General features: G+C 35.9%; 41 protein-coding genes (1 of these 41 running past the window's edge). 27 read left to right on the forward strand and 14 right to left on the reverse strand.

Annotated features, from left to right (window positions below; genetic code table 11):
• Nucleotides 1-226 precede the first annotated feature (226 nt).
• The 4 genes from gmk to O9307_RS06100 form a co-directional block, all read right to left on the reverse strand.
• Nucleotides 227-796 carry a guanylate kinase gene (gene gmk, locus O9307_RS06085; RefSeq protein ID WP_298296395.1) on the reverse strand — a complete coding sequence of 190 codons (570 nt, stop codon included), beginning with the start codon at nucleotides 794-796 and terminating at the stop codon, nucleotides 227-229.
• Nucleotides 797-1067: 271 nt separating this feature from the next.
• Complete coding sequence (locus O9307_RS06090; protein ID WP_298296397.1) at nucleotides 1068-1928, reverse strand: YicC/YloC family endoribonuclease; 861 nt, start codon at nucleotides 1926-1928, stop codon at nucleotides 1068-1070.
• A gap of 75 nt (nucleotides 1929-2003) precedes the next feature.
• Entirely contained in the window at nucleotides 2004-2897 is an 894-nt protein-coding gene (locus O9307_RS06095; RefSeq protein WP_298296400.1) for a DMT family transporter, read from the reverse strand.
• Entirely contained in the window at nucleotides 2890-3246 is a 357-nt protein-coding gene (locus O9307_RS06100; RefSeq protein ID WP_298296403.1) for an ArsC/Spx/MgsR family protein, read from the reverse strand. The genes O9307_RS06095 and O9307_RS06100 overlap by 8 nt, the downstream gene beginning before the upstream one ends.
• Nucleotides 3247-3321: 75 nt before the next feature.
• Between O9307_RS06100 and O9307_RS06105 the strand changes: the two genes are divergently transcribed.
• Nucleotides 3322-3777, forward strand: a complete 456-nt coding sequence (locus O9307_RS06105; protein ID WP_298296408.1) for a DinB family protein — start codon at nucleotides 3322-3324, stop codon at nucleotides 3775-3777.
• Between the two features lie 58 nt (nucleotides 3778-3835).
• Here O9307_RS06105 and O9307_RS06110 read toward each other — a convergent pair whose 3' ends face one another.
• The gene (locus O9307_RS06110; protein ID WP_298296411.1) at nucleotides 3836-4579 is read right to left on the reverse strand and encodes a DUF3298 and DUF4163 domain-containing protein; all 744 of its coding nucleotides are present in this window, start codon (nucleotides 4577-4579) and stop codon (nucleotides 3836-3838) included.
• Nucleotides 4580-4689: 110 nt separating this feature from the next.
• On the opposite strand from O9307_RS06110, the gene O9307_RS06115 reads away from it, so the two are divergent.
• Complete coding sequence (locus tag O9307_RS06115; RefSeq protein WP_298296413.1) at nucleotides 4690-5835, forward strand: cystathionine gamma-synthase; 1146 nt, start codon at nucleotides 4690-4692, stop codon at nucleotides 5833-5835.
• A 76-nt stretch (nucleotides 5836-5911) separates the two neighbouring features.
• Here O9307_RS06115 and O9307_RS06120 read toward each other — a convergent pair whose 3' ends face one another.
• The gene (locus O9307_RS06120; RefSeq protein ID WP_298296416.1) at nucleotides 5912-6703 is read right to left on the reverse strand and encodes a glutamate dehydrogenase; all 792 of its coding nucleotides are present in this window, start codon (nucleotides 6701-6703) and stop codon (nucleotides 5912-5914) included.
• Nucleotides 6704-6985: 282 nt separating this feature from the next.
• Between O9307_RS06120 and gdhA the strand changes: the two genes are divergently transcribed.
• From gdhA to O9307_RS06160, 8 genes are all read left to right on the forward strand, one after another.
• Nucleotides 6986-8329 (forward strand): NADP-specific glutamate dehydrogenase, encoded by a 1344-nt coding sequence (gene gdhA, locus O9307_RS06125; RefSeq protein WP_298296419.1) that lies wholly within the window; start codon nucleotides 6986-6988, stop codon nucleotides 8327-8329.
• A 123-nt stretch (nucleotides 8330-8452) separates the two neighbouring features.
• Nucleotides 8453-10756 carry a two-component regulator propeller domain-containing protein gene (locus O9307_RS06130; RefSeq protein WP_298296421.1) on the forward strand — a complete coding sequence of 768 codons (2304 nt, stop codon included), beginning with the start codon at nucleotides 8453-8455 and terminating at the stop codon, nucleotides 10754-10756.
• A gap of 104 nt (nucleotides 10757-10860) precedes the next feature.
• Nucleotides 10861-11574: a DNA repair protein RecO gene (gene recO / locus O9307_RS06135; protein WP_298296424.1), complete on the forward strand. Its 714-nt coding sequence runs from the start codon at nucleotides 10861-10863 to the stop codon at nucleotides 11572-11574.
• 78 nt (nucleotides 11575-11652) lie between these two features.
• Nucleotides 11653-13548, forward strand: coding sequence for a PQQ-binding-like beta-propeller repeat protein (locus O9307_RS06140; protein WP_298296427.1), 1896 nt, complete (start codon nucleotides 11653-11655; stop codon nucleotides 13546-13548).
• Nucleotides 13549-13616: 68 nt separating this feature from the next.
• Nucleotides 13617-15515 (forward strand): hypothetical protein, encoded by a 1899-nt coding sequence (locus tag O9307_RS06145; protein ID WP_298296430.1) that lies wholly within the window; start codon nucleotides 13617-13619, stop codon nucleotides 15513-15515.
• Between the two features lie 158 nt (nucleotides 15516-15673).
• The gene (gene ileS / locus O9307_RS06150) at nucleotides 15674-19120 is read left to right on the forward strand and encodes an isoleucine--tRNA ligase (protein ID WP_298296433.1); all 3447 of its coding nucleotides are present in this window, start codon (nucleotides 15674-15676) and stop codon (nucleotides 19118-19120) included.
• 43 nt (nucleotides 19121-19163) lie between these two features.
• Complete coding sequence (locus tag O9307_RS06155) at nucleotides 19164-19544, forward strand: TraR/DksA C4-type zinc finger protein (RefSeq protein WP_064716057.1); 381 nt, start codon at nucleotides 19164-19166, stop codon at nucleotides 19542-19544.
• Between the two features lie 116 nt (nucleotides 19545-19660).
• Nucleotides 19661-20269, forward strand: a complete 609-nt coding sequence (locus tag O9307_RS06160; RefSeq protein WP_298296436.1) for a lipoprotein signal peptidase — start codon at nucleotides 19661-19663, stop codon at nucleotides 20267-20269.
• Between the two features lie 122 nt (nucleotides 20270-20391).
• Here the strand turns inward: O9307_RS06160 and radA are convergent, their stop codons facing one another.
• The 4 genes from radA to panC form a co-directional block, all read right to left on the reverse strand.
• The gene (radA, locus tag O9307_RS06165) at nucleotides 20392-21753 is read right to left on the reverse strand and encodes a DNA repair protein RadA (RefSeq protein ID WP_298296439.1); all 1362 of its coding nucleotides are present in this window, start codon (nucleotides 21751-21753) and stop codon (nucleotides 20392-20394) included.
• Nucleotides 21753-22904 carry an alpha/beta hydrolase-fold protein gene (locus tag O9307_RS06170; RefSeq protein ID WP_298296442.1) on the reverse strand — a complete coding sequence of 384 codons (1152 nt, stop codon included), beginning with the start codon at nucleotides 22902-22904 and terminating at the stop codon, nucleotides 21753-21755. Before O9307_RS06170 ends, radA begins: the two co-directional genes overlap by 1 nt.
• Before the next feature lie 161 nt (nucleotides 22905-23065).
• Nucleotides 23066-23416: an aspartate 1-decarboxylase gene (panD, locus tag O9307_RS06175; RefSeq protein WP_064716061.1), complete on the reverse strand. Its 351-nt coding sequence runs from the start codon at nucleotides 23414-23416 to the stop codon at nucleotides 23066-23068.
• 13 nt (nucleotides 23417-23429) lie between these two features.
• Nucleotides 23430-24278 carry a pantoate--beta-alanine ligase gene (panC, locus tag O9307_RS06180; RefSeq protein WP_298296447.1) on the reverse strand — a complete coding sequence of 283 codons (849 nt, stop codon included), beginning with the start codon at nucleotides 24276-24278 and terminating at the stop codon, nucleotides 23430-23432.
• A gap of 107 nt (nucleotides 24279-24385) precedes the next feature.
• On the opposite strand from panC, the gene O9307_RS06185 reads away from it, so the two are divergent.
• The 7 genes from O9307_RS06185 (at nucleotide 24386) to O9307_RS06215 (ending at nucleotide 35509) form a co-directional block, all read left to right on the forward strand.
• Nucleotides 24386-25192 (forward strand): glycogen/starch synthase, encoded by an 807-nt coding sequence (locus tag O9307_RS06185; RefSeq protein WP_298296450.1) that lies wholly within the window; start codon nucleotides 24386-24388, stop codon nucleotides 25190-25192.
• 21 nt (nucleotides 25193-25213) lie between these two features.
• The gene (locus O9307_RS06190; protein ID WP_298296453.1) at nucleotides 25214-26845 is read left to right on the forward strand and encodes a DUF4270 domain-containing protein; all 1632 of its coding nucleotides are present in this window, start codon (nucleotides 25214-25216) and stop codon (nucleotides 26843-26845) included.
• 6 nt (nucleotides 26846-26851) lie between these two features.
• A complete protein-coding gene (gene glmS / locus O9307_RS06195) occupies nucleotides 26852-28699 on the forward strand; it encodes a glutamine--fructose-6-phosphate transaminase (isomerizing) (protein ID WP_298296456.1) in 1848 nt (615 codons plus the stop codon).
• Between the two features lie 357 nt (nucleotides 28700-29056).
• Complete coding sequence (locus O9307_RS06200; RefSeq protein ID WP_298296459.1) at nucleotides 29057-31876, forward strand: TonB-dependent receptor; 2820 nt, start codon at nucleotides 29057-29059, stop codon at nucleotides 31874-31876.
• 29 nt (nucleotides 31877-31905) lie between these two features.
• Nucleotides 31906-33384, forward strand: a complete 1479-nt coding sequence (locus tag O9307_RS06205) for an SGNH/GDSL hydrolase family protein (protein WP_298296461.1) — start codon at nucleotides 31906-31908, stop codon at nucleotides 33382-33384.
• Nucleotides 33385-33641: 257 nt separating this feature from the next.
• A complete protein-coding gene (gene atpD, locus O9307_RS06210; protein ID WP_064716067.1) occupies nucleotides 33642-35153 on the forward strand; it encodes a F0F1 ATP synthase subunit beta in 1512 nt (503 codons plus the stop codon).
• Between the two features lie 74 nt (nucleotides 35154-35227).
• Nucleotides 35228-35509: a hypothetical protein gene (locus O9307_RS06215; protein WP_298296464.1), complete on the forward strand. Its 282-nt coding sequence runs from the start codon at nucleotides 35228-35230 to the stop codon at nucleotides 35507-35509.
• 594 nt (nucleotides 35510-36103) lie between these two features.
• On the opposite strand, the gene O9307_RS06220 is transcribed toward O9307_RS06215, so the two are convergent.
• The 3 genes from O9307_RS06220 to O9307_RS06230 all read right to left on the reverse strand — a co-directional run bounded on the left by O9307_RS06220 (nucleotide 36104) and on the right by O9307_RS06230 (nucleotide 39495).
• Nucleotides 36104-37660: a phosphatase PAP2 family protein gene (locus O9307_RS06220; RefSeq protein ID WP_298296466.1), complete on the reverse strand. Its 1557-nt coding sequence runs from the start codon at nucleotides 37658-37660 to the stop codon at nucleotides 36104-36106.
• The gene (locus O9307_RS06225; protein ID WP_298296469.1) at nucleotides 37650-38576 is read right to left on the reverse strand and encodes a hypothetical protein; all 927 of its coding nucleotides are present in this window, start codon (nucleotides 38574-38576) and stop codon (nucleotides 37650-37652) included. The genes O9307_RS06220 and O9307_RS06225 overlap by 11 nt, the downstream gene beginning before the upstream one ends.
• A gap of 376 nt (nucleotides 38577-38952) precedes the next feature.
• Nucleotides 38953-39495: a hypothetical protein gene (locus tag O9307_RS06230; RefSeq protein WP_298296472.1), complete on the reverse strand. Its 543-nt coding sequence runs from the start codon at nucleotides 39493-39495 to the stop codon at nucleotides 38953-38955.
• Between the two features lie 192 nt (nucleotides 39496-39687).
• Here O9307_RS06230 and O9307_RS06235 point away from each other — a divergent pair, with 192 nt between their 5' ends.
• The 8 genes from O9307_RS06235 (at nucleotide 39688) to O9307_RS06270 (ending at nucleotide 47571) form a co-directional block, all read left to right on the forward strand.
• A complete protein-coding gene (locus O9307_RS06235; protein ID WP_298296475.1) occupies nucleotides 39688-40842 on the forward strand; it encodes an 8-amino-7-oxononanoate synthase in 1155 nt (384 codons plus the stop codon).
• Between the two features lie 468 nt (nucleotides 40843-41310).
• Nucleotides 41311-42171 carry a TraB/GumN family protein gene (locus O9307_RS06240; protein ID WP_298296478.1) on the forward strand — a complete coding sequence of 287 codons (861 nt, stop codon included), beginning with the start codon at nucleotides 41311-41313 and terminating at the stop codon, nucleotides 42169-42171.
• 7 nt (nucleotides 42172-42178) lie between these two features.
• Nucleotides 42179-42682, forward strand: coding sequence for an RNA polymerase sigma factor (locus tag O9307_RS06245; protein WP_298296481.1), 504 nt, complete (start codon nucleotides 42179-42181; stop codon nucleotides 42680-42682).
• The gene (locus O9307_RS06250) at nucleotides 42672-43277 is read left to right on the forward strand and encodes a hypothetical protein (protein WP_298296484.1); all 606 of its coding nucleotides are present in this window, start codon (nucleotides 42672-42674) and stop codon (nucleotides 43275-43277) included. Before O9307_RS06245 ends, O9307_RS06250 begins: the two co-directional genes overlap by 11 nt.
• A gap of 420 nt (nucleotides 43278-43697) precedes the next feature.
• Nucleotides 43698-43820 carry a GxxExxY protein gene (locus O9307_RS06255; protein WP_298296487.1) on the forward strand — a complete coding sequence of 41 codons (123 nt, stop codon included), beginning with the start codon at nucleotides 43698-43700 and terminating at the stop codon, nucleotides 43818-43820.
• 157 nt (nucleotides 43821-43977) lie between these two features.
• Nucleotides 43978-44595 (forward strand): dethiobiotin synthase, encoded by a 618-nt coding sequence (gene bioD / locus O9307_RS06260; RefSeq protein ID WP_298296490.1) that lies wholly within the window; start codon nucleotides 43978-43980, stop codon nucleotides 44593-44595.
• 35 nt (nucleotides 44596-44630) lie between these two features.
• Entirely contained in the window at nucleotides 44631-45902 is a 1272-nt protein-coding gene (bioA, locus tag O9307_RS06265) for an adenosylmethionine--8-amino-7-oxononanoate transaminase (protein WP_298296533.1), read from the forward strand.
• A 457-nt stretch (nucleotides 45903-46359) separates the two neighbouring features.
• Nucleotides 46360-47571, forward strand: a complete 1212-nt coding sequence (locus O9307_RS06270; protein ID WP_298296493.1) for a beta-ketoacyl synthase N-terminal-like domain-containing protein — start codon at nucleotides 46360-46362, stop codon at nucleotides 47569-47571.
• 929 nt (nucleotides 47572-48500) lie between these two features.
• Here the strand turns inward: O9307_RS06270 and O9307_RS06275 are convergent.
• Nucleotides 48501-48995, reverse strand: a complete 495-nt coding sequence (locus O9307_RS06275) for a regulatory protein RecX (RefSeq protein ID WP_298296495.1) — start codon at nucleotides 48993-48995, stop codon at nucleotides 48501-48503.
• Between the two features lie 241 nt (nucleotides 48996-49236).
• Here O9307_RS06275 and O9307_RS06280 point away from each other — a divergent pair, with 241 nt between their 5' ends.
• Both O9307_RS06280 and O9307_RS06285 read left to right on the forward strand, forming a co-directional pair.
• Nucleotides 49237-53622: a T9SS sorting signal type C domain-containing protein gene (locus tag O9307_RS06280; protein ID WP_298296498.1), complete on the forward strand. Its 4386-nt coding sequence runs from the start codon at nucleotides 49237-49239 to the stop codon at nucleotides 53620-53622.
• Nucleotides 53623-53954: 332 nt separating this feature from the next.
• Nucleotides 53955-57671, forward strand: partial view of a T9SS sorting signal type C domain-containing protein gene (locus O9307_RS06285; RefSeq protein WP_298296501.1) — the 5' portion only. Its footprint extends 1251 nt past the window's final position; the window shows 3717 of its 4968 coding nt (coding positions 1-3717); its start codon is at nucleotides 53955-53957; its stop codon lies off the right edge, out of view.

Here is a 57671-nt window from a genome sequence, read left to right on the forward strand (position 1 = left end):
TACTTCTAGTTTTTCTTCATCAATTTCTAATTTTGATAATTTCCAGCCGTCTTGAATCGGTAAAATAATTTTCTCTAGTATCGTTTTTATATCGTATTCCATTTTGTAAATTTAACCTTTTCACAAAATATCCAGTAGAAACTCATTTTTTATAGGCAGTAGGCAATAGGCAATAGGCAAAAGAAAGCGTTTTAATACTACTTACTTTTGCCTTATGGCTAATGGCTTATTTCACAAAATCCTTCACTAATTGATGAGCTTCTTCTAATGCGATAGGCAAATCATAATTTTTAATAATCACATCAAATTGTGGAGCAGTGGCTAATTCAACGGAGGCTTTGGCAATGCGCATGTTGATTTTGTCATCGCTTTCCGTTGAGCGTTCTTTGAGTCGTCGTTTCAATTCATCCACACTTGGTGGTTTCACAAAAACAGCTAAGGTTTCTTCTGGGAATTTATGTTTGATTCGCAATCCGCCAGCTACATCAATATCAAAAATTACATTTTTGCCCAAAGCCCAAATGCGTTCTACTTCACTTTTCAGCGTGCCATAAAAATTATCTCTGTAGACTTCTTCCCATTCCACAAATTCTTCCGCTTTGATGTGTTTTTTGAATTGTTCTAATGACATAAAATAGTAATCTTTGCCATCAACTTCTTCCCCACGAGGTAAACGCGTTGCCGCCGAAATAGAGAATTCTAAATTCAAATCTTCTTTTCCTAATAAATGCTTAACTATGGTAGTTTTTCCTGATCCCGATGGTGCCGAGAATACGATTAATTTTCCTTTTTTCATCCCCTCCTAGCCTCCCCAATGGGGAGGAATTTTTAAGTTAATTTATAATTAATAGCCTCCTATATAGTTCCCCTTTCGGGTAATGTCATTAAGTTTAGAGATTAAATGATAAAATCATTGCTGATTTTAGATTAACGATTTTTGATTGCTGATGAATAAGACACTGAAAATCAAATAATTTTTAATTCACTTGCTCCAAAATCAAAAATCGTTAATCTACAATCTAAAATCTCTTAACTTAATGACATTGCCCTTTCGGGGGTTAGGGGGATTACAATACATTTAATACCTGCTCTTTAATCTTCTCCAGTTCGTCTTTCATTTGAACGACTAATTTCTGCATTTGAGCATGATTGGATTTAGACCCCATAGTGTTGATTTCTCTTCCCATTTCTTGCGTGATAAAACCTAGTTTTCTTCCATTGGCTTCGGTTCCTTTGATGGTGTCTAGGAAATAATCCAAATGGTTGGTCAAACGCACTTTTTCTTCGGTGATATCTAATTTTTCAAGATAATAGATCAATTCTTGCTCAAAACGATTTTCGTCTACATTCACTTGCAATTCAGCAATAGCGGTTTGCAAACGATCTTTTATGGCTTGCACGCGTTCTGGGTCTAAAGCCAAGGCTTCGTTCATGTATTGACGGATATTTCCGATACGCAATTGGAATTCTTTTTCTAGCGATTCCCCTTCGTCTCTCCTAAAATTTAAAATATTTTGCAACGCTTCTTCGATAACGGTTTGGATTTGCGCCCATTCGTTGGCATCGATTTCTTCGCGCTCTATTTTCATGGTATCTGGCATGCGGACTGCCATTTTCATCAATTCGGTTTCATCCACATGCGCATATACTTCACGTAGTTGATTCATATAGGCTTTTACAATCGGAACATTTACTCGTGTGGAGGTTTGCTCTGCCGTACTTTCGATGTAGATTGAAAAATCAACTTTACCTCTTTCGAGTGTAGAAGCAATTTGATTACGCAATCCCAACTCCATTTCGCGGTATAAAGAAGGCATTCTGACGTTTAAGTCTAACCCCTTGCTGTTGAGGGATTTTACTTCTATTGTTATTTTCTTGGTTGGTAATTGCAGAGTAGCTTTACCGAAACCGGTCATGGATTGTATCATAATATGTTCTAAAAGTCTGTAAATATAAGGAAAGTAATTCGTACTTCGTAAATAGTGCAATACTGCTCTTGCAAATTACGTATGCTGTTTTTTTGTTTTTTGAGTAACTAAATAAACGCCTGCAAAGATTAATACAGCTGCTCCTATTTTTACCCAGCTCAAATCGTCTTTTCCTAAGCCAATAGCGAAAATAGTAGCAAAAAGGGGTTGTAAATAAATAAAAACAGCTACAGTGGTGGGTTTTAATTCTTTCATAGAAAGTAAATTTAATAAATAAGTGATGAATGTCGAAATCACCACCACAAAACTTATTTTCCAGAAAATGGCAACAGGAACCAAAGTCCAATTTACGGCACTAAATTCGCTCCAGCCAAAAGGAAGAACCATCAAGAAACCAAAAAGATAAATCCATTTTACAAACGTGAAGGCGTGGTAAGTATGCATTAATTTTTTTACAATAATGAGATAAAAGCCGTACGAAATGGCATTAACCAATACTAAGAAATTACCCAATCCGGCATTTGAAGCATTGCCAATGGATTTGCCATAAAGAATTAAGAAAGTAGTACCTAGTAACCCCAATATAATTCCTAAAACCATTCTTTTTTTCATGCGCTCTTTCATCAATAAGGCTGATAAAACAAGCACAATCATTGGTGTTGAAACCATGATTACTGCTGCCGAAATGGGCGAAGTAAGACTTAATCCTTTGAAAAAAGTAAGCATATTAAAAGCCACTCCAAAAAATGCAGCGGCAATGATTCTTGGAAAGTCATTTAGGGCAATTTTTTCTTTGGGCATAAAAAGCCAAGTGCCCCAAAAAAGCATCATTGATCCGCCTACTCGCAGTAAGATGAACCCAAAGGCATCAATATATGCAGGCATAACGTCTTTGGCGATGGTAAAAGTAACCCCGTAGATAATCGAAACAATAGTAGCGCCCAATAAGGCAAGATTTCTTTTAGACATGAGCTAAAGCTAAATGAACTTGATGCATGTTTTGCTGACTATTTCCGATATAAATTTTGTCATTAATGATAAAAACAGGTCGGCTCAAAAAGGTGTAATGTTCCAAAATGTATTTTTTAAAATCGTCTTCGGTAAGCGCTTGATTTTTTAAATTCATCGATTTGTACAATTGGGCTTTTTTGCTGAACAAGGCTTCATAGCTTCCAGAAAGACGGCGCATTTCGTCTAACTCTTCTATAGTTATTGGGTTTTGTTTGATGTCGTGAAAAGCTAAATTATGATTTTCTGGCAATGATTTTATAATTTTTCTACAAGTATCACAAGAAGCTAAATAGTATATTTTGTTCATTTGGTTTGCTTTTATGGGTACAAAGAAAATTCATTTACACCGAAAATGAGTATTTTTATCCAAAAAATAAAAAAAATGAACGCACTATTTGAATTAACTACAACAAGCCGAAAAATGGCAGCTTCTTTTTTAGAAAAATATTCTTTGGAGCAATTGAATACCATTCCTGAGGGTTTTTCTAATACTATGTTTTGGAACATTGCTCATATCGTGGTGACGCAACAGTTATTAGTTTATAAATTATCGGGTTTACCTATGCAGGTTGCTGATGAATTGGTAGAAAAATACCGAAAAGGATCCAAGCCAGAACACGATGCTACACAAGAAGAAGTGGATTTGATTAAAAGTTTACTTTTTTCAACCGTAGAACAAATGAAAATCGATTACAATGCTAATTTGTTTCAAAATTTTACGGAATACCCAACCTCTACAGGTTTTACATTGCACTCTGTTGAAGAAGCCATCCAATTCAACAATTTTCATGAAGGATTACATATTGGAATCTTAATGAGTCTTCGTAAGTTGGTTTAAAAATACGATGCAAATAGAAAAAGTGCTTCGAAATTGGATTTGATTTTGAAGCACTTTTTTATTTTACAACAAGGTAATTTTTTAGCGAAGTATAAGGAATAAAAAGGGTTTTAGGACCTTCTACATAAGCTGCGGCTTCGTATTGATTGTAGTGAAACAAAAGGCCTTCATTGGTAAATAAGATGTTTTTGGGTAATTGAAAAGTATTATCTTCAAATAAATAGCCTGTTTGATTGATGTTGCCTACCAAAGGAATTTGATATTTGATGCGAAATTTCTTTTCAACCATTTTTTTTAACTCGGCGGTGTTTTTAAATAAATTATCGTTTGGAATCGTTTTTCCAGTTTTTGGGTCAAACAGCAAGGATTGTATGCCTTCATAGCCATGAGCGCCACCCGTAAACGTATAGTGGTCAATTTCGATATTGATAAGATTTTCGGATTGGTATTTTACGGTTCCCTGGATGTTAGCTTCCCAACCAAAAGTGCTGTCTGGGAATGCTTCTTTTGTGTTCTCAAAGGATTGTATAAAGGAGGAAACTAGCTCTTCATAATTTTCTTTTGTTAATGGTTTTTCCTCCAAATACACCAATTCTTTTACAATTGAAAACACTTTTTTATTGATACTATCTGCCGCAAGACTGTTGCTTTTGGCGATGGGAATTGCTACTTTAATTTCGGTACAATTTTGTTTACAAAGGAGGGTGCTTTTTTTACTGAACATTTTGTTTTCAAAGTTCAATTCATTCGAACAACTGCTCAACACCAGAAAGAACAGTAGGCTTTGGAGGTATAGTTTCATAACTCAAAAATGTTAATTGTATACAAAGGTAGCCTAGACAAGCGTTGCTTTATCAATATTTAACGGTAAATTTGCATTTGATAGAACCAGTCATTTTAAAATTTAAAACAATGAAATTCAATACAAAAGTAATTCACGGAGGACAACACCATGACGCCAGTACCGGAGCGGTGATGCCACCTGTTTATCAAACGTCTACGTTTGTACAAACGAGTCCAGGTCAGCCTTTGAATCCTGACTACGAATATAGCCGAGCGGCAAATCCTACTAGAACTGCATTAGAAAACGCTTTGGCAAGTATTGAAAATGGAACAAGAGGTTTGGCCTTTTCGTCCGGTTTAGCGGCAACAGATTGTATTTTGCGTTCATTCAAAGCAGGCGATGAGATTATCGCTATGGATGATTTGTATGGGGGAACGTATCGAATGTTTACTAGGATATATAAAGAATCTGGCATTAAATTCCATTTTGTTGATATGAATGATTTGGAGAAATTCCAATCTTTAATCAATGAAAATACTAAGTTGGTTTGGGTTGAAACACCTACGAATCCATTAATGAAACTAGCTGATATTGCAGCAATTGCTCAAATAACGAAAGCAAATAATATCCTTTTTGCGGTAGACAATACTTTTGCAACGCCTTATTTGCAAAAACCTCTTGACTTGGGTGCTGATATTGTCATGCACTCAGCAACCAAATATTTAGGAGGTCATTCAGACGTAATAGCAGGAGCTTTGATTGTAAAAGATGAAGCATTAGGTAATCAATTGCATTTTCAGCAATTTGCAACCGGCGCTACTTTGGGACCAATGGATAGTTTTTTGGTATTGCGTGGAATAAAAACGTTGCATCTTAGAGTACAAAGACATTGCGAAAATGGTGAAAAAGTTGTAGCTTTTTTAAATGCACATCCAAAGATTAAAACGGTATATTATCCAGGATTACCAGAGCATCCGTTTCATGAAATAGCCAAAAAGCAAATGAGTGGTTTTGGCGGAATGGTTTCTTTCACTTTTAAATCTGGAGAAAAATCAGATGCGATTGCATTTTTAGAAAAGTTAAAGGTGTTTACCTTGGCTGAATCTTTAGGAGGAGTAGAGTCTTTAGCCAATCATCCGGCTTTGATGACCCACGCTTCTATTCCGGAGGACAAAAGAAAAGAAGTCGGAATTACTGATGATTTAGTGCGATTGAGTGTAGGTGTTGAGGACGCCGCCGACTTGATTGCCGACTTAGAACAAGCTTTGGCCTAGAATACGATAATTTTTATAAAGGAAAAGGGCTCAACATTTTCAATTGAGCCCTTTTACTTTTTTCACCCGCGAAGGATTATAAATCTAAGTATTGAATGTATCCAATGCTGAACCAAACCATCCAATCATTGGCTTTGTTCTCTGTATATATCTGCTTGTTTGGATTTAAACCATCTACCCAATCCGAAGTAAAATATTGAAAACGCATGTCTACCAGTAAGTCACTCATTGAAGTTAGCTTATACCTACTACCGATACCAGCAATGACAGATAAAACAGTTTTGCTTTCAGTCGAAAACCCATGAGGTCTTCCGTCAGAAGGAGTTAAGTATTTTGGAATTGTAGTCATAGAAGTTCCTAAAGGTCCCATTGTGGAGGTAGCTTCGGAGCTATAAAAACTGCATAAAAGACCCAAACTAGCATAAGGGCTAAATGTGCCAATACTATTTTCGAAATCATGAATATTAATGGGGTGAAATTCACCTTGTATTCCTAGATTCAATATACTAGAAGAGCCTCTCATAGCTCTAAGTTGTTCCTTTCCTAATGAATTATTGGATTGATCTACCCATGTTCCAAAATGTCTAAAATTAGTCGAGCTATAAGATAATTCAGAACGAACTTTAAAATGCTCGTTAAAGTAGTTGTCATTATAGGCTTTGGTTGAAAAGTTAAGATAGTGAACTAAACCAATACCAAATCCAGTATTACCCGCATTAGTTTCAAAATCATGGCGTTCGCCATAATCGGATTGAAATGCTACTGGTCCAACTGTAACACCTATTTCATGGGCTACATTGAATTGAGCGTGAGAAATATTGATAACAAAAAGTAATGCGATTATTGTTAAAACGATTTTTTTGAACATTTGATAACCTAAAAATATATATTGCGCGCAAAGATATGAAAAACAAATCTCACCAAAGAAGGATTAATGTTAAACCAATTATTATTAATCAAAATTGAATTTTGTTATAAATACTATAACGTTTTCGTAAAAAGCATGCTGTAATATAGCTATTTCTTTATAAACAGTTAAATAATAGATAATTTTTCTTTTTTTTGTAAACAAATAGGTCAAATTTATTGTTTTAGCCTATATTTGTATTCATTAACAGTACGTTTTTAACGTTTTATAATTATTATAATTATGTCACAAAGTATAACTAATTTTATCGATTCGGTAACTAAAAAAAATCCGAACGAAACAGAATTTTTGCAAGCAGTATTAGAAGTTGCCGAAACGGTAATTCCTTTTATAGAAGAAAATAAAAAATACCAAAACAAAATGCTTTTAGAGCGCATGGTTGAACCTGAGCGCGTGATCATTTTTAGAGTGACTTGGATTGACGATCAAGGTCAAACACAAGTAAATCGTGGATACCGTATCCAGATGAACTCTGCTATTGGACCATACAAAGGTGGATTGCGTTTTCATCCTTCAGTAAACTTAAGCATTTTGAAATTCTTAGCTTTCGAACAAACCTTCAAAAATAGTTTAACTACTTTGCCAATGGGCGGAGGTAAAGGAGGTTCTGATTTTGATCCAAAAGGAAAATCTGATAACGAAATCATGAAATTCTGTCAAAGTTTTATGACCGAATTAGCGAAACATATTGGTGCTGATACTGACGTTCCTGCTGGAGATATTGGTGTAGGTGGTAGAGAAGTAGGCTATTTATTTGGGCAATACAAAAGATTAAGAAACGAATTTACAGGGGTATTAACTGGAAAAGGAATTTCTTTCGGAGGATCATTAATTCGTCCTGAGGCAACTGGTTATGGAACGGTATACTTTGCCCAAAGTATGTTGAAAACCAAAGGTGATTCTTTTGAAGGAAAAACAGTCGTTATTTCAGGTTCGGGTAACGTTGCACAGTTTGCTGCTCAAAAAGCGACGCAATTAGGTGGTAAAGTGGTTACTTTATCTGATTCTGCTGGTTATATTTATGATGCTGACGGAATTAACGCTGAAAAACTAGCTTTCGTAATGGAATTGAAAAATGAATTACGTGGAAGAATTAGCGAATATGTGGCTAAATATCCAGATGCTAAATATGTGGCAGGAAAACGCCCATGGGAAGTAAAATGTGATATTGCATTGCCTTGTGCCACTCAAAATGAGTTGAACGGAGAAGAGGCGGCACTTTTATTAGCTAATGGATGTATTGCTGTTGCAGAAGGTGCTAATATGCCTTCTACACCAGAAGCTGTTATTGCGTTCCACAAAGCTAAAATTTTGTTCGCACCAGGGAAAGCTTCTAATGCTGGTGGTGTAGCTACTTCAGGTTTGGAGATGTCTCAAAACTCATTGCGTTTAAGCTGGACTTCCGAAGAAGTAGATGAAAAATTATACAATATCATGTTGAATATTCATGCTTCTTGTGTACAATATGGTACAGATGAGACTGGATATGTTGATTATGTTAAAGGTGCTAATATTGCTGGATTTGTTAAAGTAGCGGATGCTATGTTGGCTCAAGGAGTAGTATAGTAGTAGTAAGTTAATTATTGAAGGCCTTCTTCTGGAAACAGAAGAAGGCTTTTTTTATTCTTCCAGGACAAAAAGCAAAAACTTCCGTTTGTACTATATTTGTAATTCATTTGAAAAAAACTCATGAGAAGAATAGTCGTGTTTTTTTGTTTTTTATTAGCTATGAACGATGGTTTTTCCCAAAATCAATTGTCATGGCAAGGGTATTTTTCTTATAACGAAATCAAAGATCTAACACAATCCAATACTACTTTTTTTGCTGCTGGGGAGAATGCTTTGTTTTCAAAAAATACACTTTCAAATACTTTAAAAACTACCACGACTATCGATGGTCTTTCCGGATTGACGATATCAGCTTTGTATCATAGTGTCGCTTTCAATAAAACTATTGTTGGCTATGAAAATGGCCTTTTAATTGTAATAAACGAAAAGGACGGAGCTATTTTGAAAGTGGTCGATATTATCAATAAGCAATTGCCTGCCAATATCAAAAAAATCAATCATTTTGTGGAGTATCAAGGAATCCTTTATGTTTCATGTGATTTTGGTATTGTTCAGTTCAATTTGAATACGCAACTTTTTGGAGATACGTACTTTATTGGCGACTTTGGAAAGGAGATTTCAGTAAAGCAAACGGCTGTTTTTGATGGAAATATTTATGCTGCCACCGAAAATGGAATTCGAAGAGCTGCAATTACAAATCCAAACTTAGTCGATTATCAGCAGTGGACAATGCTTTTGTCTGATAATTGGTCTGGAATCACTGCTTTTGGTACTGATTTGTATGCTTCAACCACAGCAGGTACGATTTACAAATATGGACTCAATTCATTCTCTGTCGTTCAAAGTTTTGGAGCGCCAATTGTCGATTTGCGTTCTGATGGAAACAATTTATTAGTAACAACTCCCAGTCAAATTTCAGTCTTTGGGTCGGGCTTGCTTTTGATAAAACAAATAAATAGCAATCAGATTTTGGATAAAAATCTCGTTTTTACTTGTGCCGCCATTGTAAATGCCAATTTATTTTTGGGCACCAAAGAAAATGGTTTACTAGCAACGACACTGTCTGTTGGTGCACCAATAGTTGATACTACACCTCCAGGACCACTCAGAAATGCCATTTTTTCTTTTCAAGTTACTCCAACTGCGCTTTGGGCTGTATATGGAGGCTATACAGGCGATTATAACCCGTATTCTTATAATAACAGTGGCCCTAATTTATATGGCATTAGCCGACTCAACGCTCAGGGTTGGTTATCTATTCCTGCAAATAATGTTTTGGGAGCCAAATCTATTTCGAGAGTAACGATTAATCCAAATGACGAGACTAAAGTTTATGCGAGTTCTTTCTTTTCGGGTTTGTTGCGCATAGAAAACGAAGTGCCAAATTTGTTGTACAATCAAACCAATTCGGGTTTGGAATCGATTGCTTTTCTAGGGCCAACTTATATCGATGTTCGTATCAATGGAACAGCGTTTGACAAATCAGGGAATCTTTGGGTGACCAATTCCCGAATCGAAAATGGCTTAAAAGTCTTGAGAAGTAATGGACAATGGCAAAGTTATTCCTTGAATTCCATCGCCGAAAAAAGTATCGATGTGAGTATGGGAAGAATGGTCATAGATAAAAACAGCACCAAGTGGATTGCTTCTAATACCGATGGAGTAATCGCTTTTAACGAATCAGGTACAACACCCACTTTTAAGAAAATTACTTTTGGGTCAGATAAAGGAAACCTGCCTACTACAGACGTGCGAGCTTTGGCCATAGATACTAATAACCAACTTTGGATAGGTACTACTAAAGGGCTTCGAGTACTGTCGAATGTGAATAACTTTCAAAATACAATAGCACTCACTACCAAACCCATTATTATTCTAGAAGATGAGGTGGCTCAGGAATTATTGTATGAACAATTTATAAACGCCATTGTAGTTGATGGAGCCAACAACAAATGGGTGGGTACAGCAGATTCAGGTGTTTTTTTATTGTCATCCAATGGGCAAAAAACGCTGTATCATTTCACCACTAATAATTCACCATTGCCGAGTAACACTATAAATGATATAGGGATTAATGCGGTTACCGGAGAAGTTTATATTGCTACAACCAAAGGGATGATTTCGTTCAAGGGTGTGGCTACAGGGGCAAGTGATTCTTTGAATAATGTTTATGTTTATCCTAATCCGGTACGTCCTGAATTTAGTGGAACCATAAAAATAGCGGGACTTTTGGATCGTGCCAATGTAAAAATAACCGACATCGAAGGCAATTTAGTGCACGAAGCAGTTTCTGAAGGCGGAACTATCGAATGGGACACGACTGCTTTTGGTAAATACAAAGTAGCTTCGGGTGTTTATATGATTTTTATCTCCGCCGAAGGCGGAGTCGAAACTAAGGTGAAGAAGGTGATGATTATTAGATAAAAATTTCAATTTTAAAAACTCAAACCCCAAAACCGATACCCAAAACCCAAAACCCCAAACCCCAAACCCAAAACCCAAAACCCAAAACCGATACCCGATAACTCATGTTGGTAAAAACCAAAGCCATCGTTATTTCGACATTAAAATTTCAAGAAAAAAGCTTGATTGTGAAATGTTTTACCCAATCTAATGGTCTAAAATCCTACTTTGTTAGAGACGCATTTTCTGGAAAGAAGAACAATCAAAAAATCGCCTATTTTCAGCCGTTATCAATTTTAGAAATTGAAGCAGTGCATAAAAATAAAGGGACGTTAGAGCATTTTAGAGAAATCAAAACAGCTGTTCCGTTTCAAACCATTCCTTTGGATATTGTGAAAAGTACTATGGTGTTGTTTCTTTCCGAAATTTTGCATCATGCGATTCATGAAGAAGAAAAAAACGATGATTTGTTTCAGTACCTCGAAGCGGCGCTGCAATGGCTGGACACGCATAACGAAATCAGCAATTTTCATCTGATTTTAATGCTCGAAATCACCAAGTTTTTAGGTTTTTATCCAGACACTACCGATCAAGATTTACCTTTTTTTGAAATGAATGAAGGTGTTTTTTCTATATTTCAGGCAACGAGTTCCTTGTCTGAACATCAATCCCATTTGCTCAAAAAATTGATTGCTTTGAAATTTGATTCAGATCAAAAAGTGTTTCATGTCACTGAGCGTCAAATTTTACTAAAAATTCTAATCGATTATTACAGTTTTCATTTACAAGGTTTTAAAAAGCCAAAGTCCTTAGAAATTTTAAAAGAAATTTTTTCTTAAGCTAAATTTATATCAATATATTCGCTTGCGATTTATTAGTCACATTTGATCCCTATTTATTAATCACAAAAAATTAAAATGAAGAAAATTACGTATTCAATTATCTTGCTTTTATTCGTTGGTTTTTCAGCGATTTCGCAAAGAAAACACGACGAAATAATTACCACAGATAATCCCGTCCAAGATTTAGTGCAAAATGAAATTACTGGTATTGTTGTTTTTAAAGAAGGAGGCACAGTAAAAGGGATAGACCCAGAAACCAAAAAAGTTGTTTGGACACTTACAAAAGATGATTTTGGCAGTGTATCTGTAGGTGACATCATGAAAGATCCTGATTTTGGTAATGTTTTTAAAGATAAAAAGGCTTTAACAAGCGTTGGTGGAAGCCCTTATGTTGAGGCTTACATCAATAACAAGTATATTATTGTAAATACTGATACAGGTAAAATTGTATACAACTCATCAAAAGAATCGTTTTGGGTAATGCAATCTGATTTTATCCCCGAAACGGATGAATATTTGCTTACTTTAAAAAAGGACGGAGATATGGCCATCGCTCTTTTGGATATGAAAACAGGTGAGTTAAAATGGAGTACTTCTGTTGATAAAGCGAAATCATTATTTAGTTTTTCTTTAAAAGAATCAGCAAATACTAATATAGCCAAAATAAATGGTGCTGTAATTTATTATCTTTTATACGGAAAATTGTATTCATTTGACAGAAACACAGGTAAATTGAACTGGAAAGCAGATGACGAAGAGTACACCAAATTCTTTCTAACACAAAATGATAAAAACATTGTAGTAGTTAATAGCCAAGGTATTTTCTCAACCAAAGAATATTTGAATGTATTAAGTACTGATACCGGAAAGAGTATTTGGAAAGAATCAATTAAAACCAAAAAAGTAGTGTATCTCGAAGATTGGGGATCAAAATTATTAATTGCTCATTTCAGCGGTTTTAATTTCTATGACTTAAAAACCGGTGAAAAAATATGGAAGAAAGATGCTCGTGGGGATGGTTTGAAACGAGTAATCCCAATTGATCAAGATTTTCTTTATGTAGCCGAAAACGAAATGATGTTAATCAATAAAGACGGTGAAAAATTGTGGAAAAAGTTTATCGAAATTTCAGACGATAAGGAAGATCCTATTTATTACTTAGGTAAAGTAGGTGAAAAAGTAATGTATCTGACAGGTACTTACGGGAATATGGTAGATTACAAATCAGGAAAAAAATTATGGAAACGTAATATTGAATTTGATAAAAATCGTCCTGTTTTACCTACGTTTGAAGAAACCTCAAATTCATATTTAGTGTACAACGACGAAAAGTTGTATAAGTTTAATCCCACTATTGATGATAAACCAGAGCCATTTGCAAAAGTGAACATCAAAAATGAAAAAGAGTTAAATAGTATCGAATTATTTCCTTGGGGTGTTGTGCTTTCTGGACCTGTGGAGGTTATGGGTGTGAATATGGATGGAACTGTAAAATACCACCTTACTTACAGTCAGCCAGGCGAAGGAGGCAGACGTTTATTAAAAAGCACAGCCATCGTTGGAAGTGCATTTATGGCTGGCGCATCAGCTGTTAGTGCATTTAAAGGTAGTGAATTAACAATGGAGACTCGTGATGAAAAAGGAAACAGACAAACCAAAACAGTTCGTGAAAGAGACAAAACGAATATGGCACAAGCCGAAGGTTATGCTGCGGGTGCTGCTGCATTAGGGATGGTTGCCGAGAAGTTTGGTTCTCGTTTTAATGCGATGAAACAAAATCGTGATTTCTCTTATATTTTCGCTAAAACCCCAACTGGAGAAAAAATGCTTGTGAAAGTTAGAAAAATTGACGGTGTAGAATTGGACAAAATAACGTTTAACAACAACCGCCCTCAATATGAAATTGACCCAGCTACGCAAAATATTTTTTACGTTTCTGATAACTCAATTCAAATTTTTAATAAAAAATAAAAATTCAAAGGCCATCAGGAAATTCATCTGATGGCTTTTTTTTACCTATGAAAAAAAAAATACTCTTTATGTTTTTGCTTGTAATTGTCTCGATTCAAGCGCAAGAAAAAATAAGCTCAAAGAAGAAAAAATTCTATATACCAACCATTCAATATTCTCAATTTCCCATTCTTGATAATGTGTTGACACAAACGACTTTTTATCAAATGGATAAGGAGTTGATTCAGGAAGAACTTGTATTGAAGAAAAATTACTTTAATATTAATGGTTTTATCAAAGACCCAGCCAACGGAAAATTAAAGATTTATTTGACCATTGGATTGCCAAAATTTACTGCTACCAAAATAGATAGTACATTTGATACAAAACAAAAAAAATGGAAGTATGCCATCTCTTCTAATTATAACGTAAGGATAAAAGTGGAGGCTAAATGTGCTGATAAACTTTTGTTATCAGAAGATTTTAATACAATAGAGTCTTATGTTGTTGGTAATGAATATCAAAAAAGTAATCTTAAGGAAGCTTTTGCTAATACGAGTAAGGCAAACCTAGACGCCGAAAGAAAAGATGATTATAGTATTGAAGATTTAGGAATCGATAAAGTAATCTATCAGTCTGTAGGTAAAATTCAGAATTATCTTAACTATAAATTTGGCTATAGTAAAGGCGAATCCAAAGAAAAATTTGAATTTGTGACCTCCAAAGATCATCCAGAATACAAGCAGATGCTTGATTTTGAAAATGAAATTTCAGCACAAATGCAGAAAGTAACCTTCGAAAAAGGATTAGATGAGAAAACATTACTACCTCATTTAGTTTACTTAGAGAGTTTGTTAACCAAGTATCCATCTTCTCCAGCTAACGAATACATCAGATTTATTGTTCTCAATAATTTGGCACAAACTTATTTTTTACTCGAAAACAAGGAAAAAGCATTGTTATTTGCCAACTTACTTATTGAAAACGATAAATTAGATTCAAGAGGATCTACAATTATAAGCCGAGTTAAGAATGCATTTTTTGCAGATAAAATGATCAGAAGTCATACAACCCGTTTTGTAGATCTTAAAAAATTAGGACTTAAAATTGCTGAAGAAAAGGAAGAAATGAGACTTGCTTTCTTTGAGAAAATTCAGCAACAAGACGCCGATTGGGAAATTGAAAAAGCCAATAGAGAAGCTAATTTAATTAAGTCCAAAACCCAAAGGTTTAACATGCTTGACTCTATTCCTTATCAGTCTAAACCAGATTTATTAGCTAAAGTTATTGCTAGTTTAGGAGGATCTCAAGCGTTAAAAAGTATCGAAAAAGCGCATATGCTATCCAAACTTTTCATTGAAGGCAACAGAGTTTCTCAAACAGAAGAAAAATGGGCAACGACCTCTAATTATCTTTTGAAGAAAAAGATGCCTGAAAATTATTATGAAATAGTAAATGGGCCAGAAGCTTGGAGTCACGATGATCGTGAAAGTGGAATTAATGCAAAATGGGCAAAGCAGACTTCGTATGGCTACAATATGTTGGCTAAAAATGTTGATTTGATTAATTTTATTTCTGATCTTCGACTTGATGTATGGAACGATTTTGAGCTTTTAGAAGATGAGATGTTTGAAGGAAAACTATGTTACCATTTGAACTATTTTGAAAAAACATTAAATTCAGCCAATAGAACGATTCCAAAAACGGACTATCATTTGTTTATCGATAAAGACACCCATACCATAGTTGCTTCAGAAAAAACTGAATATGACAATGGAAATAAAAGCTTTTTTGAAAGAAAACTATTCTTGGATTATCGCCCTGTTCTAGCCTTGAACTCAGGAAATCTGCCATTTAAAGTAGCTTATGAAATTGAAGATTTTAATGGAGAAACAGTATATCAAGAATTGAGAGAAAAGATTGATATTAATCCTGTTTTTGGCAATCGAATTTTTATTAAAGAAGTCTATTTTGGAGGATTTAAATAGTCTTTTTATGATTTTTATTTTTTAGTTTAAGAGAGGGGTAATTTTTATTCCTCTTTTTTTTGAGAGGTTGCATAATAAAAATCTATGAATTTTCAATAAATACACAAACGATAATTCAAAATTTATTACTTTCGCACCTCGATTAAGAAAAGGATACAATGAGTACAAAATTTACTGAATACAAAGGACTTGACTTGCCAAAAGCGGCATCAGAAGTGCTTGATTTTTGGAAGAACGAAAATATATTTGAAAAGAGTGTAACTACACGCGAAGGCAACACGCCTTTTGTGTTTTTTGAAGGACCTCCTTCGGCCAACGGATTACCAGGAATTCACCACGTGATGGCACGTGCAATTAAAGATATTTTTTGCCGATATAAAACCCAAAAAGGTTTCCAAGTAAAGCGTAAAGCAGGCTGGGACACCCACGGTTTACCAGTAGAATTGGGTACTGAAAAAGAATTAGGTATCACCAAAGAAGATATTGGAAAAACCATTTCCATCGAGGATTATAACGAAGCGTGTAAAAAAACCGTAATGCGTTATACCGATGTTTGGAATGATTTGACTGAAAAAATGGGGTATTGGGTAGATATGGAAGACCCATATGTGACCTATAAACCCAAGTATATGGAATCGGTTTGGTGGTTGCTAAAGCAAATCTACAACAAAGATTTGATGTACAAAGGCTACACCATTCAGCCGTATTCACCAAAAGCGGGTACTGGTTTGTCTTCTCACGAAGTAAATCAGCCAGGAAGTTACCGTGATGTTACGGATACTACCATTGTAGCTCAGTTTAGAAGCCCCCTAACCCCCGAAGGGGGAATTGGTGACAATTCAATTTTAAAAGCATTTGGTCTTAGCTCCCTTCCTTCGGAGGGGCTGGGGGAGGCTTTTTTCTTGGCTTGGACGACAACGCCTTGGACATTGCCATCGAACACTGCGTTGACGGTTGGACCGAAAATTGATTATGCCTTAGTAAAAACCTTTAATCAGTATACATTTGAGCCTATCCATGTGATTTTGGCCAAAAATTTAGTGGGAAAACAATTTGCAAAAGGATTTTTTGCTTCTGAAGATGCAGCTGATTTCGAAAATTTCAAAGCAGGTTTTAAAAAAATACCATTCCAGATTCTGGCCGAATGTAAAGGCCAAGATTTAGTTGGTATTCTTTATGAGCAATTATTGCCTTTTGTTCTGCCTTATCAAAATCCAGAAAATGCTTTTAGAGTGATTGCTGGTGATTTTGTAACTACTGAAGATGGTACGGGTATTGTACATACGGCGCCTACTTTTGGTGCAGATGATGCTAAAGTAGCCAAAGAAGCTACTCCAGAAGTGCCACCAATGTTGGTTTTAGATGAAAATGGTACGCCAGTTCCTTTGGTAGATTTGCAAGGAAGATTCATTCAAGGTCTTGGAGATTATTCAGGGAAATACGTTAAAAACGAATATTATAACGAAGGAGAAGCGCCAGAACGTTCGGTAGATGTAGAAATCGCTATTCGTTTAAAAGAAGAAAACAAAGCTTTTAAAGTAGAGAAATACGTACACAGTTACCCACATTGCTGGAGAACAGATAAACCTATTTTATATTATCCATTAGACTCTTGGTTTATCAAAATTACCGAGGTGAGAGACCGTATGTTCGACCTGAACGACAGCATCAACTGGAAGCCAAAAGCTACTGGTGAAGGACGTTTTGGGAATTGGTTAAAAAACGCCAACGATTGGAACTTATCGCGTTCTCGTTATTGGGGAATTCCTTTGCCAATATGGAGAACAGAAGACAAACAAGAAGAAATCTTAATTGGTTCTGTAGAAGAATTATACAACGAAATAGAAAAAGCTATTGCGGCTGGTGTACAAACCAACAATCCATTTGCTGGTTTTGAAATTGGAAATATGTCCGAAGCCAATTATGATTTGATTGATTTACACAAAAATGTAGTGGACCAAATCACGTTGGTTTCTGCTTCAGGAAAACCAATGAAACGCGAATCGGATTTAATTGACGTTTGGTTTGACTCTGGTGCTATGCCTTATGCGCAATGGCATTATCCGTTTGAAAACAAAGAAAAAATTGATCAAAATACCGATTACCCTGCTGATTTTATTGCGGAAGGTGTCGACCAAACTCGCGGATGGTTTTATACGTTACACGCGATTGGTGCTTTGGTTTTTGATCGTATAGCATACAAAAACGTAGTATCCAACGGTTTGGTTTTGGATAAAAATGGACAAAAAATGTCCAAGCGTTTGGGCAATGCCGTTGATCCTTTTACCACATTAGAAGAATATGGTCCTGATGCTACGCGTTGGTACATGATTTCGAATGCCAATCCTTGGGATAACTTAAAATTTGATATTGAAGGAATTGCTGAGGTGCGTCGTAAGTTCTTCGGAACGTTGTATAATACGTATTCATTCTTTGCATTGTATGCGAATATTGATGGCTTTAGCTATGCAGAAGCTGAGGTGCCTTTAGAAGAACGCCCAGAGATTGATCAATGGATCATTTCAGAATTGAACACGTTGATCAAAGAGGTAGATGTTTTTTATGCTGAATATGAACCAACCCGTGCCGCTCGTGCAATTTCTGATTTTGTTCAAGAAAATTTGAGTAACTGGTACGTGCGTTTGTGTAGACGTCGTTTTTGGAAAGGCGAGTATGCTCAAGATAAAATTGCTGCTTATCAAACGCTATATACTTGCTTATTAAGTGTTGCAAAATTGAGTGCGCCAATTGCTCCTTTCTTTATGGATAAGTTGTATAAAGACTTGACACAAGCTACAGGAACAGAAAATTTCGAGTCAGTACACTTGGCACAATTCCCTGTTTCAGTTGAAAACTTTGTTGATAAATCATTAGAAAGCAAAATGCAGAAGGCGCAGACAATATCTTCATTGGTTTTGTCGCTGCGTAAAAAGGAAATGATAAAAGTGCGTCAACCCTTGCAAAAGGTAATGATTCCAGTACTTGACGCGGTTCAGAAGGCTGAAATTGAAGCCGTTGCCGACCTTATAAAAGCGGAAGTAAACGTCAAAGAAATCGAACTTTTAGACGATGCTTCAGGTGTTTTGGTGAAACAAATTAAACCTAATTTTAAAGCTTTAGGACCTCGTTTTGGAAAAGACATGGGCTTAGTATCCAAGGAAATACAAGGGTTCACTCCAGCTCAAATCAACCAATTAGACAAGGAAGGAAGTTTAAGTATTGTAATTTCAGGAAAAGATGTAATTTTATCTCTAGAAGATGTTGAAATTTCTTCCCAAGATATCGAAGGTTGGTTAGTGGCTAATGCCAATGGAATTACGGTAGCATTAGATATCACTATTTCTGAAGAGTTAAGAAAAGAAGGAATTGCAAGGGAGTTGGTAAATCGTATTCAGAATATCCGTAAAGATTCTGGTTTCGAGGTTACCGATAAAGTGAAGGTTTACGTTCAAAATCATGCTGTTTTACAAGAAGCAATTCTAGCCAATGAAAGTTACATCAAGTCAGAAACATTGACAGAAGAATTGCTATTTGCAGAAAACTTAGAAAATGGCACAGAAATTGAATTCGACGACATTAAATCAAAATTAATCATAACAAAATAACCCAACCAAAAAGAATTAACCAACCATTAAATTAATTTAGGCTATGACCGAGGAAATGACAAGATACTCAGATGCTGATTTAGCAGAGTTCAAACAGATAATCAAAGAAAAGATAGAGAAAGCGCAAGCCGATCTTGACTTGATAAAAAGTGCCTATATGAATGATTTAAATAATGGTACTGATGACACTTCGCCTACATTCAAAGCGTTTGAAGAAGGTAGCGAAACCATGTCGAAAGAAGCCAATTCACAATTGGCTATTCGTCAAGAAAAATTCTTACGTGATTTAAAAAATGCTCTTTTCCGTGTAGAAAACAAAACGTACGGTATATGCAGAGTAACCGGAAAGTTAATAGGCAAAGAAAGGCTTAAAATCGTCCCTCATGCAACCATGAGTATCGAAGCCAAAAACATGCAACGATAACAATCTGAAATCCAAAATTGAAATTCCAAATTCCAACATGCATCATGGAATTTGGAATTTCTTTTTAGTGATTTTTTATTTGATTTTGCTTATTTTTGCCCACTAAAATGTATAAAATGTCCTTACGCCAAGCTTATATTATTGTATTTCTACTTTTGTTAGTGGACCAAGTTTCTAAAATTTATATCAAAACTAATTTTGTTTTAGGCGAAGAAGTGACGGTCTTCAATTGGTTCAAAATTCATTTTATAGAAAACGAAGGAATGGCTTGGGGAACCAAACTTCCAGGAGAATACGGCAAGTTATTTTTGACCGTTTTCCGAATTTTTGCAGTGGCGGGAATTGCATATTGGTTATGGGATACCGTTCGTAATCATAAAAGTTCCAATTATCTGATCGTAGCCATTGCTTTGATTTTTGCTGGGGCTTTAGGAAACATTATCGATTCTGTTTTTTACGGGGTTATTTTTAACGACAGTTATCAGCAATTGGCGGTTTTGTTCTCAGATGAGCCTTATGGAACTTGGTTTCATGGGCAAGTAGTCGATATGTTTTATTTTCCTATCATCAAAGATTTTCCAATGCCAGAATGGGTGCCTTTTATTGGCGGTAGACCTTTCACGTTTTTTAATGCTATTTTCAACGTAGCCGATGTGGCTATTTCAACTGGAGTAGGAATCTTAATCGTATTCAATAAAAAAGCTTTTCATAAAGGAGAGGCGTAGTTTTTAGGAGCTTTATCTTGCTGTATGCTATATCTTTTATACAAAAACCCTTTCAGAATATAAAACTGAAAGGGTTTTTGATATAAAAGGATGCCGCTTCCATCAAGGCCTAGGGTTTTGGCTTACCCAAAAAGTTCGGCTGCTACATCTTCTATTTTCGTAACCAACCGAATTTGAATCCCAGTATTCTTAAGCGCAATCTTATTATATTTAGAAACGAATATGGTTGAGAAACCCAGTTTTTCAGCTTCTTGTATGCGTTGGTCAACTCGATTCACCGGACGAATTTCACCAGAAAGCCCAACTTCGCCAGCAAAACAAAAATCTTTGTGGATAGGAATGTCTTCGTTTGAAGATAAGATGGCGGCAACCACAGCCAAATCAATCGCGGGGTCATCCACTGAGAGACCACCTGTTACGTTCAAAAAGACATCTTTAGCGCCCAATCGGAAACCAGCTCTTTTTTCTAAAACAGCCAAAATCATATTCAGGCGTTTGGCATTGTATCCTGTTGTGCTTCGCTGTGGCGTTCCGTAAACCGCGGTGCTTACCAAGGCTTGTATTTCGATCATTAAAGGACGCATGCCTTCTAGCGTTGTAGCTATAGCAGTTCCTGAGAGTTGTTCGTCTTTGTGAGAAATCAATATTTCAGACGGATTTGAAACTTCTCGTAAGCCGCTGCCCAACATTTCATAAATTCCTATTTCGGCAGTTGAGCCGAATCGGTTTTTAAGCGAACGAAGGATGCGGTACACGTGGTTTCGGTCCCCTTCAAATTGCAAAACGGTATCTACCATGTGTTCTAGAATCTTTGGCCCAGCGATCGTACCATCTTTGGTAATGTGGCCAATGAGAATTACGGGAACGTTAGTTTCTTTGGCAAACTTAATCAACTCGGCAGTCGTTTCTCTAATTTGAGAAATACTTCCTGCAGTCGATTCAATATAATCCGTATGCAGCGTTTGAATGGAATCGATAATAACAATTTCGGGCTGCATTGCCTCAATTTGCTTAAAAATATTTTGGGTTTTGGTTTCGGTCAAAATGTAGCAATTGTCTCCATTTGGAGTGATCCGCTCTGCACGCATTTTGATTTGCTTTTGGCTTTCCTCCCCAGAAACATACAAGGTTTTATAAGGTAGTTTCAAGGAAATTTGGAGTAATAATGTACTTTTTCCAATCCCGGGTTCGCCACCTAATAAGATTAAGGAACCAGGTACTATTCCGCCACCCAATACACGATTCAGTTCTGCATCAGTGGTATCTAATCGGATTTCAGCTGTCGAGTCAATTTCGTTGATGCGCAAGGGTCGAGGTGCTTTGCCTATCGGAACGGACTCGCTCTTCCAAGCTACTTTCTCTTGTTTTTGTACAATCTCTTCAGCAATTGTATTCCACTCTTTGCAGGAATTGCATTGTCCTTGCCATTTGGCATATTGCGTGCCACAATTTTGACAAAAAAAGGTAGTTTTTACTTTCGCCATTATTTTTTAGGTGCAATTTTACTCAGCATTAATTCGTATTTTTCTAACATCATGTTCTTTGTCAGGGAGCCAATTTCTTGCATTTGCGAGGCGTTTTGATAGCGTTTCGTGGCTTTTTTGTAGTCTTCTTGTTTTTCATACATTAAGCCCAATTCATATTCCGCCAGCATTGATTTTGGATAATGCTTATCGGCCAAAATCGCCAACTGATCCAATTCACTATACGCTTTGTTTTTTAAAATTGCTGCTTCAATAGCTTTGAAATCATTAATTCTGATTGGAACGTCAAGATGTAAAGCTTCGTTTAGAACACTGTATTTTTTTTCTAAATAGTCTACGTAACCAGAAGGTAATACCGCGATTTTATTACTAAATTCTGATGAAGTAATGGGTTTGTAACTTTCAAAAATTTGATGCAAGGCACTTGGAATTGCATACAAAGTTTGGGAATAATGTCCTGCATCTTTGAAGGACTCAAATTTATAATTGACTAATGGATTGTTGTCCTTTTTGATGTTGTCATTCAGCATTTTGATAGGTTCTGCCAATTTTTTTATTTCATCTTCACTAGTCGATAAGTAATAAAAAACAGGACTTTTTGCAGTATTTAATTGTTCTGCCACTCTTTTTTCCATTAATGGGGCAAGTTCAGGATTTAAGGAAATGTAAGCGTTAAAAAGGGGATTTTCTTTGTACAGAAAAAAATTCAAATAACCTGCTGTTGTGTCAAGTCCAGCAATCATTCGGAATGGGGCTACCCGATATTTTTTTTCGATATAAGGCAGTAACTCTTGTCCAATAAATTCAAAAAAAGCGGCTCCTTTTTCGGCCGGGAGCCCTTGTGTCTCTTCAAATTCGCTATCGTCAACCCGCTCATCGTTATGATTTTGATGGATTCCTACGATTATTGTTTCCGGGAAATCGTCCCAGTAACTTCCATAAGAAATAGCGCCATAGAAAGGATCGAATAAAAAATCGCCGTCTAACAATAGTAAGATTGGATATTTTTTGGTAGTGTTTTTTTCGTAAGAAGGGGGTAAGCTTATAGTAATTGCTCGTTTTTCGGCTAACTTACTAGAATCAAAAGATTCGGTTTTGATTTGAGCATAAAATGGAACTGAAAGCAACAACAAAAAAAGGACCTTTTTCATGATTTGGGGAGTCTAAATTAGGTTTGAATTAAAAAACAGAGCAAGATACTATTTTAATTTATTTTATGAATAAATCGCAAGTATTTGTTGCTTTTAATGTTTTAAAAGCATTGATAGCACTGTTTTAAATGCTTAAAATTTAGACAAATAAAAAAAAGGAACTATGTAAGAGAGTTGTCGGTTTCGTTTGGAAAAATAATCCAAGGTTTAAAAGTTTTGGCCTCCTCAAATTCTAAAGTTGCGTAAGAAATGATAATGATAATATCATCTTTTTGAACTTTTCTAGCGGCAGGACCATTTAGTGTAATGATACCAGAATTTCTTTCGCCTTTGATAGCGTAGGTTTCAAAACGTTCGCCGTTATTGATGTTTACGATCGAAACTTTTTCGCCTTCTATAATGTTGGAGGCGTCTAACAAAGCTTCATCAATCGTAATACTGCCGATGTAATTTAAATCGGCACCAGTTACTTTTACACGATGAATTTTAGATTTTACTACTTGAATTTGCATGGGGCGAAGGTAATTAATTTAATGTAATAGTGTCAATTAAACGAATGTTGTTAACGAATACAGCTATAAAAGCGCGATACTTTTTATATTTTTCTTTAAAAGTTATAGGTAAAAGTGTCGATTCATCAGCAATTATGAAATATTCTAATTCGAATAACGGATTGTTTTTGAATTGATTTTTAACCCAAGCTGCTATCAAATCAGCGTCTTGTGTTTGAAATTTTTCTTTTGCCTCTTTTAAAATGGTAAAAATTAGGGCAGCTTCTTTTCTTTCAGTGCTGCTAAGTCTTTCGTTACGTGAGCTCATGGCCAAACCATTGGGTTCTCTGTAGATCGGACATCCAATGATTTCTACCGGAATGTGGTATTTTTCGACTAGTTTTTTTACTATTTGAAGTTGTTGAAAATCTTTCTCACCAAAATAAGCTCTTGTTGGAGCGACAATTTCAAACAATCGCTTTACAATTGTTCCAACGCCATCAAAATGACCAGGTCTAAACTTGCCCTCCATCTGATGTTCTAATCCATCATACTCAAAGGATTTTGCTGTAGTTTCTCCTTCATAAATGTCCTCAACGGTAGGTGCAAAAATGATTATTTTATCGCTAAGTGTAGCCATTTTTTCAACATCAGCTTCAAGTGTTCGGGGATATTTTGCTAAATCTTCTGGATTGTTGAATTGGGTAGGATTGACAAAAATACTCACTACAGTAAAGCCATTTTCTTGTAGAGATTGACGCATTAATGCTAAGTGACCCGCATGCAAGGCACCCATCGTTGGCACAAAGCCAATAGTAGAATTTTTGGTCTTCACGGATGCCAAAAATTCTTTTAATTCGATGTTTTTATTGAAGATTTGCATGGTCTTTTATTAAAATTAGGTGCAAACATAATATTTTAGTTAATAACTGCATAAAATTTTGTAATTTCGCAACGTTTTTATTGCCAATAAATAAAGTAAATAATACTATGAAAGATAAGAGGATATTGTATGTATCATCTGAAGTTGTTCCTTATCTTGCTGAGAATGAGGTCTCTTTAATGTCTTATGATGCGCCAAAAATGATCAATGATCAAGGAGGACAGATAAGAATATTCATGCCGAGATATGGAAATATTAATGAACGAAGGCATCAATTGCATGAAGTAATTCGCCTTTCGGGAATGAATTTAGTAGTAAACGATTTGGATATGCCATTGATTATAAAAGTGGCGTCTATCCCAAAAGAGCGCATCCAAGTTTATTTTATTGATAATGATGAATATTTTAAACGCAAATCTACTTTTGCAGATGAAGATGGTGTGATGTATCCTGATAACGATGAGCGCGCTATTTTTTTTGCTAAAGGAGTAGTTGAAACGGTCAAAAAACTCAATTGGGTGCCGGATATTATTCATGTTCATGGTTGGCTTGCTTCTATGTTGCCGGTTTACATGAAACATTACTACAAGAACGAGGCTTTGTTTTCTGAAACTAAAATAGTTACTTCGGTTTATTCGGAATCTTTTTCAGAAACTTTAGATGTCGAAATGATTAACAAAGTCAAATTTGATGGCGTACCTCATGAGGCTATAGCAGACTTAGAAGTACCAAATTACGAGAATATTTTAAAAACAGCTGTTCTAAACTCAGATGCCGTAATTATCGCTTCAAATAATTTGTCACCAAGTTTAACAAAATTTATAGAATCTTCCAATAAACCTTTTTTACCTTTCACTCCGAAAGATGGTTTCGCTGAAGCGTACACCAATTTTTATAATAATCAGGTGATTTAATTTTAATTTTATAACTATTTTATGTACAATACGGCTTTAGTAAAGAAGGTATTTATTCTTTGTGGTTTTTTTATTTTGTTTTCTTGTGATAAAGATTATAATGTTATTGGAGAAGATTTAATAGGAGATAATAATTTTGAATTAGGAAAATATTACTCTGCTGTAAAGGCATACAATCAAGGGACAGGAGTTGTACAGTCTGATAACTTGGCAGTAAATGCTTTAGGTACTTATACAAATGCTGCTTTTGGTACTACTTCGGCTAGTTTCGCTACCCAGTTATCATTAGCATCGGTTAGCCCTACTATTGGTGCCAATGCTGTTATGGATAGTGTGGTTATGACCATTCCTTATTATAGTACGGTTAAAAGTACAGATGCAACTACAGGAATAAGAACATATGAATTGGATTCTGTTTATGGTACTGCTAAAGCACCGTTCAAATTAAGTGTGTATGAGTCTGGGTTTTTTATGCGTGATTTAGATCCTGCAACTAATTTCAAAGAAAAACAAGCATATTATAGTGATCAAAAAAATGATTTTGATGGTTTGAAAATTGGCAACCGATTAAATGATGCTGCTGATAGTAAACAAAATGATGCTTTTTATTTTGATCCAAAAGAAATTGCAGAAACGACTATAGATGAAGAAACCAAAAAATCTACTACAAAACGTACAGCGCCAGCTATGCGTTTAAAACTTAGTAATGCTTTCTTTACGGCCAAAGTTTTGAATGCGCCATCAGGCAAGTTAACCTCCAATGAAGCATTTAAAAACTATTTTAGAGGCTTGTACTTTAAAGTAGAAAAAACTGGTGCTGATGAAAGTATGGCGATGATTAATTTTAAAAGATCAGGTTCGGCTCAAAATGTAATACGCCTGTATTATAAAGAGGATTTGTCTACTACTACCAATGGGGTTACTACTGTTAAAAGAGTGAATAAAACACTGGATTTGAATATTGATGGTAATACCGTTAATTTTTTAGAGCAGTCCAACTTAAATCCAGATTACAGTAATGCAATAACCAATTTTAATCCTACATCTGGAGACTCAAAACTTTATTTAAAAGGTGGTGTGGGGTCTTTGGCTGTAGTAGAATTATTTGGTTCAGATAATGATAATAACGGTGTTGCTGATGAACTAGAGAAAATAAGAAAAAATGGTTGGTTAATCAATGAAGCTAATTTGGTCTTTCATATTGATGCAGCGGCAATGAAAAACGCTATTGAGCCAGAAAGAATTTATGTTTACAATTTAACCAATAAAACTGCTGTTTTAGATTATTTAACAGATAATACAACTGCTAGTGCTAGTCGACCGAAGTTGAATAAATTTATTTTCGGTGGTATTTTGAATAAAGAAGCAGTTACAAATGGTAGAGGTTTAACTTATAAAGTTCGTATTACCAATCAAATTAAGAATTTAATTAAAAATGCCGATTCTACTAATGTTAAGTTAGGTGTTGTTGTTACTGAGGATATAGCGGTTGCCACTTTTAGCAAGTTAAAAACTTCTAATAGTATTATTTCTTCTGTACCTACAGCTTCAGTGTTAAATCCTCTTGGGACAATTCTTTTTGGCGGTCATCCAGCTGTACCAGAAGATAAAAGATTGCGACTTGAAATTATTTATACCAAACCAAATCAATAAAAAAATATGTGTGGAATTGTTGGATATATAGGCTATAGAGAAGCGTACCCGATAATTATAAAAGGGTTGAAACGCTTAGAGTACCGTGGGTATGATAGCGCTGGAATTATGGTGTATGACGGAAAAGAGATTAAGCTTTGTAAAACTAAAGGAAAGGTATCTGATTTAGAAACTAAATCCCTTTCAGATATCACAACTAATGGTACCATTGGAATGGGGCACACAAGATGGGCGACTCATGGTGTACCTAATGATGTGAATTCGCATCCACATGTTTCAAATTCAGGTGAACTTACTATTATTCATAATGGAATTATAGAAAATTACGCCCCTCTAAAACAAGAGCTAATAAAAAGAGGCTATGTCTTTCATTCTGATACTGATACGGAAGTATTGGTTAATTTAATAGAGGATGTACAGAAAAAGGAAAAACTAAAGTTAGGAAAAGCAGTTCAATTGGCCTTAAATCAAGTGGTTGGAGCTTATGCTATTGCCGTTTTTGATAAAAAAAATCCTGACGAAATTGTTGCTGCTCGTTTAGGGAGTCCATTAGCTATTGGAGTTGGGGAAGGAGAGTACTTTATCGCATCTGATGCTTCTCCGTTCATTGAATATACTTCTAATGCGGTCTATTTGGAAGATGGCGAAATGGCCAATATAAGATTGCACAAACCGATGAAAGTCCGTAAAATTATGGATGACTCTTTGGTAGATCCTTATGTTCAAGAACTTCAAATGAATTTGGAGCAAATCGAAAAAGGAGGCTATGAGCATTTTATGCTAAAAGAAATTTACGAACAGCCTAGCGTTATAAAAGATACCTATAGAGGAAGGCTTCATGCTAATGAAGGTATTATTCAAATGGCTGGTGTTGAGGATAATTTAGAAAAATTTTTAAATGCCGATCGTATTATAATTGTAGCATGTGGTACCTCATGGCATGCTGGATTAGTGGCAGAATACGTATTTGAAGAGTTTACAAGAATTCCTGTAGAAGTAGAATACGCTTCAGAATTTAGATATCGTAATCCGATTATTACTAGTAAAGATGTAGTGATTGCTATTTCACAATCAGGAGAAACTGCCGATACGATGGCCGCTATAAAATTAGCTAAAGAACATGGCGCTTTTGTTTTTGGCGTTTGTAATGTAGTGGGTTCTTCTATTTCTAGAGAGACTCATGCAGGAGCTTATACTCATGCAGGGCCTGAGATTGGTGTTGCTTCAACAAAGGCATTTACTACTCAAATTACTGTACTTACTATGATTGCTTTGCGTCTAGCTAAAGCAAAAGGTACAATGACACAGTCAGATTACCGAACGTATTTACAAGAATTGGAATTTATTCCAAGCAAAGTTTTAGAAGCTTTAGAGACTAATGAGCAATCAAAAGTTATTGCTGCTACATTTAAAGATGCACCAAATTGTTTGTATTTAGGACGTGGTTATAATTTTCCAGTAGCTCTTGAAGGCGCTTTAAAATTAAAAGAAATTTCTTATATTCATGCTGAAGGATATCCTGCAGCTGAAATGAAACACGGTCCAATTGCACTTATTGACGAACAAATGCCTGTAATTGTAATTGCTCCTAAGCAAGGCCATTACGATAAAATTGTGAGTAATATTCAAGAAATAAAGTCCAGAAGTGGTCGAATAATTGCAGTGGTAACCAAAGGAGATACTCAAGTTAGAGAACTAGCAGATTTTGTAATTGAAATTCCAGAAACATCTGATGCACTTTCACCCTTAATCACTACCATTCCTTTGCAATTATTATCTTATCATATTGCGGTACTTAGAGGTTGTAATGTAGATCAACCTAGAAATTTAGCTAAATCAGTTACTGTAGAATAACTTTTTTTCACTACAATTATAGCCCCAAATGTATTTGCATTTGGGGTTTTTTTATGTCCTATGGTTTGTTTTAGTTGTTTTTTTCTGTTTTTTTTCAATCGATTTCGTTGTGGGATTCATTTTTATTAAAAATTTAAAAAATAGACCAAAAAAATAGGATTAATATAATTTATTATGCGTGCATAATTTATTTTTCAATTGATTTTTATAAAAAATAGATAAACCTTAAAATTTAAAGAGTAAAATCATGCTTTTTTTGTTGGTATTTACTGCTATTTTTGTAGAATTTTATAGGTATTTTTATTAATATCAAAAATATTTTTACATTTACGAACTAAACCAATTAACTCGAACCTAATGAGAATTTATTTACTTTTTTTGTCATTGTTTTTTTGCGGCTTAACATTTGCTCAAAATTCAATTTCAGGGTCTGTGTCCGATCGTAATGGACAACCTATTCCTGGTGTCAATGTGAAAGCTATCGGTCAAAATGTAGGCTCTACTACAGATTTTGACGGTAAGTTTGTGTTGAAGTCCATTCAATCTTTACCTGTAAAGATTGAGATTTCAAGCTTGGGGTTTACTACACAAGTAGTAAGTGTTACTTCTTATAGTCAAAAAATTACTGTAAAGTTATTGGATGAAGAAACGAAACTTGATGAAATTGTTGTTTCTGCTTCAAGAACGCCCGAGCGTGTTTTGGAATCTCCGGTAACTATCGAAAGAATGGGTATTGCTGAAATTAAGAAAACGGCTTCTCCTTCTTTTTATGACGGGTTAGAAAACATGAAAGAGGTACAAATGAATACTTCTAGTATGTCATTTAAGTCTATAAATACTCGTGGTTTTGCTACAGTTGCGAATACACGTTTTATGCAATTAGTAGATGGTATGGACAATTCTTCTCCATTATTAAACTTTGTTTTAGGAAATCTAATTGGAGTATCTGAGATTGATGTGCAAAGTGTAGAGTTGTTGCCAGGTGCCTCTTCAGCTTTATATGGGGCCAATGCTTTCAATGGAATTTTGTTCATGAACAGTAAAAGTCCTTTCTCAAGTCCAGGAATTACAGCTTATGCAAAGTTTGGACAAACCTCACAGAAGGCGGCTGGTACCAATGATTATGTAGATTATGGTGTGAGAATGGCTGCTGCTTTCAGCCCAAAATTTGCAGCAAAAGCTAATTTTACGTACATGAGAGGTACTGAGTGGCATGCTACAAATTATGATGATAAAACAAGGGCAGGTATTGATCGTGGTACTATTAACTATGATGGAATAAATGTGTATGGTGATGAAGTAGCTACTAATATAAAAGGTGTTGGTCAAGCACTAGCATCACAAGGATTAATTCCTGCGTCACTTGTTAATCTTTTGCCAAATACTACTGTTAGTAGAACGGGTTATAATGAAGTAGATTTAACTGATAACAAAGTGTCGAATACTAAAATTGATTTTTCTTTGCATTACAGGCCTTTCGGAGATGAAAAATTAGAAGTGATTTGGCAAAGTAAATTTGGTTTTGGAAATACAGTATATCAAGGGGCTAACCGCTATTATTTGAATAACTTTTTTATGCAACAACATAAAATTGAGTTTAAAGGGAAGAATTTCTTTGTAAGAGGCTATACTACTACAGAAGATGGGGGTCAGTCTTATGACATGTTATTTGCGGGTATAAATGTTAACCGCAAATGGAAAAGTGATTCAACTTGGTTCGGGCAGTATGCTGGAGCTTATATTTCAAATACTTTAGGAGGCCTAACACCGGCACAAGCGCATGCAGCTGCAAGAAATACTGCTGATACAGGAAGGTTGATTCCTGGTACAGCAGCATTCAAAAATGCTTTCAATCAAGTTATTGCTGATCCAAATGTATTAACAGGTTCTAAGTTGGTGGATAATTCTAGAATTTATCATTCTGATGCGAATTATAACTTTAAGGATCAAATTAAATTCGCTGAACTTCAAGTTGGAGGATCCTTTAGATTGTATGAATTGAATTCTTTTGGTAGAATTTATACAGATAAAGATGGTCCAATTAATTACAATGAATATGGTTTTTATGCCCAAGCACAAAAGAAAGTGATGGACGATCGTTTGAAAATTACGGCTTCTATGCGATATGATAAGGCTAAAAATTTTGATGGGAATTATTCCCCAAGAGTATCTTTAGTGTATTCAGGTGGACAAAATAAAAATCATAATTTCAGAGGATCTTTCCAAACTGGTTTTAGAAACCCTTCCACTCAGGATCAATACATTGGTTTTAATGTAGGTAGTGCTATATTATTAGGGTCTGCGCCTGATAATTTAACTAGATACACTGAAACTTTGCCAATTACTACTGCTTTAGGTCAGCAATTTGCAAACGGAACATCAGTAGTAATTAATGGAACAAATGCTTATGATAACTCATACACAGCATCATCTGTGCTTGCTTTTGCAGCTGCTGGAGGTAATACCGCTTTGTTAAAAAAGACGAATGTGGATTTGGTAAAACCTGAGGAAGTAAAAGCTTTTGAGTTGGGCTATCGTTCCTTTATTAATAAAACATCTATTGATATTAATGGGTATTACAATATCTATAATAATTTTATTGGTAACTTGAATGTAGTGGCGCCTTTGTATGGTACTGCAAAAGATGCACCAAGTGCAACTCCTAATCCAGCAGATTTAGGTTGGCAATCAGTTCATGCTTTAGGTACAGGAAACACAAGAACATTTCAATTGTATACTAATACTTCTTTAAAAATCAAGTCTTTGGGATTTGGTATAGGTTTGTCTAGAAAAGTATATCAAGATTTTGAGGTAGGTGTAAACTATAATTATGCCCAATTTGATTTTGATCAAGAAAAAGACCCAAGTTTTGAAGCGGGATTTAATACACCAAAACACCGCGTGAAAGCGTCTATCGGTAACGAAAAATTATTCAAGAATTTTGGTTTTAATGTTAGCGGAAGATGGAATAGCGAATACTTATGGCAATCTTCTTTTGCAGATGGTACCATTGAAGCGGCCACTGTAATTGATGCGCAGTTGAACTATTTAATCCCATCATTGAAATCTACTTTAAAAGTTGGAGCTTCAAACATTGGAGGAAAAGAATATGGTCAAGTATTAGGGGCTGGTTTAATCGGGCAACAATACTTCGCTTCTTGGACTATCAATCCGTAATTATTCATTAATCAAAAAAAATTAGAACAATGATAAAAAATTTCAAATGGGTACTGATTGCTTCTTTAGCATTTGTAGCTTGTAATAATGATGATGAAGTAACGATTGATTCGAATTCATCAGATGGAAAGCCTTTAACGGCAGGTTCTGCTGTAGTAACAAAATATGTTGCCTTAGGAGATTCTTATGCTGCTGGATATAGTGATAATGCTCTTTTTAAGACTGGACAAGAAGGGTCCTATGCAAATATTATTGCGCAACAATTTGCTTTAGCGGGCGGTGGTGATTTTAAAACTCCATTTATGGCTGATAATGTGGGCGGATTGTTGTTGGGTGGGAATGTAATAGCTGGTACAAGGTTGTATTTTAATGGTTCTGCACCTGTAGCAGTTACAGGAAAACCTTCTACTGAGGTGACCACCAAGCTAACAGGTCCCTTTAATAATTTGGGTGTACCAGGTGCAAAAAGCTACCATTTGGTAGCGCCTGGTTATGGGAATGTTGCTGGAGTAGCTGCAGGGTTGGCTAATCCTTATTTTGCAAGATTTGCTACTACTGTCTCAACAACAGTAGTTGCTGATGCTGTTGCTCAAGATCCTACTTTCTTTTCTTTATGGATTGGAGGTAATGATATTTTAGGATATGCAACTTCTGGAGGAACAGGCAAAGATCAAAAAGGGAATTTAAATCCAGCTACTTACGCAGGTAATGATATCACAGATCCTAATGTATTTGCTAGTGCTTATTCGAATATTGTTAACGCCTTGACAGCAAAAGGGGCTAAGGGGGTAGTGGCTAATTTACCATATGTGACCGCTTTGCCATATTTTACAACGGTACCGTTTAATCCAGTTGCTTTATCTGCTGCTGCTGCCACACAATTAAATGCTGGTTACGCAACTTACAATGGTGGTTTACAGGCAATGGTTAATGCAGGTTTGCTTACCGCTGCTGAAGCAACTAGAAGGACTATAAATTTTAAAGCCGGCGCAAATGCTGTTGTAATAGTTGATAGTTACTTGACAGATAGAACATCTTTTGGAATTCCATCTTACAGACATGCAACGGCAGAGGATTTAGTTGTCTTGCCGGCTAGTAGTTTTATAGGTACATTAGTAGGTGGTAATGCAGCTGCTGTTAATGGAGTCTCAGTTCCTCTTGCCGATAATTGGGTCTTATCTAAAGAAGAAATTGCTGAAGTAAAAGTGGCTACAGATGCTTATAATGTTACCATTAAGTCAATTGCAGATGCAAAAGGTTTGGCTTTTGTGGAGCTAAAAGGAGTAACAGATAAATTAGCAAGTGGAGGAATTGTTTATGATGGTTATAATACAACTTCTACCTTTGTTACTGGCGGCATGTTCTCTTTAGATGGCGTTCATCCAAGTCCAAGAGGGTATGCTATAATAGCAAACCTATTTACAGAAGCAATTAATGCAAAATATGGTGCGAACTTTAAAAATGTTAATGTAGGGTTGTATCGTATATTGTATCCAGCATCACTATAAAATAACCAAACAACGATAACCAATTAAGACCACCTATATAATGTAGGTGGTTTTTTTATTGAAGTGAAAAATAAATTCAATGAAAGGGTAGAGGGGTTTTGTGGGTTTGATAAAAAATATCATTTTTTTTAAAAAAAAGGTATTGATTATGTATTTTAAAAAATATATCTTTGCACACGGAAAAAAGCATCTGATAGACCTGATTTTTGAAGATGAATTTCACAAACCTAAATAGCTATTTAATAAATACATAAGTAATGTCTAAAGTAATAGGAAAAGTTGCCCAAATCATTGGCCCAGTAGTGGACGTAGTTTTCAACGGTAAGGATGTTGAACTTCCAAAAATTTATGACTCATTAGAAGTCACTAGAAAAGATGGTACTTTGTTGGTACTAGAAGTGCAATCTCACATTGGTGAAAACACCGTTCGTACCATTTCGATGGACTCTACTGATGGTTTAAGCAGAGGTTATGAAGTAGTAGGAACAGGAAACCCTATTCAAATGCCAATTGGTCCAGACGTTTACGGACGTTTGTTTAATGTGGTTGGAGATGCAATTGATGGTTTAGGTGAATTGCCTAAAACGGGTGAAAATGGATTGCCAATCCACAGACCAGCTCCGAAATTCGAGGATTTATCTACTTCTTCTGAAGTTTTATTTACAGGTATCAAAGTAATCGATTTGATTGAGCCTTACGCTAAAGGGGGTAAAATTGGATTGTTTGGTGGTGCTGGTGTTGGTAAAACCGTATTGATTCAGGAGTTGATTAACAATATTGCAAAAGGTCACGGTGGTCTTTCTGTATTCGCAGGAGTAGGAGAAAGAACTCGTGAAGGAAATGACTTGCTTCGTGAGATGTTAGAGTCTGGAATTATTAAATATGGTGAAGATTTCATGCACTCTATGGAAAATGGAGGATGGGATTTATCAAAAGTTGATATGCCAGGAATGAGAGAGTCTAAAGCTACTTTCGTTTTTGGACAAATGAATGAGCCTCCAGGAGCTCGTGCACGTGTGGCACTTTCTGGATTATCTATCGCTGAGTATTTCCGTGATGGAGCTGGATCTGATCAAGGAAAAGATGTATTGTTCTTCGTGGATAACATCTTCCGTTTTACGCAAGCAGGTTCTGAGGTATCAGCACTTTTAGGACGTATGCCATCTGCGGTAGGTTACCAACCAACATTGGCAACTGAGATGGGTGCCATGCAAGAGCGTATTACTTCTACAAACAAAGGTTCTATTACATCTGTACAAGCGGTTTACGTTCCTGCGGATGACTTAACTGACCCTGCGCCAGCAACAACTTTTGCTCACTTAGATGCAACAACAGTATTGTCTCGTAAAATTGCTGAGTTAGGTATCTATCCTGCGGTTGACCCATTGGATTCTACTTCAAGAATTTTAACACCTCATATCTTAGGAAATGAGCATTACGATTGTGCACAAAGAGTAAAAGAAATTCTTCAAAAATACAAACAATTACAAGATATCATTGCAATTCTTGGTATGGAAGAGTTATCAGAAGATGATAAATTAGCGGTATCTAGAGCACGTCGTGTGCAACGTTTCTTGTCTCAACCTTTCCACGTAGCGGAGCAATTTACAGGTATTCCTGGAGTTTTGGTTGATATTAAAGATACCATCAAAGGATTTAATATGATTATTGATGGTGAATTAGATCACTTACCAGAATCAGCTTTCAACCTTAAAGGTACTATCGAGCAAGCTATAGAGGCTGGAGAAAAAATGTTAGCAGAAGCATAAATCAGTTAGCAATTAGAGGAAGCAGTATTCAAATAGTGCTAATTACTAATTACTAATCACTAATCACTAAAAAAATGATTTTAGAAATTGTATCAGCAGAAGCTAAATTATTTCAAGGAGAAATTACTGCTATTACTTTACCTGGTGTAGATGGTAGTTTTCAAATATTGAATAATCATGCACCTATTGTTTCTTTACTAAAACAAGGCACTGTAAAGATTGCAGCAACTAGTTTTGATATTTCAAGTGAAGCAGAATCTAAATTGAAAAAGGTTTCTAATCAATTGTACACTTTTGATATCGCTTCTGGAACAATAGAAATGAAAGATAATAAATTGATTCTTTTAGCAGACTAAAAGAACTAAATAGTTAAAAAAAGCCCAGCAAATTGTTGGGCTTTTTTTGTTGGTACTACCCTCAACTGTGTAGGTAAACACACAAGCCAAAAATATAACCATATAAGGTATGTAAGGTCATATAAGAATCATTGCCTATTTATAAATGCAGGTCTAGTAATTCGTTGTAGTAGAGATAGTAAGAGTTGAGGAAGAAATATGAGCGGTATGTTTATGAAGCTTATATGACCTTAAATGCCTTAAATGGTTGAAGAATAGAAGTTGCTTGTGTTAGAATAACACTACTTAAAATAGTAAAACCCACACCATTCAGGGTAGAACCTAAAAACCTAACGGGGGCTCGATCCCAATGTCATTAAGTTAAGGAATAATCAATAATTTGATTGCTGATTTTTGATTAACGATTTTTGATTGCTGATATATAAGATACTGAAAATCATTTAATTTTTACTCACTTGCTCCAAAATCTAAAATCTAAAATCGTTAATCTTCAATCTAAAATCTCTTAACTTAATGACATTGGGCTCAATCCTGTTAGGTTGCATTGATAATAAAAGCAATAACCATTGGTTTTGAATTACCAACTCATATTCTTTATTCAGCGCCATCTGTTTTGGCTCTTGAAACTGCAAATGTGCCCACGGTTTCACCAAGAAGAAACCCTTTTTCACAATCGCTTCTATAGTGAATAGCGCCATAAAGTCTTGAATTAGATGCCTCTTTTGCCATAACATTGAATTTGTCTTTTGATTCAGGTAATATATGCGATAGTATTGTTGCTGCCGCTGCACTAAAAGTGGAATGACCAGAAACATAAGCAGGGAAATTAGGTATGCCTGTTGTAGTTTTTATTGAGGTATCCATTTGTGAAGGTCTTGGATTGAAATAGAAGTACTTGGCATCCCAACAGCTTATGGCTGCGTCCATCATGGCGATGTTAAGTAAAGCCATATTTCTTGCCCAGCGAATTTCACTGTAATTTTGTGGTACAAAATATTCAGTTGCAATGGCATTCCAATGTCCAGGAGGGGTATAGGTGCCAACGCCATCTGCCCAAAAAGTTACAATTCGTTGTTGTTCTTTGGTCGAGTTGGTGCTGAATTTTTTTATCTCAGCCAGTTCTTTTGCAAAAGCTTCAGATTTTGTTGATGGAGGTGGTACAGGGCGGCTTGCTACCACATCAGCTGACGTCATTAAGAACGATTTTACATTTCCAAATAATGGTAGCATTGGTGGGCGTTTTGGTGCATCAAGTGAAATCCAAGGTGTTTCTCCTTTTGCGATAGCATTGGATTCTAATTGAGCCCATATTGCTGGTGTTCCTATTGCTGCACCAGCACCATCGCTTGCGGCTCTAGCAATAAATTTAGCAGCAATTTTTCTTCCAAGAGCAATTCCAGCTTCCATATCGCTGCGGACATTGGCACCACTAATGATTCGGTATAATTTTTCCTCATCTGCTTTTTCTTGTATATAAGCGATTTCTGTCGGGAAAAGTAATTTTAGTAACTCTACAGTTACGCCAGAAAGTACACCGTCTTCAGAAGGATAAGCGGCCAAAGTGCTTTTAGGAACTAATACTTGTAAGGTTGCATCTACAGTGTACGGAGCGGCTCTATTGTATAATTTTTTGTAATGCCAAGCGGCAATTAGTGCATCGTATTGCGCAGCACTTACATAAGCATAGGCTCTGGCAGCATAAGGAGGATTTGAAAAAGGAAATTGCGGGTATCCAAATGGATTTGCAGCAGAAGGCGCAGGATACGTTCCGTCTTCGTTTTGATAGGGCGGACGGTTGTGTCTAGCAACCAAGGTGCGCATAATTTCATTCCAACGTAAAACACCGCCCACTCGCCAATAGGCTATGATTTTTTTTTGTTCTTCGGTTATAGCTGCTTGGTAACTTTTGATTTCGTTAATTTCTCGTGTGTAGGCAGCTGTATTTGTTGCTACTGGAACATCGATTGGGAATTCATCTGGCGCTGTTAGTAAAATTGGTTTCCAAGTTCCGCCGTTAGCATCGATATTGGTTGGGTTTAAAGCCTGAAAATTATCATTACGTTCTGTAACTTCTTCACTACAAGAAAAAATGAATAAAGACAGACAGATAATAAGGCTATTTAAAAGTGATTGGAATAGTTTAGTTTTCATTTTCGGTAGATTTTTTTTCAAAATTGATAATATAAAACAAACCTCCATAAACGGTTTTAGACTGTCCAACATTTTTTCCTTCGGCTACATAATTATACCCGCCAATTATTGATAATTCAGGGATGCTTTTGAGTGTGTATTTTGTATTCAAACCATATCTGATAGCGTTCATAGTATTGCTAGGGAAAGGCATGTTGTTTTTGGTAATGTCAAAACCTCCTTTTTGGGTAACCCAGTTATCAATTATAAATTCTGCAATTAATCGATTAGAGCGATAGCCCATTCTAAAATTAACCGAAATAGCATCAGGCATATTCACTTCATTTGAATAGATGATTTCGTCATTCGTTAAATAGGAATTTCTTTCAATTGTAACGTTTGCTCTTTTTACATAAGCTCCTGAAAGCGTGCTAAAAAAATTGCCTCTTTGGAAATCTCCCATAATTCGTAAGGTTCCTGTTTTACTGCCAAGACCCAAGCTCAAGGGTAGATAATCGATGGCATAATCCGACAGCGGAGTGGAATAACTTCCAATGAAATAGAGAGAGTAGGTGTTTTTTCCAATTGTTTTTTCGATTGGCATGTATTTTAGAGTTAAAGAAAGGTCTTGTATTCCTTTTTGACCTTTCATAGTGCCTTCAGAAGCATTAGTTTTTACATAGGGCAAGCTGAATAATAGATTCAATTTATCTGAAATGCCGTAATTCCCCATAACAGCCAGAGATTTTGTGCTTACGGTTCCAAGATTTAAATTGGTTCTTTTGAAAGTGCCTTCCCAATAGTTGTTCCAACTGCTGTATTGGTATATTGCTCCTGTGCAAAAGTTGTTTTTGCTCATCATTATTCCGTCAATTTCGGTTTGAGAGTATGTTATTAGAGAAGACAAGAATAGCATCGTCCAGTATATTTTTTTCATATATGTAAAAGTTATTTGTTAGCGGTCATATGTGATGTGCTTCGCCAATTCACTTCGCTCGGGTCGCCTTTTATTTATTTGTTTCTGTTTGCGACAAACTTGTTGTTAATGGCGATTTCATATGAGTTTGCTAAAAAGTAAGCAATGATTGACCTTATAAAGTCAAAAATGCTTTTCGAATAGTGATAGAATAACGCATTTTATGATGTAATGAATTCATCTAAATTTGAGTCAATCTAACAATTTGGGTTTAGAAATAGTTTAGGATGTTTTTAGGCATAAGTTGCCTCATAATCTTTTTTAAAATTCATAGTAGTCTTTACTAATCACAGAATAGTTTAACAAAAAGACACTTAATTTCAGAAAAAGAAAAAAACTAAACGAAATCTGGAGGGGAATAGGGTAAATTGAAATAGCCACAAACAGGTTTCGTGATTTGTGTTCTTTGAAAAGAAACTTTGGCTATTTGAACTGTAGAAGGTGTGCTAATTGATAAAGGTTTTGTAACCAAATAATCAGTTACAACCGTTTTTAATAGTTTTTTTGCAGGTGATTCTTTTGAAGGGGAATCATCAAATAATTGCTGATTTACAAGGTTTGTGAGTTCAGAACTTATCTTGTCTTGATGTGTGTTTGGTAAATAATACAAGTACAGGATGTTGTTTTTTATGCGTTTTTTAAAAACGTGATAATACGTATTGTTGATTTCTATGTTTTGGTTTACGTATTCAAAGTCTGTGTCTTGTACAAAGGAATAAATAGAAGCGTTTACTTCAAGAACTTGGTATTCAGAAGTTGTTTTTTCTTGCATACTAGAGACCCATTGATGTTCTTGTTTTTGATGAAATAAAAGATAGTACCCTATTACATTGTAAAATAAGGAGGCAATTAAAAATACCGATGCCAAACGTTTCATCATTCTCCGAAAGTAAAAAACTAAATGACTTATTAACAGGTTTTTAGTATTAATTAAGAAATATTTAACATATAAAAAATATAAAATACAAATTTATTTACAAATAATAGGAAATAGTATTTGTATAAAAAAATGCTGTTTCGTTAAAAAGTGTTTTGAATCTCAATCGAAAAAAAGTGCTTATTTTTGTTTCCTATGAAAGCACTACCACAATCTCTTGCACAAAAGTTAGCCGCCAGACAAGAGCAAAATGCGCTTAGAAAATTGCCTTTGGCCAACCAATTAATCGATTTTGCATCAAATGATTATTTAGGTTTTGCAAAATCCGAAGCTATTTTTACAGACACACACCATCATTTAGTCACTAATAATAGTATGATAAACGGAGCAACAGGTTCGCGATTGCTTTCTGGGAATCATACTTTGTATCCTACGACAGAGGTTTTTATTGCAAATTTTCATCAATCGCCATCTGCCTTGCTTTTTAACTCGGGTTATGATGCCAATGTTGGTTTTTTTAGTGCTGTACCTCAAAAAGGGGATTTTATTTTGTTTGATGAATTGTGTCACGCATCAATCAGAGATGGGATTCAGCTTTCTAATGCGAAAGCGTATAAGTTCAAACATAACGATTTTGAAGATTTAGAACGACTTATTTTGAAGTTTCAGGCTTCTGAAAATCAGCATTCCACTACCATTTATGTAGTTACAGAAAGTGTTTTTTCTATGGATGGAGACTGTCCGAATATAGAAGAGTTGGTGGCTGTTTCAGAGAAATACAACTGCTATTTAGTGGTTGACGAAGCGCATGCATTGGGAGTCTTTGGTGAAAAAGGAGAAGGTTTGGTGCAGTTTCTGGGTTTGCAAGAGCATTTTTTTGCTCGGATTGTTACTTTTGGAAAAGGTTTAGGCTGTCATGGTGCTGTTGTGCTCGGTTCTGAGGAATTGAGTAGTTATTTAGTCAATTTTGCCCGAAGTTTTATATACACTACGGGACTTTCTCCACATTCCGTTGCAACAATTGGTATTGCATATCAAACATTGGATGCTAAAGCAGCAGCAATTGGTGAATTGAAAGAGCGAATTAATTATTTTAATCAAGAAAAAAACCGCTTCAGTTTGAAACCGCTTTTCGTTCGAAGCAAATCTGCGATTCAATCGGCTATAATTCCCGGAAATGCTAATGTAAAACGCATTGCTCAACAATTACAAGAAAAAGGGTTTGATGTAAAACCCATACTTTCACCCACGGTTCCCGCTGGGCAAGAACGCTTGCGTTTTTGTTTACACAGCTACAATACCGAAACTCAAATTTCGGAGGTTTTGCATTGTTTATCATTGCTTCTATAAAAAAAGCGCTATCCGAATTTTGTCATTGATTAAAAAGTAAACACGAATTTCACTAATTTTCACGAAAAAGAGACCGTTTTAATGGCACAGCTTTATTGATGCCAAAGAATTTATGTGCTTGTTTTTTTAAATTGAATTTTAACTAAGTCATTTTGGATGAACCACAAATCATAAACCCTTACGGATATTTTTTACCATATAAGGCATTTAAGGTCATTTAAGTTCTTTCTTTGTGAACCTTGCGTAAATCTTTGCGAACCTTGCGGTTAAGTTAGCTGCATATTTGTGTCAATTAGTGATATTCGTGTTTGAATAAAGAAAAAATACACTTCATAAGTCTCTTGTTTTCAGGGTTTTTTGAAAAAAAATAAAAAAAGTTTGTAACGTTTTTAGTTGTTGATTACTTACGAGTTGTAATCAAATAAATTAGGTATTGTTTTTAATCATCAATCAAAAAAATCAACAATCATGAAAACAAGTAAAACGCTTATTTTAGGTTTGGTAACCGTTGCAAGCTTTGGTTTTTCAACACAAGCACAAACCAAAAAAGCAAATGAAAATTCTTTATTATGGGAAATTTCAGGAAACGGATTAGCACGTCCTTCTTATTTGTACGGGACCTTACACCTGATGTGTGAACGTGATTTTGCCATCCAAGAAAAAGTGAAAAAAGCCTTTGATAAATCAACTAAATTAGCCTTAGAGTTGGATTTTGACGATCCATCAGAATTAAAAGCGATGCAAGAAATGGGTGAAAGCAAAGTAGCTTTGAGCACGCTTCTGACCCCTGAAGATTATAAAAAATTAGATATTCTTTTAAAAGAAAAAGTGGGAGCAGGAGTGAGTCAATTTGAGCATACTACTTTGATTTCTTTGATGAGTTTGATAATGATAAAATCTTTAGATTGTCCTCCAAAAGTATATGAATTAGAATTTTTTCAAATGGCTCAAAAACGTAAAATGGAGATTTTGGGTTTGGAGAAACTAGCGGTTCAAATTGCTGCAATGGATGCTTCTTTTCCTCCTCACGAAATGGTTGAACAGTTGCGCAATTATGACAAAAAATATTTCGATTTATTAACTCAAACCTATAAAAGTGAAGATTTAAAGGCCATTTATGAACTGGTAAATGATCCTAAATTTATGGATGAGAAAAGCAAACCTGTAATGTTAGATAATCGCAATAGTAATTGGCTTAAAGATATGCCAGCGATGATGAAAAATGAAAGTGTGTTTTTTGCCGTAGGAGCTGCGCATTTGCCTGGAAAAAAAGGAGTGATTCAATTATTACAAAAGGCAGGATATACGGTACAACCTGTAATCAACTAATTTGACTTTGAAGACAAAAGAGCAAGAATTTTTATCCCGAATCGAGCAGCATAAAGGCATCTTGTACAAGGTTTCCAAAATGTATATGGACAACCGTGACGACCAAGAAGATTTGTTTCAAGAAATCATTTGCCAATTATGGAAAGCCAATGATAGTTTTAAAGGTGCAAGTCAGTTTTCTACTTGGATGTATCGTGTAGCCATTAATACTGCAATAGTATTTTTAAAGAAAGAAAAGCGAAAGGTTGACAAGTACGAAATTGCTTCGGAAAATGTAAAAGAAGAGGAAGATGATTCACATATAAAAGAAAGTCAATTGGACCATTTTTATCGAGCTGTTCAAAAATTGGATAAAATTGATAAAGCTATTATTTTTTACCAATTAGAAGGTTTTTCTCATCGGGAAATTGGAGAAAACCTCGGGATTTCAGAAGGAAATGCCAGAGTGAAATTGAATAGAGCCAAAGAAAAAGTAAAAGAAATTATAAAAAATCAAGGATATGGATTTTAACGATATACAATCAGCATGGAACAACGAAAACACAAGCAATGTGGTTGTTCCCACTCAATTAGAGAAAATGCAACAAGCCAATACACCGCTGGATAAGATAAAGAAAAACTTAAAAAACGAATTAATTTATCAAATTGTATCAATTGTTCTTATAGGGTTTGCGCCTTATTTAAATGGATTTCCAGAGCAAGCCATCACTCCCTTTTATTTGTTGTTCAGTTTGTTTGTAGCGGTTAGTGCTTATTATCTAATTAAGTTGTTTATTTTTTATAAACGATTAAACAAAACAGCTTTGAATACCAAAGACAATTTATACGAAACCTATTTTGATATTCGCTTGAATATGGAACTTTACAAGACCTTTGGGTTTGCCTTAACGCCCTTTATGATTTTGTTTTTGGTTGGGGTTCTATATTTTACATTGCCTAATGGCGCGACATTATTTACCGATAGTACCAATAGTATAGCGCTGTTTGTTTCGGTTTTGTTTAGTATGTTGTTTATGGGCGTAGCTTTAGAATGGTGGGTGCACTTTTTTTACGGCAAATACGCCAAAGAAATCCGAACCGTTTTAGACGAGTTAAAAGAAGAATAAATAGTAAAGCAACTTTCGGGTTGCTTTTTTTGTGTTAGAATCATAGTGGACTTTGTGAATTCTTTGCGAACTTTAAATAAAAATATAACCACATAGAAGCATAGATAAAAACAAATAATAGAAAGAATATGGTAGAAATAATACTATTTTACGCATAGTAATACTATGTGAAAAGTAAAACGTCTATTTTTTCTTTTGTATAACTATAGATTCTATGTTTCTATGTGGTGAAAAATAATTTCAATCAAAGGGCTATTGTTTAAAATTACTTTTAAGTTTTTAAATTGAATTTCAAAGATTTTGCTAGAAAAGGAAAAGATAATGGCTTATGATTTTAAAAAAATAATAAACATAAAGTTTTGTGCTTTATTTTTGTCACAAATTCAATGAATTTCAGTTTAGTTAGTTGAATGAACATTAATGAACTATTTAAAAGCAACAGAAATAGAAGTTGGATTGTTACTGAACTTCGGCGAAGAACCAGAATTTAAACGTGTTATATATATAAACGATAGAAAAGTTAATTTAAAAAATCAGCGATAATCGGTTTCATCCGTTTTATCCGTGGCAATTTAGAATATGAAATCGCCAATAACTAGAAGTTTGCGCAAGCAAACACCCATATATAAAAAGGCGACCCGAACGAAGTGAATTGGCGAAGCATAACATATGTGACCGCTTAAAAATAAAATTTACACATATGAAATTATTTATTACAGGAATTGGTACCGATGTAGGTAAAACCGTTGCAGCCGCTATCATTACTCAAGCTTTAGAAGCCGATTATTGGAAACCCATTCAGGCAGGAGATTTAGATAATTCCGATAGTCATAAAGTAAAGGCCTACGTGTCCAATCAAAAAACTGTTTTTCATCCCAACAGTTATGCTTTGCAAACTCCAGCGAGCCCGCATTATGCTGCAGAAATAGATGGAATCACCATTGATTTAACTCAAATTAAAGAGCCAGTAACCGAAAATCATCTAGTAATAGAAGGCGCTGGTGGAATTTTAGTTCCTCTGAATACAACGGATACGATTGCCGATTTGATTCAACCCGATTATAAAGTGATTGTGGTTTCCCGTCATTATCTGGGGAGTATCAATCATACGTTGTTGACTATCGAGGCGTTGCAAAACCGAAACATTGCGGTGGCTGGAATCGTTTTTTCTGGAGATGAAAATCAAGCAACCGAATCGATTATTTTAAGCAAAACAGGATTGAAATGTATTGGACGAATTGACCAAGAACCCTATTTTGATACGAATGTCATCGCAGAATATGCCGATTTGTTTCGAGAGCAATTATTGAGTTTATAATTATGAATACAGCAAATATTCCTTCTTCCCAAACAATGAAGCTTACAGAAAGAGACCAGAAACACCTTTGGCATCCGTACACTCAACATAAAACAGCGGCTTTACCAGTCGGAATTGTCCGTGGCGAAGCGGCGTTGTTGTGGGACGAAAGTGGTAAAGAATATATTGATGCCATTGCTTCGTGGTGGGTCAATCCTTATGGCCACTCGAATCGCTTTATTGCGGATGCGATTTATAAACAACTTACTACCTTAGAGCACGTACTTTTTGGAGGTTTTACGCACGAACCCGCTGTTGTTTTATCCGAGAAACTAGTAGAAATCTTACCTAGCAATCAGAAAAAACTCTTTTTTTCGGATAATGGTTCTACCGCTGTCGAAATTGCGATAAAAGTGGCTTTACAGTACAACTTTAACCACGGAATTTCAAAAACGACGATTATTGCTTTTGAAGATGCTTTTCATGGCGACACCTTTGCAGCAATGGCGGCGAGTGGGATTTCTTTCTTTACCGAAGCTTTTCAAGGAATGATGATTGATGTTGTTCGGATTCCCGTTCCAGTGGAAGGAAAGGAAGCGGAAAGTATAGCAGCTCTTCAAAAAGCAATTACGGATAAAAATTGTGCGGCTTTTATTTTTGAACCCTTAATACAAGGTGCCGCAGGAATGGTGATGTATGCACCTGAAGCTTTGGATAACTTGCTTCAAATTTGCAAAGAAAACCAAGTATTGACCATTGCCGATGAAGTGATGACGGGTTTTGGGAAAACCGGAAAAAACTTTGCCTGCGATTATTTAAAAACGTTGCCAGACATGATGTGTTTGTCTAAAGCCTTGACTGGTGGCACTATTCCTATGGCGATTACGACTTTCACTACAGCGATTTTTGATGCTTTTTATGATGATGATATCAATAAAGCCTTGTTTCATGGGCATACGTTTACGGCAAATCCAACGGGTTGCGCTGCTGCTCTAGCCAGTATCGAATTGTTGCAAACCGAAACGATGCAGTCCAACATTCAACGTATTCATCAACGCCATTTGGACTTTCAAAAGTATATCGGTACACACCCAAAAGTAAGCACTACTAGAGTTTTTGGGGTGATTTTCGCTTTGGAAATCAAGACAAATAGCAGCTTTAGTTATTACGGCTCATTGCGCAATAGGCTCTATGATTTTTTTATTGAAAATGGAGTAATTCTGCGTCCAGTTGGGAATATAGTTTACATTTTGCCGCCCTACGTAATTACCGATGCACAGTTGCAAAAAGTGTATGAAGTAGTCGAGAGTGCTTTGGAAATAGTGTAGTTTTTTAAACACGACTTTTACGAATTGATACAAATTAAAACTGTAGTGTCTTCGAGGTGAAAAAGACACAGATTTCACAGATTTCCACAGATTTTTATTTTAGTAAAATTAATCCGCGTTATCCGTGTTCCAATCAGGTTGCTAGTTTTAACCGCAAGGCACGCAAAGGATTACGCTAGGTTCGCGAAGTTTTACTCTTTGAGATAAATCTGTGCAATCTGTGTTTATCATCTTCAATACCAAAAAAAAATCCGCGTCCATCCGCTTTATCTGTGTCATCCGTGTTCCCATCACGATAGTCTTTCAATTTCAATCTGTGCAAATTTCAATCTATTTATCCGTGTCATCCGCGTTCCATTTATGCGTATAGCTAAAATCAATTTGTATAGATTTTTAATTATTTTGTGGACTTTGTGTAATTCTTTGCGACCTTTGCGGTAAATTACAATTGTCTATTTTGTCACAAATTATCTCTATAACCGCTTTGTCCTCTATTTCCCCTTTGGGCAATGACCCGAAGACCATTTGGGAAAACTATCAACATCCTTCAACTTGTTTTTCGGAGCAATTTTTAGACCATCAAAAGACTTGGGTAGCTGCTTTGGATGCCGCTTCACAACAAGAAGTTTTGGCATTACAGCAAACGGATATTAAGTACAAGTCATTAGATAAGTCGGTGTTGTATGCTATGGTCGCGGCAAGAAAAGCGTTGGCGCAGGCAGGTTGGCAAAAAGGAGGCAGTTTTGGTATCAACATCGGCTCGTCTCGAGGTGCCACCGATTTGTTCGAAAAACATTTTCAAGAATATTTAACCACGGGAAAAGCCCAAACTTTAGCTTCTCCCACGACTACTTTGGGGAATATTTCGTCTTGGGTGGCGCATGATTTGCAAAGTAATGGTCCCGAAATTTCGCATTCGATTACTTGTTCTACTGCCTTGCATGCTTTACTCAATGGAGTCGCTTGGTTGCGAGCGGGAATGGCAAATCAGTTTTTGGTAGGGGGTAGTGAAGCGCCCTTGACTGATTTTACGATAGGCCAAATGCGTGCTTTGAAGATTTATACTCAAAACAAAGAGGGTCATCATGAGCCTGTCGCACTTCAACAAGTTCAGTGTGACTATCCCAACCGTGCTTTGGATTTGGATAAAAAGCAAAACACAATGGTTTTGGGTGAAGGTGCGGCAGTATGCTGTTTAGAATTAGGAAAGAAGGAAAACGCCTTGGCTTTTATTGAAGGCATAGGTTACGCTACAGAAATTTTGGAACATAATATTTCAATCTCGGCAGAAGCTATTTGTTTTCAAAAGTCGATGGCAATGGCTCTGCAAAACACACCTTTGTCTGAAGTTGATGCTATTGTAATGCATGCGCCAGGTACCATCAAAGGGGATTTGACAGAGTACCGAGCGATTGAAAAAGTGTTTGGAAAAAATTTGCCATTACTGACTACCAATAAATGGAAAATTGGCCACACGTTTGGTGCTTCCGGAATTTTAAGTGTTGAAATGGCCATTTTGATGCTGCAACATAACAAGTTTATCGGAGTGCCTTTTCTTAGTGACGCCAACCCTTTCAGAGTTCAAAACTCTGACAGGGTTATGAAAAAAGTGCTGGTTAACGCTGTTGGTTTTGGAGGCAATGCCGTTTCGGTGTTGTTGAGTTTGTAAAATTTGGTTAACTGTTTAATCGGTTAAATTTTAGACACAGATTCCACAGATTTCACGGATTTTTAAAAAGTTTAATCGTTTAAAGCTTTGCGCCCCTTGCGTAATCCTTTGCGCCCTTTGCGGTTAAATTTTTGCCACGGATTTCACTGATGAAACGGATTTTAAATGGGTTTAATCGGTTAATTGTTTAAAGCTTTGCGCCCTTGCGGTTAAAATTTTACCACAAAGAAACACGAAGAAGTCACGAAGCTACACAAAGGAATGCTGTTGAACTTTGCGCCTTTGCGTCCTTGCGGTTAAATTTTGCACGCAGATTCCGCAGATTTTAAAGAGTTAATTATTTAAAACTTTGCGTCCCTTGCGTAAATCTTTGCGTTCTTGCGGTTAAGTTTTTCACCACAAAGAAACACGAAGAAGTCACGAAGCTACACAAAGGAATGCTGTTGAACTTTGCGCCTTTGCGTCCTTGCGGTTAAATTTTGCACGCAGATTTCGCAGATTTTAAAGAATTAATTATTTAAAACTTTGCGTCCCTTGCGTAAATCTTTGCGAACTTTGCGGTTAAGTTTTTCACCACAAAGAAACACGAAGAAGTCACGAAGCTACACAAAGGAATGTTGTTGAACTTTGCGCCTTTGCGTCCTTGCGATTAAATTTTGCACGCAGATTCCGCGGATTTTAAAGAATTAATTATTTAAAACTTTGCGTCCCTTGCGTAATCCTTTGCGCTCTTTGCGGTTAAATTTTTTTACCACAAAGAAACACGAAGAAGCCACACAAAGTAAAAGTAATGCAATTGTTGTAACGCTGAAGGAAAACTTATATGCCCTTATTTGCCTTATATGGTTCAAAATACATAGCCTATTTATAAAAAACTTCGATGATTTCGATGTTTTTTTCTTGTGAACTTAGCGGTTAAATTTTAGGCACTATAAAAAATCCGCCTCATCCGCGTTCCCAAGCTCCAATTCCTTTACTTTCTCATAAACTAAGTTGCTCTCAAAACCACGACGAAGCATATAATCACAAAACTTTTTCCTTTTTTTAAGCGCATTTTTTTCTGCAATAGATTGCCAATTCCTTTCGGCTAAAGCATTAAAAGTTTCCAAGTATTCCTCAGGGGAGATTTCTTTTAAGGCAAGTGTAATCAAGGTGTTGTTGATGTGACGCATTTTGAGTTCGTTGGTAATGCGGATTTTTCCCCAGTGTTTGATGCGGTGTTTTCCACGGGCGAAACTACAAGCGAAACGCGCTTCATTCAAGAAGTTCTGTTCAATAAGATACACAATAAGTTGGTCGATTTCGTGGGATTCTAAGCGCATGCTTCTCAATTTGGTTACCACTTCTTCGTGACAGCGCTCTTGATAGGTACAATAGTGTTCTATTTTGTGTTGGGCTTGTTGGAAGGTATAAAAAGTAGCCATTAGCATGAATAAGTTTTTTGATCTTTTGTTACAAAAATAGCGTTTTATACCTACAAAAAGCTGTCTAAATTGAAGCTTGCCTGGTGGTATTGTAAAATGGAATTTATAACCACTATAAATTAAGGGTTTACTTGTTTTTTTATCAATATTGGTTACTTTTGTGCGACTTTGCTTATTTATGTAGAATTACGCTATGTTGTTTATTTACAGAGGCTTGTTATAAAATTACTAAACATTTTTTATGAAAAGAATTTTACTTATTGCGGTTTTGTTGATGGTTCAATTGGGATTTGGGCAAGTTTCTAGTTATACTTTTTCACAATCGATAGAAACTTATGCATCTTTATCAGGAGGCACTGTTGCTCATAATGTTAGTTGGGATGATTCTGTAACCCCGAACTCAATTCCACTAGGTTTCACTTTTTATTTTAATGAGGTTGAATATACTACTTGTTCTGTCAATTCTGATGGGTATTTGACATTTGGTACCACAATTTCCGAAGCTCAGTTTAGAAATCCTATATCCTCAACTAGAGGTTATCAAGGAGCGATAAGTGCTTTGGCAATTGATTTAGTTGATGGTGGGGCTAGTATTGTTTATCAAACAATTGGAACAGCACCCAATAGAACTTTTGTAGTGCAGTGGGCAAATGCGAAGCGATATGCTGATAGGGCAGCATCTACTGAATCATTTAATTTTCAAATAAGATTAAATGAGACTTCTAACACCATTCAAGTAGTTTATGGTGATTGTAGAACCTCCTCTTCAACCGATAGAGCAACAGAAGTTGGATTAAGAGGGGCAAATAATTCAGATTTTAATAATAGAATAGTAACGAATAACTGGACTTCTTCAACAGCAGGAACTGCTAATAACGCAATTTGTAATACGGGAAATGATGCTGGGGAACTTCCAACAAATGGTTTAACTTACAAATGGACGCCAGTTCCTCCAACCATTACTAGTTTAAGTTCAACAAATGGTTGTGCAGGTTCAACGATTATTATAAATGGCACAAGATTAACTGGTGCAACTGCCGCGAATGTTAGGATTGGTGGTACACCAGTAGCTTCAATTACTTCAATTTCTTCGACTCAAATAGTTGCAGTTGTAGGATCTGGTACCACCGGATTAGTAACAGTTACTAAAGCAAGTGGTACAGCTACAAGCGCTAGTACTTTTACAGTTAATCCTGCTCCTACATCTTCCAATGCTGGTGTAGATCAATCAGGTAATTCAACTTCTTATACTTTATCAGCAAATACGCCAACTGTAGGGACTGGAGCTTGGTCAATAATTAGTGGGCCAAATACCTCACTCACTCAATTTAGTAATGTTTCTAATCCTGCTGCTATATTTACACCTTCAGTATCAGGATCTTTTGTATTGAGTTGGACCATTACCAATGGCAGCTGTACATCCTCTGATCAGATAGCAATTACTCCATGTATCAACAACTTAATTACAAATGGAGATTTTGCTAATGGAGGAACAGGATGGACATTTGCAACTACTAAAGGTCGCTATGTTGAGACTAATCCTGAAAATATTTATTTTAGTACCGGTAATCCTGGTTCTACCGCTGAATTAGATAGTGAAGCGTCACTAAGACAAACGGTAACAGTAACACCAGGTGTTTCTTATACCTTAAGTTTTGTCTATGCACTAAGGGGAGGAGCTACAAGTCCTGGTGCTGTAGATGTTAAAGTCATTGGCGGGACTACACCAGTGTCTACCATTTTTACTACCACAAGTAATATCCCTTCTACAGAAACTTTTACTTTTACACCTTCAAGTACTTCTATTGCAATTGAGTTTTTTAATAGTTTAAGTGGTTCTAGTACACTTGGTACGATTATAGACAACATTGTTTTAGTGCCTTCGAGTCAAGTGACTCCTTCTGCGACTACAATTCCAAAAGGAGTTTTTAATACTTTAGCTTCTTGTGCAGGAACTCCTGTGCAATTAGATGTAGAAAATGTGCCTAGTACTGGAGTTACGTATTCTTGGACAGGTTCGGCTGGAGTAACATTTTCTGCAACAAACATTAAAAATCCAATTGCAACTTTTACAAATAATGGTTTGAATGAAGCTACAGTTACTGTAACAACAGCTGGAGGTTGTATTTCATCTTCTACTACTTATGTTAATATTAATAGAACAAATGGGCCAACGATTACGACTACAGCAACACCTGCTGTAGTTTTAGCAGTTTGCCAAAGTGTTGGTGCTCAAACCACAAGTATGGCTTATACAGCCACTACTAATTCACCAACGAGCTATAGAATTGATTGGAATACTTTAGCCGATCAGGGTAGTACTGCATTTACTACTGGAGGCAGTTTAACAGGAATTGTTGTTCCCGCAGGAACACCCGCAGGTACCTATACAGGAACAATGATAGTAACTAATGCAAACTGTTCGTCTACGAAAGCAATTAGCTTAACCGTTGGTAAAACCGCAAGTTCCGCTTCGTCTAGTCCTACCTTGTGTCAAAATTCCTTAATGACACCTATAACTCATACTACTATTGGTACTACAAGTATTGGTAGTCCTTCAGGTTTGCCTACTGGTGTTTCAGCTGCTTGGGCATCAAATGCCATTACAATTAGTGGTACTCCAACACAATCAGGGACATTCAATTATAGTATTCCGTTAACAGGAAGTTGTTCGGGTGCAGTAAACGCGACGGGAACCATAACGGTAAATCCATTACCAGTAGCCCCTACAGTTGGCACGATAACAAATGTTACTTGTTCTTCAACTACAGGTAGTGTTGTATTGAGTGATTTGCAAAATGGTTGGACTATTACCCAATCAGGAACTGCGCCAGGAAGTTATACTTCATCAGGCACGAGTTATACCGTTACAGGATTAGCGGTTGGAGATTATACCTTTACGGTAAAAAATGGAACTTGTACTTCAGCTAGCACACCAAATGTTCCCATCATTGACGCTTCTAGTGCCACATGGAATGGTAGTGGATGGGTTGGCAGTATTGCACCTGATGCTACTAAAAACATTATCATAGCTTCTTCCTTAGGTTCTCCTTTTGCAGCTAATTTAACAGGTTGTTCCTTAACGATTAATACAGGAGTTACTGCCACAGTTCCTTCAGGAGTTACGTTAACAATAACAAATGCTGTAACAACCAATGGGCAATTGATTTTCGAAAACAACGCAAGCTTGGTGCAAACCACCAATGCCACGAATACTGGAGCTATAGAATACCGTCGCACTTCTTCTCCGATGAAGAACTTCGATTTTACGTATTGGGCTTCACCGGTAAGTGGGCAAACGGCAAAATTATTATCTCCAAATACCTTATGGGATAAGTATTTTAGATTTAGTGGTTCGGCTAATGATTGGGTTTTTGATGACGGCGAAATGAAACCTGGAGTTGGATTCATTATCCGCACGCCCAAACCTGGGATTTATGGGTCACCTTATCCAGAAACAGTTGTCATGCCTTATGCACAACCAGTGGCTTTCAAAGGGGTTGCAAATAATGGGGATTATACCTTTACTGCAGGGGCAGGTCAATTCAATTTGATAGGGAATCCGTATCCATCGGCAATTGATGCGGATAAATTTATCAATGCCAATAGTGGTATTATCAATGGGGCATTGTATTTCTGGACACATAATACCGCTATTGCACCAAGTGGTTCGGATTATGTGTATACCGCCGATGATTATGCGAGTTATACCTTAACTGGTGGAACAGGAACAGGAAATTTTGTAGATACCAATGGTAATGGAATTATGGAACCAAATGAAGAAATGGTTTCCAATAGACCAATTGGAAAAATTGCTGCAGGTCAATCGTTTTTTGTAGAATCGCAACCTACACCCACTGCTACACAATTTGTGTTCAATAACAGTATGCGTGCAACCGGTAACAATTCACAGTTTTTTAAACAAGTCAATACTAAGAAGTCAACCAAATTAGAAAAAAACCGTATTTGGTTGAACTTAACCAATAGTGGCGGTGCTTTCAAACAATTGTTAGTGGGTTACATTACGGGAGCTACCAATGATTGGGATAATTTGTATGATGGATCAACATTTGATGGGCAAGAGTTTGTAGATTTCTACAGTGTCAACCAAGGAAAAAACTTAACCATTCAAGGACGCACTTTGCCATTCGTAGACACTGATATAGTGCCTTTGGGTTACCGAAGTACAATTGCTGGATCATTCGACATCAGCATCGATAATAGAGATGGTGCTTTGACCAATCAAGAAATTTGGTTGGAAGACAAAAAGACCAACACCATGCATGATTTAACCAAAGGGAAATATACTTTTATAGTGATCGACGGAGTAGAGAACGACCGCTTTGTATTGAAATACACCAACAAAACTTTAGGTACCGAGGATAATGAATTGGCGAATAAAGCTCTTATTGTAAGTGTTAAAAATAAAAAAATCACCGTTACGTCTTCTGCAGAAGCGATCACGCAAGTACAGGTTTTTGATTTGTTGGGAAGAAAAGTGTACGACAAATCGAAAATTAACACCCAAGAATGGACCCTTTCGAATTTATCTTTGAGTAATCAAATCTTGATTGTAAAAACTACTTTGGCCAACGGCGCCATCAGCAATAAGAAGATTAGTTACTAAAAAAAGTATCTTATTTTTTACAAACCCTTTCAAAGTCCAGTATTTTGAAAGGGTTTTTTTTGCTCGCTTGTAAATTTATTCAGATTATTATTGTTTAAGTTTTTTATACTTAATAAACATAAGACACTGAAAATTAGTTGTTTCTGAAATTTTTAAAGTAAAATACGTTTAATAATAGCTAATATTATTGTAAATGATATTTAGTTTAGAGTTGTTATCCATAATTTTGCAAACCCCTAAAATTAGGCACATTACGTTTTTAAACTATTGAGTTTGATATTGATTTTTAAAAGATTAAAAAAGGAGATAAATAAAATTTAAGAAAAGGTTACATGTTTGAATCAGGATTTTTTGCAAGGATAAATGAAGTATGTTTTAGGAATTTATGGTTTTTTTTACTGTTTTTACCATTTTTTGGACTAGGTCAAGCCTTATCGGGCAATTACATTATTGGTGCGTCACAACCTGCTCCCTTTAATACGATTACCAATGCTGTAGCCAGAATTAACAGCTCTGGTGTTTCGGGTCCGGTTACTTTTTTGTTAGACGATGCTATTTATTCGGCTTCAGAATCATTTCCTATTACTATCAATGCTTTTGCAGGTGCTAGTGCTGTTAATACGTTAACCATAAAACCAAATACAGGTAAAACAGTTTTGATTCGAGCTAACAATTCTGGTGCAACAGAAGTAGCAAGTGTTATTGATTTGAATGGTGCGGATTATGTTGTTTTTGATGGAAATAATGGCTCGGTAAACAAAGCATTGACGGTTTATAATAACTCAACAGTGCACACTTCTCCAAAAACTGTTTTTTGGTTACGAAATACGGCTTCGTTCAATCAAGTTAGAAATCTTAACATACAACAGAATTTTTCAGCTGTAAGTGATTTTTCCTTAGGAATTTTTGCTGGAGGCTCTTCAATTAGTACGGCTAGTAATGCTAATAATCCCAATACAACAGTCAATAATGTAAACTTTGTTGATGTGAAGCATTTGTTGTATGTGAACGGAATAGATGAAACAGGAAATGCTAATTGGACGGTTAGTAACACTACAAATACTACTACAAATGCTGTAAATAAGCCTTTTGCAGGTATAGTTTTAACTAAAACTTCAAATTTTATTATAGCCAATAACATCTTGTCTAATTTATCTGAGACTAATCTTGCCTATGGAAATTTCCCTTTTGCAGGAGGAATAGTGGTAACCGCGAACAATGGGATCATTTCAAATAATCAAGTTAGTGATGTGATAAGTAGTATCGCCAAAACTGCTTTTGGGATTTATATAACGGGTAATAATATTACATTAGCCAATAATGTTGTTTCAAATGTAGCCTCAATTGGAGGTGGAGGAACAGCAACACAAAATGGTTTTGGAATCATACTAGATGGAGCTAATAATACTAAGATATATTATAATAGCGTTCGTTTGGGAGTGAATCAAACTTCAGGGATATCTGCTCCCATTTATATAGAAAGTAATTGTAATGCATTAGATATACGTAATAATATTTTTATAAACGCTCAAACAAGTGGAAGCACCAGAGTTGCTTTCTACTCAGCTGGAATGGATACGAGTAAGTTTCTGAATTTAGATTATAACAACTATGTTTCTGCTCAGCATATTGGTTCCTGGGGCGATTATTATACTCCTTCGAATTTAAAAACAACGCTAGCGAATTGGAAATCTGCTACAGCCAAAGAAGCTAATGCTAAAAATATAACTCCAGATTTTGTATCAAATACAACTTTACGATTGCAGCAAACTTTGAATAATGAATCGCTACAAGGTATTGCATTAGCAGCTGTTGTCACAGATATAGATGGGGAGAATCGTGTTAAACCTTATATGGGAGCAGATGAATTTACTTGCACACTGCCACCTACCACTTCTTTTGGTGCCACGCAAAGCATCTGTTATAATCGTGAGGTAGCTAGTCCAAATATTGGAGGCGTTACTTTTTCATCCGTTCCTTTTAATAGATATGTAACGCTTAATGTTATTCAAGGTTTACAATACAGAATAGCAACCACCGCTACCAACATAGGTTTAATAAAAAAAATAACCCTTTATAATAATGCAACACCAGCTGTTGCGTTAAGCAATTTCTCAGCATCTAGCACTACTACCAGTGCCTCTTTGGATTGGACGGCTTCGTTTACAGGTGTTTTGAGGATTGAATTTACACCCACAATTTGCCAAAGTAGTGCCAATACGGATACTTTAACGGCAACATTTATCGGTGGTAATAATACTATCGACAATCCTAATGCAGCAGGAACCAATTCATGGGTAGGGCATGTGTATGATTTTTCTAATGCTGTAGGAGTACCCCCAACAGACGCTAATGCTTTTGCTAATTATTTAGGGAATTTTACACAAGCAAATACGGTCTCAGGTACTACAAGGTCATTTGTTCAAGGATATGGAGGTACCGATACTTGTTTCCCTTTTACGGCTAGCGGCACCTCACAAACGGTTCGCACGGATACTTTTGCGGTTCGATATAAAATGCAAACTACATCAGCGGTCTATCCAGCAGGATGTTATTTCGTGAATGTTAGAGGAGACGATGGAGTTCGATTATATATAGATGGAGTTCTAGTCTTTAATGCATGGGAGCAACAAGGGCCAAGTAATTTTAGGAATGTTTTGGTTTCTTTGACAGGAAACAGCTTATTGGAGTTTGATTTTTATGAAAAGGGTGGAGAAAACGTATCTGATTTTACTATTTTTCCAGTTGATGCTGCAACGTTAAGCACTATAAATGCGATCACTCCTGCGGGGACGACTATTAGATGTGTCAATACAAACACTCTTTTAACTGGATCTGGTGTAGCAACGCAGGATAATAGCAATAATAAAATACCACCAGTAAGCTTTCAATGGCAATCCTCAACAGACAATGTTAATTGGACAGATATTGCTAGCGCAACAGGTAAAGATTATATCGTTCCCGGTACTAATCCCGTGACAGCGACTCAAGTTTATTATAGAAGAAACTTAAAAGGTACTACCGTGAATTCTTCAGGCTGTGTGTATAGCTCCAATGTTGTGACCATAATTACCGGCACAACTGGTACCCCAACAGCGCCAACATATACTCCAGGGACAGAAGTTACTTGTTCTAGTTTTAAGGCAAATTGGAATACTGTATCTTCGGCGACAAGTTATAGATTGGATGTTTCAACTGGAAGTGGTTTTACCTCATTTGTTTCAGGATACAGTAATTTAAATGTTGGATTTGTCACTTCATTTAATGTTACAGGCTTAGGTATTGGTACCTATTATTATCGAGTAAGAGCCGTTGGATGTAATGGAAGTACAAGTGCAAATGTCAATACGCCTCTAGGTTATCAAACGGTTGTTCTTGATAGTCCTGGTACTCCCGCAGTTGGCACCATAACAAATGTTACTTGTTCATCAGCAGGTAGTGTTGTGTTGAATAATTTGCCTTCAGGGTCTTGGACAATCAATCAAATAGGTACATCTACTGCAGCGTATTCAGGTTCTGGAACGAGTTATACGGTTACAGGATTGACCGCAGGTAATTATACGTTTACTGTAACAAGAGGATGCACTTCATTGCCAACAATAAATGTTCCTATTATAAATTCTTCAAGTACCACATGGAATGGTTCTTCTTGGAGTAATGGTATCCCAGATGCCACAAAAAATGCTATAGTCTCAACAGTAGTACCCAATTCTCCTTTTACTTCGAATTTAACGGCTTGTGCATTGACTATAAGTTCCGGGGTTATCGCAACAGTTCCCACTGGAGTTACTTTGACCATCACGAATGCCGTTACGACCAACGGGCAGTTAATTTTCGAAAACAACGCAAGCTTGGTACAAACCACAAATGCCACGAATACCGGAGCTATAGAATACCGTCGTAAATCATCCCCAATGAAAAATTTTGATTTTACGTATTGGGCTTCGCCAGTAAGTGGGCAAACGGCAAAATTATTATCCCCAAATACCTTATGGGATAAGTATTTTAGATTTAGTGGTTCGGCTAATGATTGGGTTTTTGATGACGGC

Origin of the sequence: Flavobacterium sp. (assembly GCF_027531905.1) — a bacterium.
Lineage (GTDB): Bacteria > Bacteroidota > Bacteroidia > Flavobacteriales > Flavobacteriaceae > Flavobacterium.

Excerpts from the sequence above, each read along its gene's own strand:
- gmk (WP_298296395.1), bottom strand. The coding sequence starts at position 796 with ATGAAAAAAGGAAAATTAATCGTATTCTCGGCACCATCGGGATCAGGA.
- O9307_RS06090 (WP_298296397.1), bottom strand. The coding sequence starts at position 1,928 with ATGATACAATCCATGACCGGTTTCGGTAAAGCTACTCTGCAATTACCA.
- O9307_RS06095 (WP_298296400.1), bottom strand. The coding sequence starts at position 2,897 with ATGTCTAAAAGAAATCTTGCCTTATTGGGCGCTACTATTGTTTCGATT.
- O9307_RS06100 (WP_298296403.1), bottom strand. The coding sequence starts at position 3,246 with ATGAACAAAATATACTATTTAGCTTCTTGTGATACTTGTAGAAAAATT.
- O9307_RS06105 (WP_298296408.1), top strand. The coding sequence starts at position 3,322 with ATGAACGCACTATTTGAATTAACTACAACAAGCCGAAAAATGGCAGCT.
- O9307_RS06110 (WP_298296411.1), bottom strand. The coding sequence starts at position 4,579 with ATGAAACTATACCTCCAAAGCCTACTGTTCTTTCTGGTGTTGAGCAGT.
- O9307_RS06115 (WP_298296413.1), top strand. The coding sequence starts at position 4,690 with ATGAAATTCAATACAAAAGTAATTCACGGAGGACAACACCATGACGCC.
- O9307_RS06120 (WP_298296416.1), bottom strand. The coding sequence starts at position 6,703 with ATGTTCAAAAAAATCGTTTTAACAATAATCGCATTACTTTTTGTTATC.
- gdhA (WP_298296419.1), top strand. The coding sequence starts at position 6,986 with ATGTCACAAAGTATAACTAATTTTATCGATTCGGTAACTAAAAAAAAT.
- O9307_RS06130 (WP_298296421.1), top strand. The coding sequence starts at position 8,453 with ATGAGAAGAATAGTCGTGTTTTTTTGTTTTTTATTAGCTATGAACGAT.
- recO (WP_298296424.1), top strand. The coding sequence starts at position 10,861 with ATGTTGGTAAAAACCAAAGCCATCGTTATTTCGACATTAAAATTTCAA.
- O9307_RS06140 (WP_298296427.1), top strand. The coding sequence starts at position 11,653 with ATGAAGAAAATTACGTATTCAATTATCTTGCTTTTATTCGTTGGTTTT.
- O9307_RS06145 (WP_298296430.1), top strand. The coding sequence starts at position 13,617 with ATGTTTTTGCTTGTAATTGTCTCGATTCAAGCGCAAGAAAAAATAAGC.
- ileS (WP_298296433.1), top strand. The coding sequence starts at position 15,674 with ATGAGTACAAAATTTACTGAATACAAAGGACTTGACTTGCCAAAAGCG.
- O9307_RS06155 (WP_064716057.1), top strand. The coding sequence starts at position 19,164 with ATGACCGAGGAAATGACAAGATACTCAGATGCTGATTTAGCAGAGTTC.
- O9307_RS06160 (WP_298296436.1), top strand. The coding sequence starts at position 19,661 with ATGTCCTTACGCCAAGCTTATATTATTGTATTTCTACTTTTGTTAGTG.
- radA (WP_298296439.1), bottom strand. The coding sequence starts at position 21,753 with ATGGCGAAAGTAAAAACTACCTTTTTTTGTCAAAATTGTGGCACGCAA.
- O9307_RS06170 (WP_298296442.1), bottom strand. The coding sequence starts at position 22,904 with ATGAAAAAGGTCCTTTTTTTGTTGTTGCTTTCAGTTCCATTTTATGCT.
- panD (WP_064716061.1), bottom strand. The coding sequence starts at position 23,416 with ATGCAAATTCAAGTAGTAAAATCTAAAATTCATCGTGTAAAAGTAACT.
- panC (WP_298296447.1), bottom strand. The coding sequence starts at position 24,278 with ATGCAAATCTTCAATAAAAACATCGAATTAAAAGAATTTTTGGCATCC.
- O9307_RS06185 (WP_298296450.1), top strand. The coding sequence starts at position 24,386 with ATGAAAGATAAGAGGATATTGTATGTATCATCTGAAGTTGTTCCTTAT.
- O9307_RS06190 (WP_298296453.1), top strand. The coding sequence starts at position 25,214 with ATGTACAATACGGCTTTAGTAAAGAAGGTATTTATTCTTTGTGGTTTT.
- glmS (WP_298296456.1), top strand. The coding sequence starts at position 26,852 with ATGTGTGGAATTGTTGGATATATAGGCTATAGAGAAGCGTACCCGATA.
- O9307_RS06200 (WP_298296459.1), top strand. The coding sequence starts at position 29,057 with ATGAGAATTTATTTACTTTTTTTGTCATTGTTTTTTTGCGGCTTAACA.
- O9307_RS06205 (WP_298296461.1), top strand. The coding sequence starts at position 31,906 with ATGATAAAAAATTTCAAATGGGTACTGATTGCTTCTTTAGCATTTGTA.
- atpD (WP_064716067.1), top strand. The coding sequence starts at position 33,642 with ATGTCTAAAGTAATAGGAAAAGTTGCCCAAATCATTGGCCCAGTAGTG.
- O9307_RS06215 (WP_298296464.1), top strand. The coding sequence starts at position 35,228 with ATGATTTTAGAAATTGTATCAGCAGAAGCTAAATTATTTCAAGGAGAA.
- O9307_RS06220 (WP_298296466.1), bottom strand. The coding sequence starts at position 37,660 with ATGAAAACTAAACTATTCCAATCACTTTTAAATAGCCTTATTATCTGT.
- O9307_RS06225 (WP_298296469.1), bottom strand. The coding sequence starts at position 38,576 with ATGAAAAAAATATACTGGACGATGCTATTCTTGTCTTCTCTAATAACA.
- O9307_RS06230 (WP_298296472.1), bottom strand. The coding sequence starts at position 39,495 with ATGATGAAACGTTTGGCATCGGTATTTTTAATTGCCTCCTTATTTTAC.
- O9307_RS06235 (WP_298296475.1), top strand. The coding sequence starts at position 39,688 with ATGAAAGCACTACCACAATCTCTTGCACAAAAGTTAGCCGCCAGACAA.
- O9307_RS06240 (WP_298296478.1), top strand. The coding sequence starts at position 41,311 with ATGAAAACAAGTAAAACGCTTATTTTAGGTTTGGTAACCGTTGCAAGC.
- O9307_RS06250 (WP_298296484.1), top strand. The coding sequence starts at position 42,672 with ATGGATTTTAACGATATACAATCAGCATGGAACAACGAAAACACAAGC.
- O9307_RS06255 (WP_298296487.1), top strand. The coding sequence starts at position 43,698 with ATGAACTATTTAAAAGCAACAGAAATAGAAGTTGGATTGTTACTGAAC.
- bioD (WP_298296490.1), top strand. The coding sequence starts at position 43,978 with ATGAAATTATTTATTACAGGAATTGGTACCGATGTAGGTAAAACCGTT.
- bioA (WP_298296533.1), top strand. The coding sequence starts at position 44,631 with ATGAAGCTTACAGAAAGAGACCAGAAACACCTTTGGCATCCGTACACT.
- O9307_RS06275 (WP_298296495.1), bottom strand. The coding sequence starts at position 48,995 with ATGGCTACTTTTTATACCTTCCAACAAGCCCAACACAAAATAGAACAC.
- O9307_RS06280 (WP_298296498.1), top strand. The coding sequence starts at position 49,237 with ATGAAAAGAATTTTACTTATTGCGGTTTTGTTGATGGTTCAATTGGGA.